The 55752-nt window shown below is 59.6% G+C and carries 55 protein-coding genes, 7 tRNA genes and 1 pseudogene (1 of these 63 only partly in view); 26 read left to right on the top strand and 37 right to left on the bottom strand.

The window, feature by feature from the left end; translation table 11 throughout:
- The 3 genes in view from ruvB to ruvC are tightly spaced (at most 41 nt apart) and all read right to left on the bottom strand, a layout consistent with a single transcriptional unit that may run on beyond the window.
- Positions 1 to 212: the beginning of a Holliday junction branch migration DNA helicase RuvB gene (gene ruvB, locus M5J06_RS11230; protein ID WP_070522109.1), read on the bottom strand. 874 nt of this gene lie to the left of the window's left edge; the window shows 212 of its 1086 coding nt (coding positions 1-212); the start codon lies at positions 210 to 212; its stop codon lies off the left edge, out of view.
- Between the two features lie 15 nt (positions 213 to 227).
- Positions 228 to 836, bottom strand: a complete 609-nt coding sequence (gene ruvA / locus M5J06_RS11225) for a Holliday junction branch migration protein RuvA (RefSeq protein WP_250224688.1) — start codon at positions 834 to 836, stop codon at positions 228 to 230.
- Positions 837 to 877: 41 nt separating this feature from the next.
- Positions 878 to 1489 (bottom strand): crossover junction endodeoxyribonuclease RuvC, encoded by a 612-nt coding sequence (gene ruvC, locus M5J06_RS11220; protein WP_070562988.1) that lies wholly within the window; start codon positions 1487 to 1489, stop codon positions 878 to 880.
- 156 nt (positions 1490 to 1645) lie between these two features.
- Between ruvC and M5J06_RS11215 the strand changes: the two genes are divergently transcribed.
- On the top strand, positions 1646 to 2341 hold the full coding sequence (locus M5J06_RS11215) for a nitroreductase (protein WP_083306354.1): 696 nt from the start codon (positions 1646 to 1648) through the stop codon (positions 2339 to 2341).
- A 6-nt stretch (positions 2342 to 2347) separates the two neighbouring features.
- On the opposite strand, the gene M5J06_RS11210 is transcribed toward M5J06_RS11215, so the two are convergent.
- Entirely contained in the window at positions 2348 to 3103 is a 756-nt protein-coding gene (locus M5J06_RS11210) for a YebC/PmpR family DNA-binding transcriptional regulator (RefSeq protein WP_070529978.1), read from the bottom strand.
- Positions 3104 to 3232: 129 nt separating this feature from the next.
- Complete coding sequence (locus tag M5J06_RS11205) at positions 3233 to 4099, bottom strand: acyl-CoA thioesterase (protein ID WP_250224687.1); 867 nt, start codon at positions 4097 to 4099, stop codon at positions 3233 to 3235.
- Between the two features lie 101 nt (positions 4100 to 4200).
- Here M5J06_RS11205 and M5J06_RS11200 point away from each other — a divergent pair, with 101 nt between their 5' ends.
- On the top strand, positions 4201 to 4683 hold the full coding sequence (locus tag M5J06_RS11200) for a DUF3817 domain-containing protein (protein WP_070624057.1): 483 nt from the start codon (positions 4201 to 4203) through the stop codon (positions 4681 to 4683).
- 52 nt (positions 4684 to 4735) lie between these two features.
- Positions 4736 to 5938: a diguanylate cyclase family protein gene (locus M5J06_RS11195; protein WP_083304485.1), complete on the top strand. Its 1203-nt coding sequence runs from the start codon at positions 4736 to 4738 to the stop codon at positions 5936 to 5938.
- Here the strand turns inward: M5J06_RS11195 and M5J06_RS11190 are convergent.
- From M5J06_RS11190 to M5J06_RS11115, 16 genes are all read right to left on the bottom strand, one after another.
- The gene (locus M5J06_RS11190; protein ID WP_070563239.1) at positions 5923 to 6381 is read right to left on the bottom strand and encodes a LemA family protein; all 459 of its coding nucleotides are present in this window, start codon (positions 6379 to 6381) and stop codon (positions 5923 to 5925) included. The two genes, M5J06_RS11195 and M5J06_RS11190, sit on opposite strands and share 16 nt — an antisense overlap.
- Positions 6382 to 7482 carry a glycosyltransferase family 4 protein gene (locus M5J06_RS11185; protein WP_250224686.1) on the bottom strand — a complete coding sequence of 367 codons (1101 nt, stop codon included), beginning with the start codon at positions 7480 to 7482 and terminating at the stop codon, positions 6382 to 6384.
- Between the two features lie 18 nt (positions 7483 to 7500).
- Entirely contained in the window at positions 7501 to 8403 is a 903-nt protein-coding gene (locus M5J06_RS11180) for a phosphatidylinositol mannoside acyltransferase (RefSeq protein ID WP_250224685.1), read from the bottom strand.
- A 63-nt stretch (positions 8404 to 8466) separates the two neighbouring features.
- Positions 8467 to 9102, bottom strand: coding sequence for a phosphatidylinositol phosphate synthase (gene pgsA / locus M5J06_RS11175; protein WP_070522083.1), 636 nt, complete (start codon positions 9100 to 9102; stop codon positions 8467 to 8469).
- On the bottom strand, positions 9095 to 9712 hold the full coding sequence (locus M5J06_RS11170; protein ID WP_070522237.1) for an ATP adenylyltransferase: 618 nt from the start codon (positions 9710 to 9712) through the stop codon (positions 9095 to 9097). The genes pgsA and M5J06_RS11170 overlap by 8 nt, the downstream gene beginning before the upstream one ends.
- A 6-nt stretch (positions 9713 to 9718) precedes the next feature.
- The gene (gene thrS / locus M5J06_RS11165) at positions 9719 to 11782 is read right to left on the bottom strand and encodes a threonine--tRNA ligase (protein ID WP_250224684.1); all 2064 of its coding nucleotides are present in this window, start codon (positions 11780 to 11782) and stop codon (positions 9719 to 9721) included.
- Between the two features lie 93 nt (positions 11783 to 11875).
- Positions 11876 to 13156, bottom strand: coding sequence for a Dyp-type peroxidase (locus M5J06_RS11160; protein ID WP_070529961.1), 1281 nt, complete (start codon positions 13154 to 13156; stop codon positions 11876 to 11878).
- Positions 13157 to 13220: 64 nt separating this feature from the next.
- The gene (locus M5J06_RS11155; RefSeq protein ID WP_070522073.1) at positions 13221 to 13916 is read right to left on the bottom strand and encodes a copper chaperone PCu(A)C; all 696 of its coding nucleotides are present in this window, start codon (positions 13914 to 13916) and stop codon (positions 13221 to 13223) included.
- A 77-nt stretch (positions 13917 to 13993) separates the two neighbouring features.
- Positions 13994 to 14581 (bottom strand): copper resistance CopC family protein, encoded by a 588-nt coding sequence (locus M5J06_RS11150; RefSeq protein WP_070529959.1) that lies wholly within the window; start codon positions 14579 to 14581, stop codon positions 13994 to 13996.
- Between the two features lie 190 nt (positions 14582 to 14771).
- Positions 14772 to 16739 (bottom strand): vWA domain-containing protein, encoded by a 1968-nt coding sequence (locus M5J06_RS11145; RefSeq protein ID WP_250224683.1) that lies wholly within the window; start codon positions 16737 to 16739, stop codon positions 14772 to 14774.
- A gap of 278 nt (positions 16740 to 17017) precedes the next feature.
- Positions 17018 to 17093: transfer RNA gene (locus tag M5J06_RS11140), tRNA-Gly, on the bottom strand.
- 43 nt (positions 17094 to 17136) lie between these two features.
- Positions 17137 to 17208, bottom strand: a tRNA-Val gene (locus M5J06_RS11135).
- Positions 17209 to 17240: 32 nt separating this feature from the next.
- Positions 17241 to 17311 (bottom strand) — tRNA-Cys (locus M5J06_RS11130).
- A gap of 31 nt (positions 17312 to 17342) precedes the next feature.
- Positions 17343 to 17418: transfer RNA gene (locus tag M5J06_RS11125), tRNA-Gly, on the bottom strand.
- 38 nt (positions 17419 to 17456) lie between these two features.
- Positions 17457 to 17528, bottom strand: a tRNA-Val gene (locus M5J06_RS11120).
- Positions 17529 to 17583: 55 nt separating this feature from the next.
- Positions 17584 to 17659 (bottom strand) — tRNA-Gly (locus M5J06_RS11115).
- A gap of 341 nt (positions 17660 to 18000) precedes the next feature.
- On the opposite strand from M5J06_RS11115, the gene M5J06_RS11110 reads away from it, so the two are divergent.
- The 4 genes from M5J06_RS11110 to msrB all read left to right on the top strand — a co-directional run bounded on the left by M5J06_RS11110 (position 18001) and on the right by msrB (position 20450).
- Positions 18001 to 18072 (top strand) — tRNA-Val (locus tag M5J06_RS11110).
- A gap of 109 nt (positions 18073 to 18181) precedes the next feature.
- Entirely contained in the window at positions 18182 to 18832 is a 651-nt protein-coding gene (locus tag M5J06_RS11105) for a pyrimidine reductase family protein (RefSeq protein WP_250224682.1), read from the top strand.
- Between the two features lie 11 nt (positions 18833 to 18843).
- Positions 18844 to 20040 carry a glycosyltransferase family 87 protein gene (locus M5J06_RS11100; RefSeq protein WP_250224681.1) on the top strand — a complete coding sequence of 399 codons (1197 nt, stop codon included), beginning with the start codon at positions 18844 to 18846 and terminating at the stop codon, positions 20038 to 20040.
- Positions 20037 to 20450, top strand: a complete 414-nt coding sequence (msrB, locus tag M5J06_RS11095) for a peptide-methionine (R)-S-oxide reductase MsrB (RefSeq protein WP_070522057.1) — start codon at positions 20037 to 20039, stop codon at positions 20448 to 20450. Before M5J06_RS11100 ends, msrB begins: the two co-directional genes overlap by 4 nt.
- A gap of 56 nt (positions 20451 to 20506) precedes the next feature.
- On the opposite strand, the gene hemQ is transcribed toward msrB, so the two are convergent.
- Entirely contained in the window at positions 20507 to 21208 is a 702-nt protein-coding gene (hemQ, locus tag M5J06_RS11090) for a hydrogen peroxide-dependent heme synthase (protein ID WP_070513174.1), read from the bottom strand.
- Positions 21209 to 21384: 176 nt separating this feature from the next.
- On the opposite strand from hemQ, the gene M5J06_RS11085 reads away from it, so the two are divergent.
- On the top strand, positions 21385 to 21999 hold the full coding sequence (locus M5J06_RS11085; protein ID WP_250224701.1) for a DUF3000 domain-containing protein: 615 nt from the start codon (positions 21385 to 21387) through the stop codon (positions 21997 to 21999).
- A gap of 1 nt (position 22000) precedes the next feature.
- Positions 22001 to 23224 (top strand): HRDC domain-containing protein, encoded by a 1224-nt coding sequence (locus tag M5J06_RS11080; RefSeq protein ID WP_250224680.1) that lies wholly within the window; start codon positions 22001 to 22003, stop codon positions 23222 to 23224.
- 19 nt (positions 23225 to 23243) lie between these two features.
- Here the strand turns inward: M5J06_RS11080 and dxs are convergent, their stop codons facing one another.
- From dxs to dut, 5 genes are all read right to left on the bottom strand, one after another.
- Positions 23244 to 25142, bottom strand: a complete 1899-nt coding sequence (gene dxs, locus M5J06_RS11075) for a 1-deoxy-D-xylulose-5-phosphate synthase (protein WP_250224679.1) — start codon at positions 25140 to 25142, stop codon at positions 23244 to 23246.
- Between the two features lie 105 nt (positions 25143 to 25247).
- A complete protein-coding gene (locus M5J06_RS11070; RefSeq protein ID WP_250224678.1) occupies positions 25248 to 26543 on the bottom strand; it encodes a class I SAM-dependent RNA methyltransferase in 1296 nt (431 codons plus the stop codon).
- Positions 26536 to 27246 (bottom strand): DUF3159 domain-containing protein, encoded by a 711-nt coding sequence (locus tag M5J06_RS11065; protein ID WP_371325874.1) that lies wholly within the window; start codon positions 27244 to 27246, stop codon positions 26536 to 26538. Before M5J06_RS11065 ends, M5J06_RS11070 begins: the two co-directional genes overlap by 8 nt.
- Positions 27247 to 27376: 130 nt before the next feature.
- Positions 27377 to 28333 (bottom strand): DUF3710 domain-containing protein, encoded by a 957-nt coding sequence (locus M5J06_RS11060; RefSeq protein WP_070683432.1) that lies wholly within the window; start codon positions 28331 to 28333, stop codon positions 27377 to 27379.
- Between the two features lie 111 nt (positions 28334 to 28444).
- Entirely contained in the window at positions 28445 to 28921 is a 477-nt protein-coding gene (gene dut / locus M5J06_RS11055; protein ID WP_070623916.1) for a dUTP diphosphatase, read from the bottom strand.
- Between the two features lie 132 nt (positions 28922 to 29053).
- Between dut and M5J06_RS11050 the strand changes: the two genes are divergently transcribed.
- Positions 29054 to 29581: a DUF3093 domain-containing protein gene (locus M5J06_RS11050; protein WP_250224677.1), complete on the top strand. Its 528-nt coding sequence runs from the start codon at positions 29054 to 29056 to the stop codon at positions 29579 to 29581.
- A gap of 27 nt (positions 29582 to 29608) precedes the next feature.
- On the opposite strand, the gene M5J06_RS11045 is transcribed toward M5J06_RS11050, so the two are convergent.
- Positions 29609 to 29899 (bottom strand): DUF4193 domain-containing protein, encoded by a 291-nt coding sequence (locus tag M5J06_RS11045; RefSeq protein ID WP_070531301.1) that lies wholly within the window; start codon positions 29897 to 29899, stop codon positions 29609 to 29611.
- 343 nt (positions 29900 to 30242) lie between these two features.
- On the opposite strand from M5J06_RS11045, the gene ppgK reads away from it, so the two are divergent.
- Together ppgK and M5J06_RS11035 are read left to right on the top strand one after the other, a co-directional pair.
- Positions 30243 to 31040 carry a polyphosphate--glucose phosphotransferase gene (gene ppgK / locus M5J06_RS11040; protein WP_250224676.1) on the top strand — a complete coding sequence of 266 codons (798 nt, stop codon included), beginning with the start codon at positions 30243 to 30245 and terminating at the stop codon, positions 31038 to 31040.
- 201 nt (positions 31041 to 31241) lie between these two features.
- Positions 31242 to 32714 (top strand): RNA polymerase sigma factor, encoded by a 1473-nt coding sequence (locus tag M5J06_RS11035; protein ID WP_250224675.1) that lies wholly within the window; start codon positions 31242 to 31244, stop codon positions 32712 to 32714.
- A gap of 87 nt (positions 32715 to 32801) precedes the next feature.
- On the opposite strand, the gene M5J06_RS11030 is transcribed toward M5J06_RS11035, so the two are convergent.
- The 6 genes from M5J06_RS11030 to M5J06_RS11005 form a co-directional block, all read right to left on the bottom strand.
- Positions 32802 to 33224: a hypothetical protein gene (locus M5J06_RS11030; RefSeq protein WP_250224674.1), complete on the bottom strand. Its 423-nt coding sequence runs from the start codon at positions 33222 to 33224 to the stop codon at positions 32802 to 32804.
- A gap of 119 nt (positions 33225 to 33343) precedes the next feature.
- The gene (gene dhaM, locus M5J06_RS11025; protein WP_250224673.1) at positions 33344 to 34054 is read right to left on the bottom strand and encodes a dihydroxyacetone kinase phosphoryl donor subunit DhaM; all 711 of its coding nucleotides are present in this window, start codon (positions 34052 to 34054) and stop codon (positions 33344 to 33346) included.
- Between the two features lie 3 nt (positions 34055 to 34057).
- Positions 34058 to 34723 (bottom strand): dihydroxyacetone kinase subunit DhaL, encoded by a 666-nt coding sequence (dhaL, locus tag M5J06_RS11020; protein WP_070563179.1) that lies wholly within the window; start codon positions 34721 to 34723, stop codon positions 34058 to 34060.
- Between the two features lie 2 nt (positions 34724 to 34725).
- On the bottom strand, positions 34726 to 35727 hold the full coding sequence (gene dhaK, locus M5J06_RS11015) for a dihydroxyacetone kinase subunit DhaK (RefSeq protein WP_250224672.1): 1002 nt from the start codon (positions 35725 to 35727) through the stop codon (positions 34726 to 34728).
- A 107-nt stretch (positions 35728 to 35834) separates the two neighbouring features.
- Positions 35835 to 37625 (bottom strand): DEAD/DEAH box helicase, encoded by a 1791-nt coding sequence (locus M5J06_RS11010; protein WP_070522009.1) that lies wholly within the window; start codon positions 37623 to 37625, stop codon positions 35835 to 35837.
- A 94-nt stretch (positions 37626 to 37719) separates the two neighbouring features.
- Entirely contained in the window at positions 37720 to 37971 is a 252-nt protein-coding gene (locus M5J06_RS11005; RefSeq protein ID WP_012715089.1) for a DUF3039 domain-containing protein, read from the bottom strand.
- 48 nt (positions 37972 to 38019) lie between these two features.
- On the opposite strand from M5J06_RS11005, the gene M5J06_RS11000 reads away from it, so the two are divergent.
- The 6 genes from M5J06_RS11000 (at position 38020) to galE (ending at position 43766) form a co-directional block, all read left to right on the top strand.
- Positions 38020 to 38502 (top strand): DUF3099 domain-containing protein, encoded by a 483-nt coding sequence (locus M5J06_RS11000; RefSeq protein ID WP_250224671.1) that lies wholly within the window; start codon positions 38020 to 38022, stop codon positions 38500 to 38502.
- A gap of 78 nt (positions 38503 to 38580) precedes the next feature.
- Positions 38581 to 40122, top strand: a complete 1542-nt coding sequence (locus tag M5J06_RS10995) for a DUF7782 domain-containing protein (protein ID WP_250224700.1) — start codon at positions 38581 to 38583, stop codon at positions 40120 to 40122.
- Positions 40123 to 40200: 78 nt separating this feature from the next.
- On the top strand, positions 40201 to 40677 hold the full coding sequence (gene dtd, locus M5J06_RS10990; protein WP_250224670.1) for a D-aminoacyl-tRNA deacylase: 477 nt from the start codon (positions 40201 to 40203) through the stop codon (positions 40675 to 40677).
- A 138-nt stretch (positions 40678 to 40815) separates the two neighbouring features.
- Positions 40816 to 41811 (top strand): sigma-70 family RNA polymerase sigma factor, encoded by a 996-nt coding sequence (locus tag M5J06_RS10985; protein WP_010190233.1) that lies wholly within the window; start codon positions 40816 to 40818, stop codon positions 41809 to 41811.
- A 286-nt stretch (positions 41812 to 42097) separates the two neighbouring features.
- Positions 42098 to 42778, top strand: a complete 681-nt coding sequence (locus M5J06_RS10980; RefSeq protein ID WP_070521996.1) for a metal-dependent transcriptional regulator — start codon at positions 42098 to 42100, stop codon at positions 42776 to 42778.
- A 4-nt stretch (positions 42779 to 42782) separates the two neighbouring features.
- The gene (gene galE, locus M5J06_RS10975) at positions 42783 to 43766 is read left to right on the top strand and encodes a UDP-glucose 4-epimerase GalE (RefSeq protein WP_250224669.1); all 984 of its coding nucleotides are present in this window, start codon (positions 42783 to 42785) and stop codon (positions 43764 to 43766) included.
- Here galE and M5J06_RS10970 read toward each other — a convergent pair.
- Entirely contained in the window at positions 43723 to 44877 is a 1155-nt protein-coding gene (locus M5J06_RS10970) for a DUF4192 domain-containing protein (protein ID WP_250224668.1), read from the bottom strand. The genes galE and M5J06_RS10970 overlap by 44 nt on opposite strands.
- 350 nt (positions 44878 to 45227) lie before the next feature.
- Between M5J06_RS10970 and M5J06_RS10965 the strand changes: the two genes are divergently transcribed.
- From M5J06_RS10965 to M5J06_RS10945, 5 genes are all read left to right on the top strand, one after another.
- Positions 45228 to 46247 carry a PAC2 family protein gene (locus tag M5J06_RS10965; RefSeq protein WP_070521987.1) on the top strand — a complete coding sequence of 340 codons (1020 nt, stop codon included), beginning with the start codon at positions 45228 to 45230 and terminating at the stop codon, positions 46245 to 46247.
- 101 nt (positions 46248 to 46348) lie between these two features.
- On the top strand, positions 46349 to 48922 hold the full coding sequence (locus M5J06_RS10960; protein WP_250224667.1) for a DEAD/DEAH box helicase: 2574 nt from the start codon (positions 46349 to 46351) through the stop codon (positions 48920 to 48922).
- Positions 48923 to 49089: 167 nt separating this feature from the next.
- Positions 49090 to 50115, top strand: coding sequence for a PTS sugar transporter subunit IIC (locus M5J06_RS10955; protein ID WP_232748462.1), 1026 nt, complete (start codon positions 49090 to 49092; stop codon positions 50113 to 50115).
- Positions 50116 to 50143: 28 nt separating this feature from the next.
- On the top strand, positions 50144 to 50521 hold the full coding sequence (locus tag M5J06_RS10950; RefSeq protein WP_070531451.1) for a hypothetical protein: 378 nt from the start codon (positions 50144 to 50146) through the stop codon (positions 50519 to 50521).
- Between the two features lie 103 nt (positions 50522 to 50624).
- Positions 50625 to 51335 (top strand): VIT1/CCC1 transporter family protein, encoded by a 711-nt coding sequence (locus M5J06_RS10945; protein WP_250224666.1) that lies wholly within the window; start codon positions 50625 to 50627, stop codon positions 51333 to 51335.
- Positions 51336 to 51445: 110 nt separating this feature from the next.
- On the opposite strand, the gene ahpD is transcribed toward M5J06_RS10945, so the two are convergent.
- Both ahpD and M5J06_RS10935 read right to left on the bottom strand, forming a co-directional pair.
- The gene (ahpD, locus tag M5J06_RS10940; RefSeq protein ID WP_250224665.1) at positions 51446 to 51979 is read right to left on the bottom strand and encodes an alkylhydroperoxidase, AhpD family; all 534 of its coding nucleotides are present in this window, start codon (positions 51977 to 51979) and stop codon (positions 51446 to 51448) included.
- Between the two features lie 43 nt (positions 51980 to 52022).
- On the bottom strand, positions 52023 to 52616 hold the full coding sequence (locus tag M5J06_RS10935) for a peroxiredoxin (RefSeq protein ID WP_070524465.1): 594 nt from the start codon (positions 52614 to 52616) through the stop codon (positions 52023 to 52025).
- A 174-nt stretch (positions 52617 to 52790) separates the two neighbouring features.
- On the opposite strand from M5J06_RS10935, the gene M5J06_RS10930 reads away from it, so the two are divergent.
- The 3 genes and pseudogenes from M5J06_RS10930 to M5J06_RS10920 all read left to right on the top strand — a co-directional run bounded on the left by M5J06_RS10930 (position 52791) and on the right by M5J06_RS10920 (position 55305).
- Entirely contained in the window at positions 52791 to 53750 is a 960-nt protein-coding gene (locus tag M5J06_RS10930; RefSeq protein WP_250224664.1) for a hydrogen peroxide-inducible genes activator, read from the top strand.
- A gap of 735 nt (positions 53751 to 54485) precedes the next feature.
- Positions 54486 to 54770: pseudogene (locus M5J06_RS10925) on the top strand (transposase); the annotation flags it as partial.
- Positions 54771 to 54873: 103 nt separating this feature from the next.
- Positions 54874 to 55305 (top strand): hypothetical protein, encoded by a 432-nt coding sequence (locus M5J06_RS10920; RefSeq protein WP_250224663.1) that lies wholly within the window; start codon positions 54874 to 54876, stop codon positions 55303 to 55305.
- The last annotated feature ends 447 nt before the right edge of the window (positions 55306 to 55752 follow it).

The raw sequence follows: 55752 nt of genomic DNA, 5'->3' as shown, positions 1-55752 counted from the left end.
CCGCGATTTTTCGCTCCATTAAGCACAAGGGATAGCTGCTCGCGCACCTTAGGCTGGCCAATGAACTCGCCGAGCGACTTCGGACGCAACGAGCGCTCAATATCGTGCTCGCCCTGTTGCTCGGTGGCATCCATATCCTGGTTGCGCTGGAGTGGAGAGTTAAGCTCCACCCCGTCCGGCAGTGAGAATTCTGTGCGTTCTACGTCTGACATGTCACCCACTCTCCCCTATTTCTTGGACCCCAGCTTGCTGAGTGCTGCGCGCAGCACCACTGGTGTCGCCGCCTCAGGTTTTTCAGCCACAACTGATTCCACCACCGGGCGAGCCATCTTGTCCGTAAAGCCCAACCCGACGAGCGCCTCAACAACATCCTCAACAACCGGTCCGGACGCGGTCTGCGCAGCAACCGAAGAATCTCCGCCATCCACAGAAGCAAAAGCTTGAACCTTGTCCTTGAGCTCAAGAATCAATCGTTGTGCAACTCGTTTGCCCACACCCGGAATCTTTTGCAGGCGTGCTGTCTCCTCCCCCGCAATCGCCTGAGCTAAATCGCCGGCGCTCATCACCGACAGGGCGGCCAAGGCCAGTTTTGGCCCCAACCCAGAGACCGTCTGGAGCACGTGGAACATGTCGCGGTCATCGTGGCTCGTGAAGCCATACAGCGTCATCGAGTCTTCCTTCACCACGAGCGTAGTCATAACCCTGGCCTCTTCACCGCGCTGGAGCGTCCCCAACGTGGCCGGGGTGGCAAGGACCTTATAGCCCACGCCGGCACATTCGAGCACGGCGTAATCAAGCTGGATGTCGAGTACTGTTCCGCGCAGAGATGCAATCATTAAATAAAAATTCCTTGGTTCGAAGGGTTATGCCAGTTAGCTTAAGAGGTTGACTTTGCCGCGCGAGAGACAGACGCGGTACGCGGTGAAGAACCCCGTACCCCGCTTGTTCGTGCGCCCGCCCCTATGCCGGCGCTCGTGTCACCGCCACTCATCCATGCCAGCGCTGGAGCACGCCAGCAGTGACAGACCGCAAGGGCCAAAGCATCCGCCGCATCAGCCGGCTTGGGGGCCTCACTCAGCCCCAAGATACGGGTAATCATGGCTGTCATCTGTTTCTTGTCAGCGCGCCCATTTCCTGAAATCGCCTTCTTCACCTCGGAGGGCGTGTACATGTGCACAGGAATATCGCGCTCTGCTGCCGCGAGCACCAAGACTCCGACGGCATGAGCGGTCTGCATGACGGTTGACACTTGGCCGCGTTCGAATACGCGCTCGAGCGCCACGACATGCGGCTGGTAGTCATCCATCCATTCCCTCACCGCCACAGATAGCCGCTTCAGGCGTTCCCCCAACTCTTTGTCACTGGGGGTGCGCACGACACCTACTGCGATGGGAATAACCGCGCGCCCACGTCCTGCTTGGACAACGGACAGGCCGCAGCGCGTCAATCCAGGATCAATCCCCATGACGCGCAGCCCTTCCAAATTCACGGCCGCCTCCTCGCCCTACTGATGAACTCACTTGCCTGGGGCATAGTGTACACACATGTGTTCTAGCGCAATCAGCGCCCTGCGAACGATGCCTGCCAAATCAGTCAGGCCCATCCCATCTGCTTCCTCTTCATCACCGCGGGTAGAGTGGCGCGCATGTCTCAACAACCAAATGACTATTCAGGCTTTATCCGATCCCGTCATTCCCCGCGGGCGTTCCTGCCGGATCCCATCCCCACTGAGGTCATCAAGCAGGTGCTTATCGACGCCCAATCCGCACCTTCCAATTCCAACACTCAACCGTGGAACGTACACCTCGTGGGCGGCGCTGCTTTGAAAGAATTAAGCGCCGCGCTGATCGCGGAGTTCGATAGGAACGGAATTAATCCAGACTTCACTATTGACTATGGTCAGGGAGTCCACCCGCAGCGCTCGCAGCAGCTCGCCGCCAAGATGTACGGGCTGCTCGGCATTGCGCGCGAGGATAAAGAGGCGCGCACGGAGTTTATCCGCGAAAACCTTCGCTTCTTCGGCGCCCCGCACGCGGCGCTGCTTTTCATTCCACCGCTGGGTGATCGCATTCGCGCTGCCTTCGATCAAGGCACCTATGCTGAGAACTTTTTGCTCTCGCTGCAGGCACACGGCTACCACGGTGTTCCACAGGGCATGATTTCACTCCTCGCGCCCACGGTCCGTGAATTCCTCGGGGTGGACGAGGAGTACAAGCTCGTCACCGCCCTCACCTTCGGCGTGGCCGATGAATCCAGCCCTGTGTTCAAGACTGCCCCTGGGCGCGCGCCGTTATCAGAGACGGTGACGGTACATGGCCTGGAAGGCCTTAAGCTCAGCTAGAAGCCTTTAGTCCTCGTCGAGCTCAGCGAGGACCTCATCGCTGAGGTCCATGTTGGTGTAGACGTTCTGGACATCGTCCGAATCCTCAAGCGCATCGATGAGGCGGAAGATCTTGCGGGCATCATTTGCCTGCAGCGGAACCTCAACGGACGCGCGGAAATCGGTGTCGGTGTCATCAACTTCGATGTCAGCAGCAACAAGGGCCTCGCGCACGGCCGGAACATCACCCGGTGCACAGGTGATCTCGAACTTCTCGCCGTTGTCGTTGACTTCCTCGGCACCAGCTTCCAGCACAGCGAGCAGGATGTCATCTTCGCTAAGCTCACCCTTCTCCACCATGACCAAGCCGGTGCGGGAGAACATGTACGCAACGGAACCGGACTCGCCGAGGTTGCCGCCGTTCTTGGACATCGCAGTACGAACGTCGGTGGCTGCGCGGTTGCGGTTATCCGTCAGGCACTCGATGAGCATGGCCACGCCGTTGGGGCCGTAGCCCTCGTACATGATGGTCTCCCAATCTGCGCCGCCGGCCTCTTCGCCGGAGCCGCGCTTGCGGGCACGCTCAATGTTGTCGTTCGGAACGGAGGCCTTCTTGGCCTTCTTAATCATGTCATCGAGGGTGGGATTCGCCGCCGGGTCGCCGCCGCCGGTGCGGGCCGCTACCTCGATATTCTTAATCAGCTTGGCAAATTCCTTGCCGCGCTTGGCATCGTTGGCAGCCTTCTTGTGCTTAGTCGTTGCCCATTTGGAGTGGCCTGACATGTCATCCCTTTCGATATGGCTGTGCAATAAATTGCTAGAAACTGGTGCAATTATACGGCCTCACGCCACGTACCTCCGCACAGGGGTACGCGTGGAAGCCTCATTCCTAACTGTCGGTTCGCTGTAGCATCACACATTTTGCCAATTGCCGTTGGCGCTGGTGCCTTCACTTTCAGGATGCATGGTCCGTGTCAGCCCCTCCTGCATGGCCACCGCGAGTAGCTCCCCGCGTTGGTTGAAGATCTTGCCCTGTGCAAGACCAGTCCCGGTCTGCGCTGAGGGACTCGACTGCGAGTACAACATCCATTCATCGACCCGGGCCGGACGCAAGAACCACAATGAATGATCCAAGCTGGCTAGTTGGATCCTCTCCCCTTGGTGCGGGAGCAGCGCTGAGCGAATCAACGTCATGTCGGACATGTAGAGCAGCGCCGCTTGATGGAGGGACGGATCGGAGGCGTCGGCAAGCAGGGCACCCGTATTACGGAACCAGATATTTCGAAACCCAGCGCCCGTGGTTTCCGCGGCGACGGCATCGCGGGATGCGTCGGGGACCAGCCTCACGTCCCAGTCTTCCCACTCCTTCAAGATGATCCGGGTGGAGTACGGGGATTCTGTAATGCTCTCCGGCGGCGGCACCTGCGGCATGTCTGCCTGATGCTCCGGGCCAACATCGCCTGACGCGTGGAAACCGGCGCTGAGCATGAAAATCATGCGGTCCCTTTGGTAGACGCGCACGTGGCGATGTGCAAAAGAGCGGCCATCCCGTATCCGCTCCACGCGGATGGTTGTGGGCACACTGGAGTCACCAGGCCCCACGAAGTAGCAATGCATAGAATGCGCCAACTTGTCATCAACGGTGAGCTGCGCCGCCCGAAGCGCTTGCGCCATGGTTTGTCCCCCAAAGGTGCGAGCGATGAGCGAGGGAACCGCGGGTGCGCGAAATTCGTCCTCGCCTATCCTCTCGATATCGACTGCCTGAGCCACCGATGCCATCTTTACTCCAATTCCATCGCCGTTATGGCGCCCGCCACACTCACTCCGACCATCCTACTCACGAGCTGATCTGCTCCTGGGAGTTGCGTACTATGTTCCGCATGACTTCAACCACCCCGCACAGCGTGCACCGCGTGGCCGCCTACCTAGAAATGATCACGTGGGGTCTGCTGATCCTCTCCATGATCCTCAAATACTCCGGCACCACCGAGGCGCTCACACCGATTGCAGGTGGCATCCACGGCTTCGGCTTCCTCTGCTTCCTGCTCATGACGGCCCTGGTGTGGATCAACAACCGGTGGCCGGTGGGGGTTGGAATCCTGGGCCTGGTAGTGACCGTGATTCCCTTCGCGGCGCTACCCTATGCGGTCTGGGTATCTCGGCGCGGACTCGTTGATGGGCCGTGGCGCTTTACCGACGACGCGCAGCCGCACGGCTTCTTCGATTCGGTTTTGGCACAGGTCATCCGCCACCCAGTGCGCAGCGCGCTCATCGCGCTACTCGTCGTCGCCGTAGTGTTTAGCATCCTGCTCGTGTTGGGACCACCCGTTGATGTAGAGTCCGCCATTGAAAATAATCGCTAAAACTCCAAGTATTTGGGCTGGCTGGGTCCTGGCGCGACTTCTCCTCGTTTACATGCTCGTCAACGACACGGACCCGCTCGGAGACGTTCGGTATTACCTCGAGGGCGTCTTTGGCGATAATCCTCAAGACATGACGGAGTATCCGCAGGTCGGAACCTGGCCGAGCGTCCTGCTCGCGTGGCTTACTGGCTACGACTTTGAGCGCTATGCCATCGGTTTTACGGCCATGGTGCTGCTTGCCGACGCCACCTTCCTCGCCCTCCTCCTGCGCCATCACCGCGACAACCCCGCAGCGTATAGCGCCGGATGGTTTTGGGTGTTTTTCGGCACCGCGGCAGGCCACGTTTTCGCGTGGCGGCTGGACCTCTATCCCGCCTTGCTCGTCGCCGGTGCGGGCGCACTTCTGGCCACCCGCCCGCGTCTTGCCTCGGCTTTGTTGGCCTGGGCCACCGCAGCCAAGCTGTGGCCCGGAGTCCTCGCTGCCGGGCTCGTCGGACGCGCAACCTCTCGTGGTACTTGGCAGCGGCTGTCCGCTTTTTTCGGAAGCCTCGCCGCCCTCTGCCTCGGCGTAGCTGCGATAGCCGGTGTGGATAGGTTGCTCTCTCCTCTGACATATCAAGGTCAACGCGGCCTCCAGATTGAATCTCTAGCCGCCACCTGGTTCGTCTACCAAGCCCATCACCAGCCTGGAGTGTGGACGATGGAATACGCGGCGTCGAAAAGCTTTGAGATCTCCGGGCCTGGTGTCGATACGGCGATTACTGTGAGCACCATCGCGATGGGTGCCGCGCTCCTCTGGATCATTGCAGTAGCGCTCGTTCACTTTCTGGGCGGCGGATGGAGCCCACGCTCCACACTTGTTTTCTTCATCGCGGCAATCCTGCTGCTTATGGCGACGAATAAGGTCTTTTCTCCGCAATATATCGTGTGGCTTGGGCCGATTCTGGCGGTGGCGCTCCGCTCCCCCGTCCCCGTGGAGTCTGCTTCCTACCGAAACAAGGCCGCTAGTATCGCTGGGGTGCGCGCCATCATGGCAGTACTCGCCGTGGGAACAGCAGCCCTGGGAACCGTCATCTACCCCTATGGCTATGACTACATCTGGTTCTTTGTGGGCGAAAACCTCAACCCGGTGTACGCACTCGTGTTGCGCAACCTCCTCATCCTGGCGATGACCGCTTTTGCTCTGTACTGGTACTCCCTCGAGTCCCGCGTGGCGCGGGCTCAACAGTCCCAGGTGGATCACACCTCAATCTGACTCAGCTCGAAATACTCCGGCAGCTTCGCCGTGCCTCCCAAGCGCAGCAGCTTGACGGCCGGGCGCAGGCGCAGCGCGCGGGTATCGCTGACCGCCTCGTTGTAGAAGCGGTGAGCTAAGTGGATGCGCCCTTCGGCGTCGGCAAGCACGGCCGGACGCGCTTCAAAGCGCTGTGCGATGGCCGCCGACAGCTCACGCTCCCGGGTGGCCCGTTCATCGAAACTCCCCTGCGCAAGCTCCGTCGCCTCTGCGCGCGCCGCAATGCCCTCAAGCTCGGGAGCTAGCGCGCTAACCACCGCCGCGCGGCGATCCAGCGTGGCCTCAAGCTGAGCCAGGGCCGCGTCTGTGCGGATATGGAGGGAGTTCAGCCGCTGCGCCGTATAGAGCGCCCACATCCCCAGGATGAGGAGGACGGCAAGAGCAATGACAACTTCAATGGGCATTTAAGACACCCGCACTTTCGTGCCATCCGCCACCGTCTCGTACACGCGCATGACGGCAGCGGCCACATGATCCCAATCGTAGTCGCGGGCGCGCTCCACCCCTGCCTTGATCAAGGCCTGTCGCTTGTCCGTATCGTTCACTACATCCTGCAGCACGCGCGCCAAGTCCGTAGCGTCGCCGGTTCTGAACAAGGCACCAGCAGGTTCTTCCGAGTCGGCATTGCACACTGCAGCGAAGGCCTCTAGATCCGAAGCCACCACTGCACAGCCAGCTGCCATTGCCTCAACCAGAACGATGCCGAAGCTCTCGCCGCCGGTGTTGGGAGCCACGTAGATATCGGCGCGCCCTAAGATGGCCGCTTTCTCGGCATCGCTGACGCGCCCCACAAAGTCGACTCCCGGAACGCTCCGCGGATGACCGCCGCCCATGACTGTCACGCGCACCTTCTCTGGGAGCAGGGTGAGGGCCTCAAGAAGAATGTCCAGGCCCTTTCGCGGCTCATCGAGACGCCCCAAGAACACGATCTCAATCTCTGAATCATTCTCTTTATGCTCGGCACAACCACGCTCGCGCGCATATACAGAGGTATCTACCCCATTGGGAATGAGCACGGGGTCACCACCCAACTGCTCTACCTGCCAACGGCGAGCCATCTCTGAGACCGCAATGCCTCCCCGGATCTTTTCCAGGTACGGGCGCAGGAAAGGTTTGGCCAGGGTCAGCGCCACGGAGCTTGATGCCGAAGCATGGTACGTCGCCACAATAGGGCCACGTGCCGCTGCCAGCGCAGCCATGGAATAGCTCGGGGAATTCGGCTCGTGGATGTGTAGGATGTCGAAGTTCCCTTCGCGAATGAAGCGCTTGATGTTGCGGCGCACGTGCGGGCCGATAGACAGGCGAGCCACCGAGCCGTTATAGGTAATTGGCACGGCCCAGCCACCCTTGCGCACAAAGCTGGGCACCTGCGTGCTTGTCGACGCCGGCCCCAGCACCTCCACGTGGTGCCCCTGTTCAATGAAGACTGTGGCTAGGTCAAGGATGTGGGCCTGAACTCCGCCGGGTTCGTCGAAGGAATAGGGGCAGATAATACCTATGCGCATGGAGTGTGTTCTGCCTTTCTACTTCTTGTGGCGAGCAGCGCGCCGGCGCTCGACGTCCGCATTCCAGTGCGGTTGCAACATGTGCCAATCTTCCGGATGCGCCCGGATGTTTTCTGCGAAGCCGTCCGCGAGGCGCTGGCACGTCTCCTGAAGAGTCGTGACCTCAACCTCGGGGCTGACGGACAGCCCCCAACCTTTGCCGTCGAACCACGAATGCACCACGTGGAGAGCCGCCCCTGTTTCAATGGCGAGTTGGGCGGGGCCGGCGGCAACGTTGGCTTCTTCGCCCATGAAGTCTACGGGCACGCCGGTGCGCGTGAGATCACGCTCGGACAGCAAACACACCACTCCGCCCCGTTCCAAGGCATCCTTGAGGCGCGGATAAGGCGAAGAGCTGCCTCCTGTCAGCGGCAGAACAGTGAATCCGAGGCTCTCGCGGTAGTCCACGAAGGCATCGAAAAGCACCTCCGGCTTTAAGCGCTCAGCCACCGTAGTAAAGCCGCCATAGTGGCCCACACAGAAGACGCCCGCCATGTCCCAGTTGCCTGAGTGCGGCAGCGCAAAAATCACCCCGCGCCCAGATGCCAACGACTCATCCGAGTACTCCTTGCCACGCAGGCCAGCCAGCAACCGCTTCTGCAGTTCAGGGTCCGAGTGGATGGCCGGCAAGCGGAAGGCCTCTAGCCAGTAGCGCATGTAGGAGCGCATCGAGTTCCGCACCAGCTCCCGCGTAACGTTTTCGGGCCCCACAACCCGGTTCAAGTTCTGGCGCAGCTGCTCCATGCCCTTGCCGTTGTCGCTAGCCCAGTCCGCGCCCCGCTCGAAGAGCCAGGCAGCGAGAGGCTGCGGGAGGAAGCGCACGACCTTCCAGCACGCGATGTACGCGGCGGCGGTCAGCCGGTCACGATCCAGTAGAGCCACGGTTCAGGAGCCTTTCTGTGCGGGCCGGGGGCACGGTACCTTCCGGTGGGAGCGGGGATTGAGCTATAGGTGCTTCAGTTCCTTCTTAAAACGCGCCTTGGTGTCCTGACGCGCCGCTTGGCGCATGCGCTGGTAAATGGTGAAGATAGACCCCACAGCCAGCAGCCACAGGGCGACTTCCAGCGCATAAGGCACGCCCAGGCCTTCCAACCCCACGCCGCCGAGTCCTAGGATGAGGCGCTCGGGGCGCTCGACGAGGCCGCCAACCATCTTGAAACCGGAGGCCTCGCCGCGCGCCTTGACATAAGAGATGACCTGGGAACTAACCAGCACCACCATGCAGGCGGCGAAGTTGATGGGGTGAGCGTTGTCGACGTACACCATCCAGTAAGCGATCGCCGCGAACAAGGCACCGTCAGTAATGCGGTCGCAGGAGGCGTCGAGAGTAGCACCGAAGTTGGAGCCACCCGTGGTCAGGCGCGCCATCGTGCCGTCGAGCATGTCGAAGGCCGCGAAGAGACCCGACAACAGCGCGGCGGCAAAAAGGTGATCAAGTGGGATGAGGATGACCGAAATGGCAATGGTGACGATCGTTCCCACAATGGTGACGATATTCGGGGTCAGGCCCATCTTGAGGAAGAGCTTGGCCACCGGGACCACAACCACGGCGGCGGGTTTGCGCCCGTGAACACTAAGCATGCGCTTCTCCTGAGATGATTCCTTCGGCGGCGAGCTCCGCCCATCCCTGAGCAAGAAGGGAACGGGTGTCTTTGAGGAGCTGCGGCAACACTTTAACGCCATCCACAATAGTCATGAAGTTTGAATCTCCGCTCCAACGCGGAACGATGTGCATGTGCAGGTGCTGCCCCACCGATCCGCCCGAGGCCCGCCCCAGGTTAAAACCGGCGTTGACGGCATCGGGGCCGGACACCTTCTTCAGGACCCGGATGGCGGCCTGGGCAAACTGGAAGAGCTCGCGGGACTCCTCCTCGGTGAGGTTTTCCAGCTCAGATTCCTGGCGGTACGGGATGACCATCATGTGGCCGGCGTTATAGGGATAAAGGTTGAGCACGCAATAGACAAGCTCACCGCGGGCAACGATGAGCCCGTCCTCGTCCGACATCTGTGGGATCTCCACGAACGGGTTACGGGCTTCCTTTGGCACGTCGCCGGCGCCGCCCTCACGCTTGATGTAGCTCATACGGTACGGCGCCCACAGGCGCTCTAAGCGGTCGGGGGTTCCCAGGCCGGTATCGACGTACTCTCCCACTCTGTGTGTGCTCCCTTTCTCAGCTCTGTCTAGATGCATCTGCACCTAGACACGCTCGGCGATGGTTTCCTTGGTCGGTTGATCGTTGTTGCGCTCACGCACCCAAGCCTCGATGACGTTGATGGCGGCTTCCACGGGCACACCATTAACTTGCGTGCCGTCAAGGAAGCGGAAGGACACGGCGTCTGCCTCGACGTCGCGCTCGCCGGCCAGGAGCATGAATGGCACCTTGCCGGTGGTGTGGTTGCGGATCTTCTTCTGCATGCGGTCGTCGGAAGTATCGACGTCAGCGCGCAGGCCGCGGGAGCGCAGCTCGGCGCACACCTTCTCGAGGTGCGGTACGAAGGTATCCGCCACCGGGATACCCACCACCTGGTGCGGGGCCAGCCACGCCGGGAAGGCGCCGGCGTAGTGCTCCAGCAGCACGCCGAAGAAGCGCTCGATGGACCCGAAGAGCGCACGGTGAATCATGATCGGGCGCTGCTTGCTGCCATCCGACGCCGTGTACTCCAGTTCGAAGCGCTCCGGCAGGTTGAAGTCCAGCTGCACGGTAGACATCTGCCAGGTACGGCCAATGGCATCGCGAGCCTGGACAGAAATCTTCGGGCCGTAGAATGCCGCGCCCGCCGGGTCCGGAACCAGCTCAAGACCGGACTTCTCCGCCACGGACTGCAGAATAGCCGTCGAACGCTCCCAAATCTCATCAGAGCCAACGTACTTATTCGGATCCTTGGTGGACAGCTCCAGGTAGAAGTCGTCCAAGCCGTAGTCCTTGAGCAGAGAAATGATGAACTCCAGAACCTTGGTCAGTTCATCTTCGAGCTGCTCAGGGGTGCAGTAGATGTGGGAGTCATCCTGGGTGAAGCCACGGGCGCGAGTCAGACCATGAACAACGCCGGACTTTTCATAGCGGTACACCGTACCGAACTCGAAGAGGCGCAGCGGCAGCTCGCGGTAAGAGCGGCCACGAGAAGCGAAGATGAGGTTGTGCATCGGGCAGTTCATCGGCTTGGCGTAGTAGTCCTGCGGCTGCTTGGTGCAATTGCCGTCCTCATCCCACTCGCCATCGAGCTGCATCGGCGGGAACATGCCATCCGCGTAGAAGTCCAAGTGTCCAGACTTCTTGAACAGGTCACCCTTGGTCAGGTGCGGGGTGGACACGAAAGAGTAGCCATCAGCGATGTGGCGGCGGCGGGAGTGCTCTTCCATCTCCATGCGCACGGTAGCGCCATTGGGGTGGAATACCGGGAAACCGGAACCGATCTCATCCGGGAAGGAGAACAGGTCCAGCTCGGCACCCAAGCGGCGGTGGTCGCGCTTTTCTGCCTCTTCCACCATGGTCTTGTAGGACTCAAGTGCTTCCTTGGATTCGAAGGCAGTGCCATAAATGCGCTGCAGGCCAGCCTTGGACTGGTCACCGCGCCAGTAAGCAGCAGAGGAACGCGTCAGGGCAAAAGCTGGAATGTACTTGGTGGTCGGAACGTGCGGGCCACGGCACAGATCAAACCACTCCACCTCGCCGGTGCGCGGGTTGACGTTGTCATAGTGGGTCAGATCGCCGGCACCAACCTCGGCAGCCTCATCGGAATCAGGGTCCACGTTGCCCTTGTCCTGGACCAGCTCGAGCTTAAACGGCTCGGCAGCAAGCGCCTGCTCCGCTTCCTCCGGGGAGGAGTAGACGTGGCGCTCGAAGCGCTGGCCACCCTTGATGATCTTCTTCATGCGCTTCTCAATGGCCTTGAGGTCCTCCGGAGTGAAGGGCTCTGCGGTCTGGAAGTCGAAGTAGAAGCCGTTCTCGATGGCCGGGCCAATGCCCAGCTTGGTGCCGGGGAACTCCGCCTGCACGGCCTGGGCCATGACGTGCCCACAGGAGTGGCGCATAACGGCGCGGCCGTCTTCCTCGCAGGCAGCAACCGGAGTGAACTCGGCGTCAGTGTCCGGCGTGTGGGAAAGGTCGTAGAGAGTACCGTCGGCGCCGCGGACGACGACTACTGCTTCGGGGCCCTTGTTGGGCAGCTCATGCTCGCGCATCGCTGCTCCCACGGCAGTACCGGCCGGGACCGTGATCGGCTCGTAGTTCACCGGGACTGCTGGAATCATTTCCGCCATGACTTGTTGCGCTCCTTTGCGCTCACGCGCCGCTCGACATACCTGGCCGAGCAGCGCTCAACGAGAAAGTTACAGCGGCTTAGTCTACCCCTCTTAACTGCGGATGAGCGATTCGCCCCAAAAGGTTTCGCCCTCAGTTCCGGCAGGCATGTAGTACACGGCCGAGCCGATGTGGGTAATCCACTCGTTGAGGCGATCCGCTTTGTCGAGGCGCGCCTGGATGGGCTCGAACTGGGCCGTAGGATCCTTCTGGTAGCAAATGAAGATCAATCCAGCGTTGCTGAGTTCACCGCGCTTGGTGGTCTCCGGGGAAGGCGGAAGGTTGTAGTTATACGGACGGCGCAGCAGCTTCTGATGAGGTGAGTCGACCGGAGGATGTGCCCGGGCGACATGCGAGTTTTCATCAATAGCCTTGAGGCCAAACTCGTTTCGCGCATCCAGGTCAACCTCGTCGAACTCGTCCTTGCCACCTAGAGGTGCGCCGGTATCGAGCGCTCGACCTGTAGCGTTTTCACGTGCAGCACGATCAAGTTGCTCCCACGTATCGAGGTTCATGTGGATGCGGCGAACCACCATGGCGCTGCCGCCGGCAAAGGGGCCGTCCTCGATCCACACTTGCTCATTGAAATCTTCATCGCTTCGCGGGTTGACCGTGCCGTCTTTTTGCCCAAAAAGGTTGCGCGCGGTTGTTCCCTTCGGTGCGGAACCATAAGCGTGGCTAAACCCCTGTTGAATCCACGCGACGTCGGCGTAGTCTTTACCGGCACGAGTCATATGCCGCAGTACATAGGCCGCGGTGAAGGCATCATCACTGCAGATCTGTAGGACGATATCGGTCTGTCCCCATTCAGGGCGCAAATCATCGTGTTCAAAGTCCTGGATATCTCGCAGCCAGCTGGGCTTGGCGACGCCCACCGTGTCAAAGAATCCTTCTCCCCAACCGCACGTGACGGTGAGGTTTGCCGGGGTGGTAGACAATTCAGGCTCGAGGCTACCCAGCGGGTTCTCGCCGGTGCACAGGCGGCGAGCGTCCTCCGTCCACAGACGCATGAGTGCGGCCGCGCCGCGTGCGGTGGTCTCCTTCTTCAGGTTGAAACCGACCAATTCCACGTGCGCCTGGACCGGGGTTTGGATGCCTGCTTGATGCTTGCCATCGAAGGCGACGATATCGCCACCCATGGTTTCCTCGCGGCGCTCCGGCCCGGTGCTTCCGGCATCACCGGCCTGCGCTGCTTGGGAAGCGTCTGCAGACTCCGCCGAAGACTGCCCTGACTCCTCCCCCTTCGCGCAACCGGCGAGCGCTACCGCGCTTGCAGCCACAGCACTTCCGGCGAGCAATCCACGCCGGCTGACAGGTTCCTCGAACCCGCTCATCGTTGATGTCTCCCTATCTCGTGAGAACCGATAACTTGCCTACCTTGGCCCAGAGAACGCTTTTCTAGTGAGCGTGCTCTTCCGTCTTCATGCCCGACATGTCTGCGGACTCTGAGTGGTCCATGTGATCACCATGCTTCATGTCGCCATGGTCCATATCGTCGCCGTGATCCATGCCGCCCATATCGCCATAGTTCTCGTCGCCTGCGCCGATGGAACGCACGGGGATGTCGCCCAGGTCGACCGTTGAGCCGTCGCTAAGCTCCAGCGTCAGTGTGGCGGTCTCGCCTGCCATAACGGGCTCTGTAACTCCCATCAGCATGAAGTGGAAGCTACCCGGTGCGAGCTCGACGGATTCGCCAGCAGGCAGATCAAATCCACCTTCTTTTTCCTGCATGACGCCATCGACGACCTCATGGATCTCGTAGTGCTCCGCCTTCACCGACGAGGTGAAGCCAACCACGTTGATGTCCTTGTCCGTGTGGTTGTGGAGGGTGCCGAAGATCGCGGTCATATCCGAATCCTTCTCCATGGCGCGCACGACAGCATCCTCGAAGGTCACACCGGACTCAGCGGAGGAAGAAGCCGAGTCACTGGTCGCAGCTTCCTTGTCCTTCTCAGCGCCATTCTCAGCGCTGGCTGCAGCGCTCGATGGGGCTGCGGTGGAATCTTCCTCGCTCGTCGAGCAGCTTGCCAGTGCAAGGCTGGCAGCAGCAACGGCAACCACGGAAGCGCGGAGGAAAATACGGGAATTCAGCATGTGACATGCCTTTCTGCAGTAACAGTAGTTAAGGAAAATGCGGATTGACTCTCACATCATCAAAAGCCGTGTGATGCTTAGCCTTCTGGGTCTTCTCCACCAGAGCGGCGGGTCTTTGCTCCGAAGGCGAAAAGGGCTGCGCCAACGACGAGAACTGCTCCTACACCAATGATCCATTTGGCCGCGGTAGGCAAGGAACTCAGGGGATCCTGAGACCCTTCTGCATCGTCGCTTTCCTTGGCACCATCGGCAGAAGCATCTGCAGTCTTATCTCCCCCAGCCCCGGAGGCCACGCTAAATGGCACGGAACCGAGTGTGGAGTGCCCATCGGAGGACGTAATGCGGAAACCTACTTGGTAGTCACCATCACCGGGCTCGACGTCCTGGGGGACTTCGACGGTGAGGTTTCGGCCGTCAATGGTCGGGGTTGCGTCAAAGAGCACGTCGCCGCTTGTCTTATCACTCACGGCGAAGGTGTTGAAGTTGTCCTTTGGGATGCCAGAGAATTCCAGCGTGATTTCGCGAGGGAATTCCTCCAGCGGCGCATCACTCACAACGTTGCCGCCTATGACTGAGTCATGCGCCGCCGCTAGTGGCGCGGACAGCCCGACCGCGAGGCAGGCTGCCCCGGCAGCAATCCCTGTGGTGACCTGACGCAGCTGCATGTCCAGAACAACTCCTTGATGGTCTGATGAAACTTTTGGTTGAAGGTTCCCTCATCCTATCGCCGGGAGGGATCCTCGAGCCAATCCTTACCCCGCACGGAATATGCGAGGTTACCAAGTAGTCGTTGCATGCAGTGGAAAAGTTCCCTGCTGCAGCTCCAACAGCAGCTAAGTCATATTCCTGGGCTTACTAATTGCTACGCCCGCGCAGTAGGATAACCACCAAGATGACGACGGCAAGTGCAATGATGCCCAGCGCAGCGGCTAAGAGATAGCCAAGAATGCCGAGGCCAAAGCCTTTGTCTTCGTCCGCGCTTGCTGCCTGGTCCGTCTTATCTTTCATCTCTTTATCGCCGTCGCTGTTCGTGGTCTCAGTCTGGTCCTTGACGGGTTGATAGATAGGGCCTTGGATTGGTTCTCCCAGCACCTTTGTTGTGAGAGCGTATTTCACCGTGTCTCGCTTGCCATCGAATACCTCATCCTCCTTTTCGGACCCCGTACCCGCATCTAGGGTGACCAAGATGTAATAGTCACCCTCCAACCAGTTAGCTTGGGCTCCTTGCCCGTTTGCCTGACTTTGACCGAAACGGTTGGCGAAAGCCGTCGGTATAACCGAGTGTGCTGCAACTTCTTGGCCCTCGTTCAACGCCGACATAAAATCGTTGTCACCAGCTCGCTCGCGCGCGGGGTTAAGAATCTCCAAATTCAGGGACGAATACTTCAAGGCATTCTCATCAGACATCTCGCCTACTTTCAAGGCAGCGGCAAGCTGCTGTCCTTCCTTCATGGGAACCTTGAAGACTTGCGCCTCGCCCCGCACAATGTCGGTCTCGATGGTGTCTCCGCTTTCCAGCTCAATGGCATCGCCAAACCAGCTAGCCGCGCGAACCTTTTCAGCGCCTTCAAAATTGGCATGAAGCTCGCCCTCTACCTCACTGTCCAGCCCACTCACCAGCTCATCCATATTGGACACAGGGTCAATGCGGTGGAGGAGGATTTCCACATCGAGGGGTTCCTCAGCTTTGTAGTTCATAGCTCGCTTCGCGGTCAAGACAAGTTCGTCACTTGGACACTTTTCGGAGCCCATTTCTCGCGTAAAAGCGCTTGCGCTGGGCAAAGCGTCTGTGCGAATGGAGGTATGGAACTCGTCCTGATCAACAGTGCACTCAATGGAGCCTTGTTCACCGCCATGATTACCGGTCGGTGGCTCGGAACCGTCACCAAAGAACACTGACAAATCAAGGCTTCGCGGCTTAACCACCGCGCCGTCCAGAGTCTTGTATATCGACGCTACATAGCGCTCACCCGGCTTGACGGGGATAGACCATGACTCAGCGTGAAAATCCTTGTGAGTGTCCTCTCCGCCGTTAGTCGGCGGCTCCAGTTGCGCACGGAAGATGAAGTCCTCACCAGACTCCCAGCGAGGAAGCTGCGTTGGTTGACTGATATCTTCGCTACCTTCAATCTGTTCGACATCGGATTGGTAGATGTCCGCGGCGCGCCCTGCTGCCTTCTTGATCATCGCTGCCAGTGAGTCTGCATCATCGGCGTCGAGATACTCGCCACCTGCGGCATCTGCAATACAGGAGAGCTCCTTGCGGGCCTCCTCATCGACGTTAAAGCCAATGGTGTTGATAACCAGGTCAACGCCCTGATCGTGAAGCTCCTTTGCCACCTCACATACTGGCGGCGGCGCGCACGTGTCGATTCCATCAGAGACAAGCACAATGGTGCCGTGCTGGCCACCCAATTCTTCGGCGGCCTTCTTCAGTGAATCACCAATCGGGGTATATCCCTTAGCCTGGAGAGCATCAATCGGACCGGTGAAAGAATCCCCGACGTCCTCCTTAGGACCGCTGACCACGTGGATGTCTTGGCACCCTGCTTCCTGATTCTCGGGTGATTCATCGACCGTGCCGCCGTAAGTAACAAGTCCGAGCGGGATGGTCCCACCTAGCTCAGAGACGAACTTCTTCGTTGCATCCTTCGCGGCGTCGAGCCGGGTCTGCCCGCCAGCATCTTGCACATTCATCGAACCAGAAGAGTCGAGAACAAGCATCGTCGCACCACTCTCAGGATCTGCGGCCTCCCCACCAGAGCCGGACTCCGGGTTATTCGCGGAAGCGGCTTCGGAGCTCGGAGCTGCGCTGGGCGTCACTCCAGTGGGATTCTGTGCAGACGCTGGTACCGCCACGACGGTGAGAAACCCGATTATTAGGGCAAAAAGAAGAGCAAAAGCTCTGCGCAACGGTCCATACTGGAAAAACGTTGGTGGAGACAAGACTTTCATGATGTCTGCTTTCTTGAGACGACAAGACTGTGAGAAACATCATAAACGGCTGGCAAATAGTTCTCCCGCCAACGGGGAAGATCCCCCTCCAGCGCAGTGAATTGTGAAAACAAAAGTGCCCCTCCATAGTGGAGGGACACTCGATGTGGAGCGGATGACGAGACTCGAACTCGCGACCCTCACCTTGGCAAGGTGATGCGCTACCAACTGCGCTACATCCGCGTGACGAGCTCTCGCTCGTCGCGGGCTCCAAATGGAAACCCTGTGCGCGATACTGGGATTGAACCAGTGACCTCTTCCGTGTCAGGGAAGCGCTCTCCCGCTGAGCTAAACGCGCTCACAGCACCCAAAGTTGGGCGCCAGCTTTTGAGGTGGAAACGGGAATCGAACCCGTGTGCACGGTTTTGCAGACCGTTGCCTCACCACTCGGCCATTCCACCGTGGCGATACCGCCTCACACACTACATGTGCTGGAGCGGATGACGAGACTCGAACTCGCGACCCTCACCTTGGCAAGGTGATGCGCTACCAACTGCGCTACATCCGCATTCGAAACCAGGCCCGGTTTCTAGGACTAAGTCCTTGTGCGCGATACTGGGATTGAACCAGTGACCTCTTCCGTGTCAGGGAAGCGCTCTCCCACTGAGCTAATCGCGCTTATCCATTTATCAAGGCTATGTGCTCGAGATTCCCTCTAGCACCAAGAAAGCCTTGGAGCGGATGACGAGACTCGAACTCGCGACCCTCACCTTGGCAAGGTGATGCGCTACCAACTGCGCTACATCCGCATTGCACGTCCCCGACTGGTATGCCGTGGTGCGAGAAGAAACTTTATCGTGCGCCTCCCCAGTTTCCAAATCCGCAGCCCACGGCACTAATCCCAGAGCCCGGCTCAACATTTGGATTACAACCATGTGATTGAGACCGCGACTTCCAGATGTGACATCCGGATACGCTGCACACGCTTCTTCTTTTCCCGGCCATTTCTAGGCCCCAGTACCCCGCCATGAGCACACCGACTTGGATTGCCCCTTCCACTTCCTGCCAGCACCATCACCAGGTAAAGCCCAGTTGAGCTGGACGATTAGGGGGTTCACACAATCGCGGTGTACCTTAAGTGCTGCACCGAGGTTCTATAGCTCAGTGGGAGAGCGTTCCGTTCACACCGGAAAGGTCGCTGGTTCAATCCCAGCTAGGACCACTCATTAAGACCGCAGTTCATCTGCGGTCTTTTTCTTTTTCTGAATGCGCTTGGGGGTTGAGGGCTTGAGCCTAGGCCTGAGTTAGGGGTTAACACGTACGCTGGCTGCATGGACTACACCGCACGGATCGACGCGTTACTCGGCCCTGACAGCGAAGGCATTCGGCTCAACGCCGTCAGCACGCTTCACGGCTCAGCCACCATCAATGGCACCTCCGGCCCCATGGGCAACGACACTGACGCCAAGCTTTTCGCAGCCTTGCGCGATTGGGCCGACGTCACCGTAGTGGGTTCGGCAACCGTGAAGGCAGAGTCCTACGGGCCAGCAAGCAACACCCGCCTTGCCATTCTCAGCCACTCGCTAGACTTTGCCGGATTCGAGGACCTTATAGCCTCCGGCCCCATAGTGCTGACTCCTGAGGAACGCGCATCCTCGCCCGAGGCCCAGCACCTCGTCGAGGCCGGTGCCGACGTTCTAAGCATTGGCACCGGTACCATGAGCGAGGCAATCTCAGCCCTTCGCGCCCGGGGCGCGCGCCGCATCAGTTGTGAGGGCGGCCCTTCCGTGTACTCCGCCTTTATCGCCGAAGGACTTGTGGACAAGCTCTATTTGACGCTCGACCCGCACCTATCGCCCTCCGTCGAAAAGCCCGTCATCGATGGCAAAGCCACCTCCCCTGCGCTCAAGCTCGAGTTGGAGAACGTTGCTGCTGTCGACAGCACGGTGTTTCTGCGCTATCGACGAACCCAAACACCGTAAACTGTGCTGCCGTGACTTCTCCGGCTCCCTCAACCTCAGATTCCGCGCGACTGTGGACGGCCGCCGCGTGGCCCGCCGCCATAGTCTTGGTTTTCCATCGCGTGTTCGTGCTCGCCTTCAACGGCACGGTGACCGATGATTTCGGCACCGTCTACCGCGCAATCCGGAACCTGTGGGAGGGCAACCCGGTCTACGAACAGAACTATTCCTTCGTCGATCCGCTCTACCTATACAACCCGGGCGCAACGCTCCTCCTATCCCCCTTGGGGCTTGTTTCCGAGGAACACGCGCGCATCGCCTTCATCCTGGCCAACGCCGCGGCCATCGTCGCCGCCTTGGCCCTACTGACTCGCTTCGTAGGCCACGGCCTGCGAGGCCCCTTGTGGCCAGTCAGCATCGCTGCTGCCTTCGCTACCGAATCAGTCATCAACACGTTGGTCTTTACCAATATCAACGGCGTGCTTCTACTCGCCATGGTGGCGTTTCTGGTCTTGTTGGATAAACACGGATGGGCCGCCGGGCTGTGCATCGGTCTGGCGATTCTGGTTAAGCCGCAATTTGCCCCGCTGCTCTTCCTCGCCTTGGTGCGCAAGCGCTGGCTCACCTTAGGTTTGGGCATGGCTATACCGCTGGTAGCCAACCTTGCTGCTTGGCCGTTCGTTCCGGGCGTGGAAGGCTTCCGCGCCAACCTTCTTCCCTACCTGGCCACAACGCGCGATTATGCCAACGCATCATGGCCGGGCGTGCGCGCCTACTTCGATCTGCCCGGCATTATCTACTACCCCATCTGGATCCTGTTCGCGGCACTAGCGGCAGTAGGCATCCTTGGGCTTTTACGCTGGCGCGACAGCGAGCCCACCTTCTGGGCGCTGAGCACAAGTGGTGTCATCATGGCCGGCATCTTTTTCCTTTCCTCCCTGGGTCAGCAGTACTACTCCATGTGGCTTATCCCCATGCTGTTTACGGTGATGCTTGCACGCTCGGTCTTCCACACATGGGGAGCATGGTTGGCCGCATTTTTATTCTTGGCGCCGCTCGAGTGGACGTCGACAAGCATGCCCACCGCCGCACACTGGATGAGCGTCTTCATCGCCACCATCGGGTGGGGACTGCTCATCGTGGTGACCGCCACCACCGTAGCCGGCTGGTGGTCCGCGGAGCGAGGCACTAGCCCAAAGCCTCAAGCTAGCGATAAACTCCCAGCATGACTGATTTCAAGCTCATTGCAGATACCGAATGGCGCAAGCGGTTAAGCCCCGAGGAGTACCACGTTCTGCGTGAGGCCGGAACGGAAGCACCGCACGTCGGCGAGTACACCAACACGACTACCGAAGGCGTGTACTCCTGCCGCGCCTGTGGTGCCGAGCTCTTCCGCTCCACGGAAAAATTTGAGTCGCACTGCGGCTGGCCGTCCTTCTTCTCCCCTTTGGCCGGTGACGCCATCATTGAGCGCGAAGACAATTCACTGGGCATGCGCCGCATCGAGGTACTGTGCGCTAACTGTGAATCCCACCTCGGCCACGTCTTCGAGGGTGAGGGCTACGATACGCCGACGGACCTGCGCTACTGCATCAATTCCATCTGCCTGGATCTAGAAGAAAAGCCGGTCGAGGACTAAACCCTCAACCGGCTTCCGGCGCTTTTCGCGGCAGCTACCGCGAATTATCGCAGTTCTTAAGGCAGGATCGCAATGAGCTCAGCCACGTCCTTCACGCGGCGGCCGGTGTGGAAAGGAATCTCCTCGCGCACGTGGTGACGAGCCTCGGTGTAGCGCATGAGGTACATCAAGTCCACGATGCGGTGCAGCTCCGGGGCCTCAAAGGCCAGGATCCACTCGTAGTCACCCAGCGCGAAGGCTGGCACGGTGTTGGCGCGTACGTCCGGATAATCACGTGCCTGCATGCCATGCTCCATGAGGATGCGGCGGCGTTTTTCCTCATCCATGGTGTACCAGTCATAAGAGCGCACGAAGGGGTAGACGGAAATCCACTCACCGGGCTCCTCGCCCATAATGAAGGACGGCAGGTGAGACTTGTTGAACTCTGCCGGGCGGTGCAAAGCATTTCCTACCCACGTCACCTCAGAAACCTGGCCCAGGACGGTCTCGCGGCGGAAGTCCGCGAAGGCCTTCTGGATGTCGGCGAATTCTTCAGCGTGCCACCAGATCATGAAGTCAGCGCTCTCCCGCATCCCGGAGAGATCATAGATACCGCGAACGGTAACCACGCCTGCTTCCTCCAATTCCGCGAAGAACTTCTGTGCCTGCGCCACGATCTCCTCGCGCTCGGTGCCCAGCGCACCGGGGATTACTTGAAAAACCGCGTGCTGCGAATAGCGCTGGACCTTATTGAGCTCGGCGAAGTTGACTTTCGACATGCCTTTCTCCTTCTTTCAACCGACAGAGTTTCGCATCCATCATAAGTTGGAGACAACCCCTCGCGCCACTAGCCTTTCGGCGCGCCTTCCACCGCCACGAGGGCGGAGCTTATACGTTGTTCCCCGTGAGCAATTCCGACGTTTCTTCGCGCAACCTCGCAGGGGCACCGACCAACCTGCACGATCGCACCGCCGTCTCCCCCGCCGATTCGCGCCCTGCGGAGCCGAGCACCCCGGCCGCCTTCACGGAGGCCGTTGAGTCCCTCCATGCCGCACAGCTGCGCCCAGAAATCACGTTGGGCACCATCCGCCCACCACAGCGCCTAGCACCGTTCAGCCACGCCATCGGCTTAGAAGTTGAGCGCAACGAGCATGGGGACATTATCCCCACCGACTCTGACGGCGATGCCTTCGGCCGCCTCATCCTGCTCCACGATCCCGGCGCTGAGGAGGCCTGGGAGGGTGCGATGCGCCTGGTGGCCTATATCCAAGCGGACTTGGACGATGCCGTTGCAGGGGACCCGCTGCTTCCCGACGTCGCCTGGGAATGGCTCACCGAATCCCTCGACGTGCGCGAGGCGACCCATACGAACCTGGGCGGCACCGTCACGTCAACCGCTTCGGTCCGTTTCGGTGAGATCGGCGGCCCGCCGCGCGCCTATCAACTAGAAATGCGCGCCTCCTGGACCGCAGCCGGCCTGGATCTCGCCCCACACGTGGAAGCTTTTGCGCAGGTTCTTTCCCTCGTTGCGGGGCTGCCACCAGAAGGCGTAGCGGAGCTCGGGCGCTAACATGACTGAGCTGCGCCAGGTACCGGTTGACGGAACGCCAAAGGTCCTGCTTTCTCCCCGTGAGTTTCACGCCGCGGCCGACCGCCTGGCAGCCGGAACTGGCCCCTTCGCCATCGACACCGAACGCGCGTCAGCCTACCGCTATGATGATCGCGCGTTCCTCGTACAAATTCGCCGTGAGGGCGCGGGCACATTCTTATTCGCCCCGGAGCACCGCCGGGCTGAGCTTCGCGCGGCCTTAGCACCGGTGCTCAACGGTCAAGAATGGGTCGTCCATGCGGCCCCTTCCGATCTTCCTTGCCTAGCCTGGCTGGGCTTGTATCCAGGCACCTTGTTCGATACGGAGTTAGCCGCCCGCTTCGCCGGCTTCGCACACCCCAACTTGGCAGCAATGGTGCTGGAGCTTTTCGACGTCCAATTGGAAAAAGGCTACGGCGATTCCGACTGGTCCGAAACCCCCATTCCCCGGTCGTGGCGCAATTATGCGGCGCTTGACGTGGAGTTACTCAATGAGCTCGCTGTGACCTTGCGCGATATCCTCGCGGAGGAGGAAAAACTCGACTGGGCCTATGAGGAGTTTGAGAAGATAGTCGACGACCACGCGCGCATTAAAGGCCCCGAGCCCCGCTCGTGGCGGGATCTCAAGGGCGTGTCCTCGCTTCGCTCCGGCGAACAGCTCGCCGTGGCTCGCGAGCTGTGGCAGCGCCGCGAATCCATCGCGCGCACCCAGGACGTGGCCCCCAACCGAGTACTACCGCACCGCGTGTTGGTGGACATTGCTCGCCGCGTGCCCCGCTCGCCACGCGAAATCAACCAAATCAAAGGTTTTCCCCGACGCCGCGGGGGTGCGACCTTGCGGTGGTTCGACGCGGTTGAAACCGCACTGGCCAGCCCGCGCAAGCAATGGCCGAAGGTGCTGCGCAGCCCGCGCCCGGTTCCTTCCAAATCAGTTTTTAGCCGGGAGTTCCCCGAACTGTGGCAGCTCTACACCGAAATCCGTAGTGACTTCGAGGACCTCGGCGATGAGCTAGGCATGAGCTACGAGCTCATACTCAAACCCAGCCTGCTGCGCATGGCCGTGTGGGCGGCGTGCGGCCCAGAGGGTGGCGTCGCCGGGGAAATCACAGATGCTTCGGATATCCCCGATTTCCTACGTTCCCAAGGCGCGCGCGAGTGGCAAATCGAGCTTGCCTCCCCGCTTTTGCGCCACGGGCTGGAGCAGTAGCGCCCACTCCCCCGCGTTCTTAGCTGCGAGCAGCTACCCACTCGCTGATGGACTCTGCAATTCCTTCCGGAGTCAGCCCGAATTCCTCAAGAACCTCACCGCGGCTGGCGTGCTTGGGGAAACAGCCCGGCACGCCGAGTCGGTGCACGGGGGTATCCACATCGGCAGCATCGAGTGCTTCGGCCACCATGGAACCCACGCCGCCACGCAGGATCCCGTCCTCCACCGTGACCACGAGGTCATGATCCGCAGCCAGCGCGATAATGGATTGCGGGACCGGAACCGGCCAACGCGGATCAACGACGGTCACGTTGAAGCCTTCGGCTTCCAACCGCTCGGCGGCCCCCAGGGACCGAGCACTCATGGCGCCGATAGAGACGATCAGAACATCCGTTGCGTCGGCCGCTGATTCAGCAGCATCGGAATAACGCAGGATATCGACGCCATCATCGAGGCGCTTGAGCTCCTCACAATCATCCAGCAGGTTGCCCTTAGGGAAGCGCACTACCGTCGGGCCATCCTCGATGGCAATTGCTTCATTGAAGAGCTCCCTTAAGCGGGCACCATCACGCGGTGCGGCGATGCGCATACCCGGGACGATGCTCATCAGCGCCATGTCCCAAACACCATTGTGCGAGGGACCATCGGATCCTGTGACACCGGCGCGATCGAGAACGATGGTGACGGGCAGCTTCAGCAACGCGATGTCCATGACCACTTGGTCCACTGCGCGGTTGAGGAAGGTGGAATACACCGCCACCACCGGGTGCGTACCTGCCAGCGCCAGACCTGACGCAGAGGCCATGGCATGTTGTTCTGCAATTCCGACATCGAAGAAGCGCTCTGGGAACTCCTCCTGGAATGGAGCTAATCCCGTTGGGCCTGCCATAGCGGCGGTTATCGCCACAATATCCTCACGGGCATGACCGGCCTTGATGAGTTCCTCGGAGAAGGCCGCAGTCCATCCCGGTTGCTTCTGTCCTTTGGACACACCGGTGACTGGGTCGATAGCCCCCGTGGAGTGCATCTGGTCCTTCGGCTCATTGACCGCTGGGGCGAAGCCGTGTCCCTTCTCCGTGACCGTATGCACGATGATGGGGCCGTCATAGTCGCGGGCGTAGCTCAGTGCCCGGACCACGGCGTCGATATCGTGTCCGTTAATCGGACCAATGTATTTGATGCCCAGTTCTGGGAACATCTCGGTGGGCAGAACGGTGGACTTCACGCCTTCCTTGACCGCATGCAAAGCGTCAAAGGTGCGCTCACCTACCCAGCCCATGGATTTCAGGCGCTTCTTGCCCAGCGCCATGAACTCGTCATAGCCATGCTGCGCGCGGATGCGCCCAAGGTTTTCTGAGAGTCCGCCGATGGTCGGTGAATAGGAGCGGCCATTGTCATTCACAATGATGACAACGTTACGGTCTTTATCCGCAGAAATGTTGTTGAGCGCTTCCCAACACATGCCACCCGTCAGGGCGCCGTCACCGACAACCGCCACGGCATTGCGGTGCGATTCACCGCGAATCTTGAAGGCCTTGGAAAGTCCGTCCACCGTGGACAGTGACGCCGAGGCGTGGGAGGATTCCGTCCAGTCGTGCTCAGATTCCCCGCGGTCCGTGTAGCCGGACAAGCCGCCCTTCTGGCGCAGCGTATCGAATTGATCGGCACGGCCCGTGAGCATCTTATGCACATATGCCTGGTGGGAGGTGTCAAAGACGATGGGATCTCGCGGGGAATCGAAGACGCGGTGGATCGCCACAGTGAGCTCCACAACACCCAAATTAGGGCCAAGGTGACCGCCGGTAGCGGACACCTTCTCAATCAAGCGCTGGCGAATCTCCGCCGCGAGCTCAACCAGTTGCGTCTTGCTCAGGGCTTTGAGATCGCCTGGTGATTGAATGGAATCCAGAATGCCCATAGAGCTTGCCTTAAACCCCTTCATCGATCGTTTTCTTCTTTACCACCGTACCCGCTAACACGCGTGACACGTCAATCATTGCCCCGGCTCCACCCGAAGCGAAAGCTATGCCACCTGTGCCGTGGGTACCAACAGCGCCAGGGTTTCAAAGTGGTGCGTTCCGGGGAAAGCATTCACCATTGCTAAGCGCTGTATGCGGTAGCCGCGCTCAGACCACGCGGCGATATCGCGGGCAAAGGTAGCGGGATCGCATCCGATGTGCAGGACGCGTTGCGGCGCTGCCTCAGCGATTGCGGCCACCACATCCCGGCCAGCACCGGTGCGCGGCGGATCCAAAACTACCGTCGTTGGCTTTGGCAATTGGCTCGCTACCTGCTCCACCTTGTCGGTACGAAAGTGCACGTCATACTCTGCAAGACCCGGCTGTGCCGCCGCAGCCGCCGGCGAGTAATCGACGGAAAACACGGTGGTGTGCCCGCCCTGGGGCGCCGTGGCCTCAGCCAAGGCAGGAACGAAAAGCCCTACCCCTCCATAGAGATCCCAAGCCACTGCGTCGACCGCGGATTCATCTGCGGCACTGCTTTCTCCCGCCTCCACGGCGAGCCACTCGCGTGCGAGACTGGTGTACACGTCAGGCGCGCCCACGTGCGCCTGCCAAAAGGCGGTGGCCGGGAAACGGAACTCGTGACCGTCGGCGCGCTGCACGACGTCCTCGGTCGGGGCCTCGATTACTTCCCGGATAGTCTCTATGCGCCGTCCGCGCGGTGCTTTCCGCGTCTCGACGACGTGGCGGTTGCCATCGCTGTCCATGACCGCAATAACCTCCGCGCCAGGGCTAAAGGTACGGGCACCAGGCCCCACCAGACCTGCGACGAGGCCCGGCACCAGCTGGGTACACGCCACGTCTGTAATCAGCTCAGTGGACCCGCGCTTGCGCACACCGGCACGGCCGTGCTTGTCGACGCCCAGCCTTACCCTCGTGCGCCACCCGCGCTGCGGTGCGACATCGATAGCCTCAATCTCGGGCACGTCCTCAAGCCGGGCTACCCTGTGCAGTTGATCGCGCAAGACGGCGGCCTTAATTCCTGGTTCCGCCGCAGGATCTAGCTCAGCGAAATCGCAGCAACCTGCACCGCGCTGTGCCGCGGGACAGGAAGACTCGACGCGGTACTCACCTGGCTGGAGGACGGATACTATCGCCGCTTCCACGAAGGACTTCTTCGCCTTGGTAACTGTCGCCCTCACCTGGTCGCCCGGGAAAGAACTGGGGACGAAACACACGCGCCCGTCGGGCGCCTGACCGATTCCGACACCGCCGTGCCCCATGCGTTCAATAGTGGTGTCGAAGGACGACCCTTTGACAACGCTTGAATCAGCAGCGTTGTAAGCACTCTCAGTCATGGATCCTCTCCTTGGTGTCTTCAGAGCTCTGTGCTCCTTCTACGCCCTGTGATTCCTCCACCGCGGCGTTGGCACGGCGAACCATCCAGACGGTCAAGATGGTGACGATACCGGTTAGCGGCCACCCCATAAGGATGCGAACGATGCCGAGGGTGGTGGTGGCATCGGCGTCGTAAAGCGCGCGCTGCACCACGAAACGGGCAATGAAGACCGCGGCCCAACCCGCCGTTGCCAAGGCATAGGCTCGCCGTGCCTTCGGCACGATTCGCCACCCCATGCCATCGCCGTTGAGGCCTTTCCACACCACGCCGACAAGCGGCCAGCGCACGATGATGGAGACAACCGCCACGATGAACAGCACGAGCGACATCCAAATTCCATAAAGGAAGTAGCCCTTGGCGTCTCCTGTAAACCACGCGATACCGGCGCAGATGGCGACACCCAGCAACCCGGAAAATGCTGGCTGCAAAGTTTCTTTGCGCGCCAAACGCCACAGGCTGATAGCCAGCGCCACACCGAGCGCTGCGGCCAATGCAGGCCCCAGGCCCCACATGTTGTTAACCGGAATGAGCACCAGCACGGGCAGGGTCGCAGACACCAGACCGGTCAGGCCTCCCATTTGTTCGAGCAGCGACGGTTCTGCCTCAGGCGCTGGGGTCGCTGCTGCAGTCTGTTGTGGTGTCTCAGTATTCGTGGAGTCCATGGAGGCCTCAGAGGCGGGCGTAGTGCCGTGTTCGGTGGTATCGCGCCCTTCGGGCATAGGGGTGGTCACGTGTTTCAACAATCCTTTTCGGTAGTAGCCGGGAGGGTCACGGCCAATGGCCTAGGGCGCGCTACTTGTTCTCGTGGTCGTCGAGATTGCGCAATTGTTCGCGAGCCTCGGCCTCCGCGCCGCTTTCGGCGCCCGCAGCATTATCCGCTGGCGCGGAGTTTTGAGCGCTGGATGGTTGCGCTGCCTGTTGCTGGCGCTCCTGAAGCGCCTGCTGGACTTGCTCAGCGAGCTGCTGCGGCAGCATCACGGGAAGTGAACTTCCGGCAAGAATTGGCTGCTCGCCGCGATAGATAAAGGTGCGCGCGACGACTTCGCGTCCCAGCTGCGCTAGCTCCTCTTCCTTGCCCGCAGGAGCGGCCAAGGTCAAACGGTACATCCACCGCGGCCCTTCCACACCAATGATTCGGATTCCGCCCTTATCACTGGTGCCGACGATTTCAGAACCCCAAGGACCATCCTCCGGATGCGCTGTAAACCCATCTGCTTCCAAACCCTTGACGATGTCCTTGGCAGATTCCGCCCACTGCCCCGGCGTGCGCGGCGCGGCAAAGGCCACAGGCGTCATGCGTCCGTGCGGCGTAAGAATGTGGAGCATACGAGGGCCGTCTGGGCCCATTTCTACCTGCACCTGCGAGCCCTTCGGCAGCGGGATGCGCATCGAGCCCAGGTCCAAAAGGCCGACGGAGAAGTCCTCGAAGTTGAACTCGGCGATATCCACGTTGTCGCCGTCGTAGGGGCCCATCTCACCGTTGATGGCGTCGTGCGCCACGGCTTTTACCCCGGCAACACCTTCGACGTCATCCTGATCCTCGCGGACCAGCCCTGCACTGGCTTGTACAGGCCCCTCAGCGGTCGAACTTTCTCCGGCCTCCGTTGCCAAGCTCTCCGCCGACGCTGGTTCGGCCGTTGCTTCTTTTACTTCTTTGTCCGCGGCATCAGTGCGGACGGTGGTGTTCTTGTCCTGGCTTTCGTCCTTGCCAGCATCCTTCTTCTTTTTGCCAAAGGGCCACATCGCCATGGTTTTGTGCCTTCCTCATTCTGTGTCTTGTGCCGGATAACTTGTGTTTGTCGGATGTGGGGTTGCTCGGTATGGCCCGCGCACGCGCAGGCTTTGCCACGTGCAACTGATTCAGTTGACGCCAGTGGATCCGTACCCGCCATCGCCGCGAGCGGTGTCATCGAGTTCCTCGACTTCGCGGAAGCCCACGAGCTCCACTCGTTGGACAACAAGCTGGGCAATTCGCATCCCACGCTCGACCTCAAAGGTCTTATCGGGATCGTGATTAATAAGGCACACCTTAATCTCACCGCGATACTCCGCATCGATGGTGCCCGGCGTGTTGACCACGGAAATCCCGTGCTTGGCCGCCAAGCCCGAACGCGGGTGGACCAAACCTACCGTGCCCATTGGCAAGGCAAGAGCAATGCCAGTACCGACGAGCGCGCGCTCTCCGGGGCGCAGAGTAGCGTCATGCGCGGCGTAGAGATCCGCGCCAGCATCGCCACGATGGGCTCGCTGCGGCAGCGGAAGCTCCTTATCAAGGCGCTTGATCTGAATGTCTCCGAATGGACTTACCGGATCTACAAGGGGGTGTTGCTCATTCACGCGGCCCAGCCTACCTTGTCCCCACCATCCCCTACCCCGAGGGATGGAGCTTTGTGCCGCGTCTACCGCGGTTACCCGGCACCTTTGGTTGCGTTGGGTTCTGCCCTTCCCCGACGACTAGACTCAGAGGCCATGACTTCGAATTCATCGCCTGTTTCCCCCACAGCGTCTGCTGAATCCCCCGTCATCCTCTATCGCGAGCGCCAATGGGTGCCGTGGTACTGGTGGTTTATGGCTGCGTTCGTCGTGGCGATTTCCACGGCCACGGTCAGCCTCAACCGCGGCATCATGTGGGTCATTATTCCCGCCATTCTGCTTAGTGCCATCGCCGTGTGGGTGCTAGTGACGTGGTCCAACACAGTAGTTCAAGTGGAGCAGGATGCCGATGGCACCCGGTGGCTCACCGTGAAGGGCGCACAGCTGCCTAGCGATGTTGTCTCCCGCAGTACCGCGGTGCCGGCCACCGCGCGGCGCAATGCGCTGGGACCACAGCTCGATCCGGCTGCCTTCCTTGTCACGCATGGCTGGGTTCCTGAGCACGTCATGCTCGTCCTCGACGACCCAGAGGATCCCACCCCCTATTGGCTCATCGGCTCCACCAACCCCGAAAAGCTCCTCGCGGCCTTCCTTCCAGAACAGGCGGCAGCCGCCCAAAGCTAAGAGTCACGCGCAGGATAAACTGCTGCGCTAGGCGCAGTCCATGCAGACTGGCTGCCCATCCTCTTCGTGGTCGAGGCGCTTATTGGACTGCACCAGGTAGCACACAGAACAGGTAAATTCGTTTTCTTTACGCGGCACGACGGTGACATTGAGCTCCTCACCGGTCAGGTCCACTGACGGCGGCTCAAAAGCCTCGACGATTTCACCATCGTCATCCATGCCGTTGTTGTCGTTTTCAGCCGCCTTCAGCCCCTCGAGGGAATCGGTCTCGAGGTCGTCTTCTGCGCGGCGACGCGGTGCGTCGTAATCGGTGGCCATAATGCTTGCCCCTGTGAGTCAGATTGATTGGTACGTCTATTTATCGACGGCATCGTAAACCACGCAAGCCCCCGTGTCACACTCGCCCCGCGATGGGGGCACCAACCGCCCCACCCCTCTACCCCCTACCCTGCGAATTTTAATAGGATGAGCTGGTCATTCACCGTTCTTGGAGTGCTGGATATTTTTCTGAGTATCACTCCTCACACCCACCCACAATGCGGTCACTAATACGGGAGCGGCTGCAGTCACTAATACGGGAACGGCACAGTGCCGACTCCGCCAGCGATACGAAACTCACACTGTTGCCACATCAACGCCGCGCTCAACATAGACTGTCAGTATGACCGCGCAAGAAGCACAGCACCAGGACACGACATTGAGCCTTGAGCACCAGGGCCATTCCTTTGGCATTGATGTTGGGGGCTCCGGCATCAAGGGCGCCGAGGTAGACCTCGCGACAGGCGAATTCGTCGGTGACCGTCTGAAGATCGCTACTCCCCAGCCGGCTACGCCGGAAGCCGTAGCAAAGGTAATTGCCCAAATCGTCGCCGAAAAAGGCTGGGACGGCCCCGTCGGAATCACGATGCCTGCTGTGGTGAAAGGCCAAGTGATTCGTAGCGCGGCGAATATTGATAAGTCTTGGATTGGCGTGGATGCGCAGGATTTGTTGAGCCAATACCTCGACGCGCCCTTCACCGTGCTTAACGACGCCGACGCGGCCGGCCTCGCCGAAGTGGCCTACGGTGAAGACATTGCACGTTCGGGCCCCGTCATCTTCCTCACCCTGGGCACGGGCATCGGCTCCGCATTCCTTCTGGACGGCCAGCTCTTCCCCAATACGGAGATTGGCCACCTTATCGTTGGTGAGAAGGAAGCAGAGCACCAGGCGTCGTCGGCAGTCAAGGAACGCGAAGGTCTCAAGTCCAAGCAGTGGGCAAAGCGCGTCAACCGCGTACTCCACGAGTATGAGGCACTGTTTAACCCTTCAGCCTTTGTGATCGGTGGAGGAATCTCCCGCAAGTTCGACAAGTGGGGCGAGCACCTCAAAATTGAAACGCCGGTCGTTGCTGCTCAGCTCCGCAATCGCGCGGGCATCGTGGGCGCGGCGATGGCGGCGAAGGAAGGAATTCGCCCCTAATCTATATCGTCCCAGCGTTCCCTAGTTGACCCCAGTCACCGCCTGTTGACAAAAATGATCTATACTGGGCTGTCGATTATCGAATATCCAGCGGCGCGCCTCCCTCGCTCATCTCGGAGGCGGGCTAGCATCGGGGACTAGTCGCGACAAACTTGCGCGTCCCCATATTTTCCACTCAGAGAGCAAGTCGAAAGGGCGTACGTGGCAGCCACTGATTCTTCAGACCAGGTACTCGGCGAGGACAAGAGCACCTCCGAGGCATCTGCACCTGCACAGAAGACCGCCAAGAAGACGGCAAAAAAGACCGCTAAGAAGACGGCCAAGAAAACCGCGAAAAAGACTGCGAAGAAGACCGCCAAGAAAACGGCTAAGAAGACGGCCAAGAAGGAAACAAAGAAAACTACTCGCAAGTCCGCCCAGAAGGCCGCGAAAAAGACGGCCAAGAAGACGGTGCGCAAGTCGGCGGCAAAGAAGGCAACCTCGCCGGAAAGCGCCGAGTCTTCGGAGGACCTCGCAGAGGATCAGACCGATGAGTTGGACGCCGAGACGTCCGATGACGCCGACATCGACTTCGATCCGGACAACGCGGAGATGGACGAGGACGACGAGTTCGGTGACGATGATGACGATTTGGAGGATGAGGACTCCGAGGACGAAGAGGAGGATGGCTCCTCCGTTTGGGATGAGGATGAATCCGCTGCCCTGCGTCAAGCCCGTAAAGACGCGGAGCTGACTGCTTCGGCCGACTCTGTCCGCGCCTACCTCAAGCAGATCGGTAAAGTCGCCCTGCTCAACGCCGAGCAGGAGGTCTCCCTGGCCAAGCGCATCGAGGCAGGCCTCTACGCTCAGTACCGCATGGACGAGATGGAGAAGGCTCGCGCTGAAGGCGACAAGGCCGCCAAGCTCTCCCCCATGGAGAAGCGCGACATGCGCGCCATCGCTCGTGACGGCCGCAAGGCGAAGAACCACCTCCTCGAGGCAAACCTGCGCCTCGTGGTGTCCTTGGCTAAGCGCTACACGGGCCGCGGCATGGCCTTCCTGGATCTCATCCAAGAAGGCAACCTGGGTCTAATCCGCGCCGTTGAGAAGTTCGACTACACCAAGGGCTATAAGTTCTCCACTTATGCCACCTGGTGGATCCGCCAGGCCATTACTCGCGCCATGGCTGATCAGGCTCGTACCATCCGCATCCCGGTGCACATGGTGGAAGTCATCAACAAGTTGGGCCGCATTCAGCGCGAGCTGCTGCAGGACTTGGGCCGCGAGCCCACCCCGCTGGAGCTGGCGAAGGAAATGGATATCACCGAAGAGAAGGTGCTGGAGATCCAGCAGTATGCTCGTGAGCCCATTTCTCTGGACCAGACCATCGGTGATGAGGGCGACTCCCAGCTCGGTGACTTCATTGAGGATTCCGAAGCGGTCATTGCTGTCGACGCTGTGTCCTTTACCTTGCTGCAGGATCAGCTCCAGGACGTGCTCACGACGCTCTCCGAGCGAGAGGCCGGCGTGGTTCGTCTGCGCTTCGGCCTGACCGATGGCATGCCGCGCACTTTAGACGAAATCGGCCAAGTCTACGGCGTTACCCGCGAGCGTATTCGCCAGATCGAGTCCAAGACGATGTCCAAGCTGCGCCACCCATCACGCTCTCAGGTGTTGCGCGACTACCTAGACTAGGGAGAGCAGAAAGATTTCAGCGGCGAGGAGGTTTAACCTTCCTCGCCGCTTCTTCTGTGCTCTGCGCGCTCTATGCGCATTGGATGGCTAATAATTTGGCCCCACGACAAAAATCAGTGCCATGGAAACGAAAGGAGCAATGTAGCTCCAGCCCACGCCAATGAGCATTCCCCACACCGCCATACCGGTCCCCCTGTGCTCAGGGCGTCGCCCCGATCCGAGAATGAGCGCAGCAACGCCAAGGCCTGCTGCGCACCACCCAGTGATCATGGTAAGCATCGACAGCATGAAGCCAACGGGGCTGATGAGGAGTGTCAGCGCGATGTCGATAAGTGGCGGAAGGATAGCCAAGCCCAGTGCCCATGGGGCGAGCGGGTTCGGAGTGGATGGCCTTTCATAAGGCACCGGCGCATAGGAACCCGCATAGGAATTCGGATAAGCCTGCGGGTACGGAGCCTGGTACGGATCCGCTGCGTAGTAGTTAGGTTCCACATAGTCGGGCTGGGTCATGACTTCCCACTTTCGCGAAGACTCGGCTAGGTCACTGCCCGATAGCTTATGCGAAGGCAGCGGGCGCGGTCCCCGCGTACGGGGGTCATTGCCCGCTGCTCATCGATTTCCTTGGCGCCTTAACCGTCGAGCCCCAGCTCAATGCCCGTAGCAATCCGGTCAATGACCTCTTTATCAGCAGCGTCACCGCTGATAGTCACTGAAGCACCCTGACAAGCACCAAGAGACATCAGCATCATTGCAGAGTCTGCTTCCACCTCTTCGCCATCAAAGGAGAGGACAATGACACCGTCTGCCTCTGCGGCCATCTCCGCAACCTTGGAGGCTGGACGGGCGTGAAGTCCCGCCTCATCAGCCACAGTCACTGTCAGCGAGTACCTATCTGGGTTGGTTTCGGGCTCCTCTTGATCCACCGGATCAGCGGCGGCAGACTTCTTCAGCACGAAGACCTCGATGGCCCGTTCCGCAGCTCTGGCGACGGCCGCAAGGTCATCGCCTTGTTGGGCGGCGGTGGCGGCGGCAACGGCAGCCTCGACTAGTGGGGCATCCACAAACCGGACTTGTTCTTCATCAAGGAACTCAAGAACAGACTCAACGGTCATCGTGGCCGAGCCCAAGTCCGTGAGGACGACAACGCCGAGACCTTGGCCGAGGGCATGGCTGATGGCGCCTTCGATGTAGTCGTAGGAAGTTCCGATTCCGCCGTCTTCCAAGCCGCCGGCGGGAAGGATGGTCACATCAGCGGCCATTTGTCCGGCAAGCTCTGCTAGGCCTTCAGCGAGCTTGGCCGAATGCGATACAAGGACAAGCCCAACGCGCGGTTGTGTCATGTTCTATGCCTCCTTCGTTGAAGTCTCGGCAGCATCGGCAGCCGCGGCCAGGAACAGAGCCGAGGACGTAGCACCCGGATCCTTGTGCCCAGCAGAGCGCTCCCCAAGATAGGAAGCGCGGCCCTTCGTTGCCACCATCGGAATGGTATCCTCCGCGCCGGTTGCTGCGGCGTCAGCAGCCGCCCGCACAACCTCAGCGGGACTCAGCGCGGCATCCGCCGCTTCACGGGCAGCTCGTGCGGCCGGCGCCCAGGCGTCGACCATCGTCTTCTCCCCTTCCGCGGCCTTGCCGCGCGCAGTAATCCCCTCGAGTGCAGCCTCGATTAGACTGGCCACCGTGGGCGCATCAATCGCCCCGGAACCGGCAGCCTTAGACGCACGCAAGAAAGCGGTCCCTAGCAACGGCCCGGAGGCGCCGCCAACGGTGGACATGAGTGTCTTTGCCGTCAGTTTCAGAACATCAGCGACGGTAGAATCCTCTGGGGAGATTTCCGCGCCCATCTTCTCCACGACGGCGCGGAAGCCGCGATCGACGTTTTCACCGTGGTCGCTGTCTCCAATGGCGCGGTCAAGCTCGATGAGCTCCTCGCGGTGTTCATGCGCAGCTGCAGCACAATTATTCATCCACGCTAATGCCCAGTCGGTTGAAAGAGTTACATCATTTGTCATAGTTACACTCCTTGGCGTAGTGCGGCGGTGTGGCAGGGGGCGTCGAAAAGCGCTAGGTCTTCGTCGTCGGCGCGCATGACGCTCACGGAGCACCCGGCCATATCCAGACTCGTAACGAAGTTGCCCACAAGGGAGCGTTCAATGCTCACTCCTGCCTCCTGCAGGCGCTGAGCTACCCGGCGGTAAACCACGTACAGCTCAGAGGCCGGGGTGGCTCCCATGCCGTTGACAACGACGATGGTGCGCTCGCCTTCGCTCAGCTTAAGGTCTGCTAGGACGGGATCAAGCAAGTGGTCCGTTACGTCGTCGGCCGAAACCAGCGGAATTTCCTTGCGGCCCGGCTCGCCGTGGATGCCCACGCCCAGCTCAACCTCGTCTTCCCCGAGGTCAAAGGAAGGCTTGCCCACATGGGGCACGGTGCAGGCGGAAAGCGCCGCACCCATAGTCGCGGTGTTTTCTACCACCTTTTTCGCCACAGCGGTCACCGCAGCGAGGTCATCGCCGCGCTCGGCCGCGGCACCGGCTAGCTTCTCCACCAAGAGGGTTCCCGCCACTCCGCGACGGCCGGCGGTAAACGTAGAATCCTCCACCGCGACATCATCGTCCACAATGACCTGGCTGACCTCAATATCATCGAATTCAGCCAGCTCTGCCGCAGTATCGAAGTTGAGGACATCGCCGGTGTAGTTCTTCACGATGTAGAGCACTCCCGCCCCAGCATTAGCTGCCTCGGTGGCTGCTTGGATGGCATCTGGCGTCGGAGATGTAAACATAGCGCCGGGCACGGCCGCGTCCAACATTCCATGGCCGACGAAACCGGCATGCAGCGGCTCGTGCCCAGAGCCACCGCCGGAGACAATGGCAACCTTGCCGTGTTCTTTCTTCTGTTTGCGGGAAACAAACAGCGGGTTCGTGTTGCGAGTGACAATGTCACCGTGGGCTAACGCGAAGCCCTCTACTGATTCGGCTACTACGTTGTCCGGTGAGTTGATGAGCTTTTTCATCATCCATCTCCTTAGGTTTTCTTTGGCCTAGAGCACTTTTCTCACAATGCTGCCGAGCCTACCCTTCGCCACCGGATACTGTGCCGGATTCTACTGCGTCCGCGCAGCTACCACTTGCGCAAATAATCGATGCGCTCTTGCAACTGCTCAGCGTTACACAGCGCGGTAGGAGGTCCGCCGCAGGCCTTGCGCGCTTCGGTGTGGATGGCTCCGTGCGGGCGGCCGGTGCGCTGAGCGGTGATGGAGACCACCGTGTTGAGCTCCTTGCGCAGCGCGGAAATCTCATCCACCACGCCTGACTGGGATCCGGTGCTGCTTGCCGACGCCTCCGCCCCACGCTTGGGCGCATGCGGGGTGCCGTAGAGCTTGCGGCGTTGTTCCTCCGCCGCCTCAGCAGCCCGGCGCGCCTTCTCCTCTGCCTCACGGCGATCCATCTCATCGGACTGTTTCTTGCGCAGGAGGTCCTTGACCTGGTCGGCGTCGAGAAGCCCGGGAATTCCGAGGAAGTCTTCTTCTTCGTCGGTGATATTGCCCGTGGTGAACTGCGAGCCGTTGTAAAGCAGGCCGGAGAATTCTGCCTCCGCGCCGAGGGACTCATAGGAAGGCTCGAGCATATCCGGCTCGGACTTCTTCTTATTGGCGTCCTCGAGCAACTCATCGTCCCAGCCCTCCTTGTCGGGGTTCTTCTCCCCTCCGAGGACGTGGTCGCGCTGCTTCTCCATGTTCTCCGCCAGCCCCAGCAGGACCGGGACAGACGGCAAGAATACCGAGGCGGTCTCTCCCGGCATGCGGGAGCGCACGAAGCGGCCGATGGCCTGAGCAAAAAAGAGCGGGGTCGAGGCAGACGTGGCATAGACACCCACTGCGAGGCGCGGAACGTCGACGCCCTCAGACACCATACGTACGGCCACCATCCACTCGTCGGTGGATTCGGAGAACTCTGCGATACGCGCGGAGGAACCCGGATCATCGGAAAGGATGACGGATACCGGGGTGTTTGAAATCTGCTTGAGGATCTTCGCGTAGGCGCGCGCCGTCGTCGTATCGGTAGCGAGTACGAGGCCACCGGCATCCGGCATGTTGCGGCGCATCTGCATCAGACGCGTGTGGGCAGCTTGAAGGACGGTGGGGATCCACTCGCCCTTGGGGTCCAGAGCAGTGCGCCACGCGCGGGCGGTCTGCTCCGGATTGAGGATATCGCCGAGACGGGCCGCATGTTCCTCACCGGCGCTGTCGCGCCAGCGGGACTCGCCGGAGTAGCTGAGGAAGACCACGGGGCGCACGACGCCGTCGGCAAGCGCATCGCCATAGCCGTACGTGTGATCGGAGCGGGAGACCAAGTGCCCCTCACCGTCCTCCTCGTAGCGCACGAAAGGAATCTGGGAATCATCCGAGCGGAAAGGCGTACCGGTCAGGGCGAGGCGGTGCTCCACGTCGTCATAGGCCTCGCGCACGCCGTCACCCCAGCTCTTGGCGTCGCCGGCGTGGTGGATCTCATCGAGAATCACCAAGGTGCGCCGGGCTGAGGCCACCGCGCGGTGCTTAAAGGGGTGCATCCCTACCTGGGCGTAAGTCACCACCACGCCATCCATGGCGGGGTTGACTCCAGAAGAGTTCGTGAACTTCGGATCCAGCGCGAGCCCCACGCGGGAGGCAGATTCAGACCACTGCACTTTGAGGTGCTCGGTGGGCACCACCACGATCACGCGCTCTACGGTACGGTCCGCCATGAGCTCTGTGGCCACGCGCAGGGCGAAGGTAGTCTTACCTGCGCCTGGCGTTGCCACCGCCATGAAATCCTTCGGCTTGGTGGCCAGGAATTTATCCAAGGCCGCGCGTTGCCACACACGCAGCGAACCATTATTGGCAAATCTTTGTGCTGGAGTCTGTGTAGACACGGTCAGCGACTATCCCCCTCTAGTTATCCCAACATCCCGCTCTTGTGAAAGTCTTCGTTTTACGTCGACGCAATACTAAGCGTAGACGGCACGCTTAGCGGCGGCGCAGGCTCTTATATACCCGCTCGCAGTCCGGGCACACGGGCGAACCAGGCTTGGCTTGCTTGGTTACGGGGAAGGTCTCACCACAGAGGGCAACGACGTACTTACCGTTGACCGCGGAATCGAGGATCTGGTTCTTCTTTACATAGTGGAAAAACTTCGGGGTGTCGTCGTTGGTCGACGTATCCTCGCGGACATCAGGGCGTTCAATAGTCTTAGTCGTCGTACTCACGCCCACTATCATGCCGCATCGGTATCGAAGTTGGCGAGTCCTACCGCTACGCTGGTGAGCATGACCCCTTCGAACTCGCGCGATAACGTCCGCCATACCCCACGATCGGGGCGGCGGCGTGGGCGTCGATTCGGGCGCAAGGCTTATCTCATTACAACCGCCAAACTCGCTCCCGGCCAGGACCGGCATCGCCGCGAAGTTATTTACTCCATTTTGCAGTTTCTGCGCATCCCTTCACTGCTTCTAGCTGGTGTCATGGTGTATGCCTGGCATTGGTGGATAGCCGCCGCCCTCGTCGTGGGCGTCACCTTCCCGCTTCCCTGGATAGCCGTGGTCATCGGCAACGGGCGGGGACAGAAGAAGGACAAACGCGACAAAGCGGTCTACAAGCCCGCGCTCGCCCGACAGATGGCGCAGGCACGGCGCGAACAAATCACCAGCGGTGCTCATGGCGAACTTCCCGACGCGCCCACATCGGAGGATTCCCCCTCAGACACGAACGCGGAGAGTTCAACGACCAACACAATTGAGCACGAAGATTAAGAAGTCACCGTTTCCTTCCCCAACTATCAAAGGATATTTTTTGTGAGCACCCAACAGCCCTCCCCTTTCGGCCCGGCGATGAACCCGGACAACCCCATCGCAGACGTTGCGGAGGAACTAGCCCACGTCTTTGCTGAGGCAGGGTTCAGCGCGGACGGTATCGCGGGACACCTGGGGCCGGAGTACACCGAAGCGCTACATCGCGGCGAGCCAGCCGCCGTGGCACTAGGAGCAAGCGGTGATTCCCGCCTGGACCACCTCATTCGGATCTTCCTGCTGCACGAACACGTAACGGCCACGCTGCTTTCCGACGTCCTCGGCGCACGCCTAGCCACCCGGCTGCTCGATTGTGGCGCAGTGCTTACCGACGAGCACGGCACCGCCTACGTGGCTTATGACATTCGGCCACACGTCATCGTGGGTAAGAACCGCATCGTGTTTTCCGATGTTGATGCCTCCCTAGTGGATCACGTGCCCGGCCCCGAGCACGTGTTGGGGGTAGGCTCTGCCAGTCTTTCCCTCTTGCACTCGACCCCGACCACACCCGTGTCCTCAGTACTAGACCTGGGCACGGGTTCTGGCGTACAAATCCTTGGGCAACTGGAGTCTGCTGAAAGAATTGTTGCGACAGACGTTCACGAGCGAGCCCTCCACCTTGCCCGCGCTACCGTCGCTGCTGCAGGCGCAGAAAACCGTGTTGAGCTTCGCCAGGGTTCTTGGTTCGAGCCCGTGCAGCACGAGAGCTTCGACCGAATCGTTGCTAATCCTCCGTTCGTGGTGGGCTTGCCCGAGGTGGGCCACGTGTACCGGGATTCCGGCCTCAATCTGGATGGAGCAAGTGAGCTTGTCATATCGCAAGCTGTGGAGCACCTCAACCCAGGGGGCACCGCACACATTCTCGCTGCGTGGGTACACCAAGGCGACAAGTCTTGGCAGCAGCGGGTTGCCTCGTGGCTGCCGGATACCGGCGTGGCCGCGTGGATCATTCAGCGCGACGTCGCGGACCCCGCGCTCTACGTCTCCACGTGGTTGAGCGATGAATCCGTGGATGTTCGCACCGCCGAAGGCCAGGAGCGTTCGCGCCGTTGGCTGGAGCATTTCCGCGATCATGATGTCACCGGCATCGGGTTTGGTTTCGTGGCTATCCAGCGCATCGCAGACGACGAGCCCTCCGATATTTTGGCGGAGACCATGGCGCAGCCAGTCATCGATCCGCTCGGGCCCGAAGTGGAGGAATACTTCGCTCGCATTGAATGGCTACGCAACCTGGTGCCGGGTGAGCTGGAAACAAAGCATGTGCAGCTGCGCCCAGGCGTCGCCCGCGAAGACGTTTCACTGCCCGATACGAAACTTGGCATGGGCTTTGAGCGCGCAGCACTTCGGCTCAGCCGCACCGACGGTCCGCGCTGGCAGCATGACGTCGACGAGCACCTCGCGGCGATCGTCGCCGGGCTCAATCCCCACGGGCTGAGTATTGGGGAGACCATCGAGCTCTATGCCGCCGCGCAGGGCTTTGAGGAATCCGAGTTGGTTAGCGCCGCGCTTCCAGCCATTGTGGATCTCATCCGCCATGGGCTACTCATCCCTACGGAATTGTTGGCATTTAGCAACACTGAGTAGCCCCTCCTTTCCCTCAAGCCCCTCGCGTTTGTCATCTGAGAAAGAACTCCTCCCCAGAAAGGTCGTGTACTCCCTCCCATGCGTGCTGTCTTAACCCGCGTTTCCGAAGCTACCGTCACCGTAGACAACGACGTTGTCGGCTCTATTTCCTGCCCGGATACCGGCGGCGTCTTAGCGCTCGTCGGTGTTTCTCGCGAGGACGTCGCGGCAGGATCTGACTCCGGCACTACTGAAGGACCAACCTTGGAGGAGCGGATGGACACGATGGCGCGCAAGATCGCTGAGCTGCGCATCCTAGAAGGCGAGACCAGCGTGGCCGACAGCGGTGCTCCTGTTCTGGTGGTAAGTCAGTTCACCCTCTACGGACGAACAGCCAAAGGCAGGCGCCCATCGTGGTCAGATGCCGCACCGGGTGAAGCCGCGCAGCCGGTTATCCAGGGAGTTGTCGCTCGCCTTCGCGAGCGCGGAATCACTGTGGAGGAAGGCCGCTTTGGAGCGATGATGCGCGTCTCCTCCGTGAATGAAGGACCGTTTACCGTGCTTGTTGAGGTCTAGCTTCGGCGCGCCTCCCCCAAAATGGCCTAAAACCTCCCACACATCCCGGGTGATTAAACATTTTTGGGGCCGTGGGAACTATCTGACGCGAAGGTCCGTTGTAGGGGATGAACCAAGCCGCAACTTAGGAGGCATGAGATGGCCACATCATCCGCTGCTAGCGTCCAGGACGAGGACGGACAGGAAGTTGACCGCGGCTCACGCCGTAACCAGACCAATGACAATCCCTCCGCGGACTTGGTCCGCGTTTACCTCAATGGAATCGGCAAGACTGCGCTGCTGAGCGCCGAGGACGAGGTTGAATTGGCACAGACCATTGAGGTTGGCCTCTACGCCGAGTACAAGCTTGCCAATGCTGAGAAGCTAACTCGCGCGGAGAAGCGTGACCTGAAGATCTTGGCCCGCGAAGGTAAGAAGGCACGCTCCCACCTCTTGGAGGCAAACTTGCGCCTCGTGGTCTCCCTGGCCAAGCGCTATACCGGCCGCGGCATGCCGCTACTGGATCTCATCCAGGAGGGTAACTTGGGCCTGATTCGCGCTATGGAGAAGTTTGACTACGCCAAGGGCTTCAAGTTCTCCACATACGCAACCTGGTGGATCCGCCAGGCCATTACCCGCGGCATGGCTGACCAGTCCCGGACAATTCGCCTCCCCGTGCACCTGGTTGAGCAGGTTAATAAGCTTTCGCGTATCAAGCGCGAGATGTACCAATCCCTAGGCCGCGAGGCTACGAACGAGGAGCTCGCAGAGGAATCGGGAATCGAAGAGTCCAAGATCGAAATGCTGCTGCGCCAGTCCCGCGATCCTGTCTCCTTGGATATGCCGGTGGGCACCGATGAAGAGGCTCCACTGGGAGACTTCATCGAGGATGCCGAGGCAACGGACGCCGAAACCGCCGTGGTTGCTTCCATGCGCCACTCCGATATCCGCTCCGTCATTGGTTCTTTGGAGGAGCGCGAGCAGGACGTCATCCGTTTGCGCTATGGCTTGGACGATGGGGTTCCGCGCACCCTCGACCAGATTGGCCGCAAGTTCGGTCTCTCCCGCGAACGCGTTCGCCAAATTGAACGTGAGGTCATGGCCAAGTTGCGCGAAGGCAACCGCGCCGATCGCCTCCGCGAATACGCACTCTAAATCTCTTATTCGAATCCTGGCATGAGCCATCGAGCCAGCTACCTGCTAGCCCAGCTGAAACAGCATTGTGGGTTATGGCGGTCAGTGCTCGGTGGCTTTCGTCGTTCCACATGGTCCCGCGAGGTTGCTGTACCCTCCCGTCGAACCCCGCCGGAAGCACAGCGCTGCGCGCTCTATACTTTCGACGAATGCGCTATTGTTTAAGTTATTCTCTTAATACATCCTTATTACCGCGTCTAAACCTATGTGGCTACGCACCGCCCACAACGCAGAAAGGTAAGCCCACGTGAGGGACCTAGTTGACACCACGGAAATGTATCTGCGCACCATCTACGAGCTCGAAGAGGAAGGCATCACTCCCCTCCGCGCTCGAATCGCAGAGCGTTTAGAGCAGTCTGGGCCGACCGTATCCCAGACCGTGGCTCGTATGGAGCGCGATGGCCTGCTCCACGTGCGCACTGATCGCAGCCTCGACCTCACCCAACAGGGCCGCGAACTGGCAACCAACGTCATGCGCAAGCACCGCCTAGCTGAACGTTTGCTCACAGACGTCCTTGGCCTGGATATCGACAAGGTCCACGACGAGGCTTGCCGGTGGGAACACGTCATGAGTGAAGAGGTAGAAAAGCGCGTCGTCGCGGTATTGGAGGATTCCTCGCGCTCACCATTCGGCAACCCTATCCCAGGCTTGGCACAGTTGGGCACGACTCCGGTGGAGCTCGACTTGGGAACCCGCGCCATCGACCTTCCCACGGGGCAAGAAACTGAAGCCACCATCGTGCAAATCAATGAGGTTTTGCAGGCCGATAGCTCGACCTTCGATGATCTTTATTCCTGCGGAATCCAAATCGGTTCGCAGGTGACGGTGGTCAATGAGAGCGGAACCATTACGCTGACGACGAAATCTGGGCATACCGTCGAGCTTGTCGACGATCTCGCCCACGCCATCCGAGTTAAGGAGAAGTAAGACGATGAAGCTGTTAGTTACCGGTGGTGCCGGATATGTCGGCAGTGTGTGCGCGGCAGTCTTGGTTGAAAAAGGCCACGACGTCACCATCATCGATAACTTCTCTACCGGCAACCGCGAGGCCATCCCGGAGCAGGCGCGTCTCGTTGAAGGCGACGTCGCTGATGTCGCTCGTGACGTGTTGTCTGAAGGTGGATTCGAGGGCGTGCTGCACTTCGCGGCGCGTTCCCTCGTCGGTGAATCCGTTGAAGCCCCCGCTGACTATTGGCAGCATAATGTCGTAACCACGCTGACGCTCCTGAACGCCATGCGGGAATTCGAGGTCACAAACCTCGTCTTTTCCTCGACCGCGGCGACCTACGGCGAGCCAGCGCAAGTGCCAATTACGGAGTCGATGCCTACGCAGCCAACGAATCCCTACGGCGCCTCCAAGCTCGCAATTGACTACATGATCACGTCCTATGCCACTGCCTACGGCCTTGGGGCGACCTCCTTGCGCTACTTCAATGTCGCCGGAGCCTACGGCACCATTGGAGAAAACCGCGAAGTAGAAACCCACCTCATTCCCCTTGTCCTGCAGGTAGCGCTGGGGCACCGCGACAAGATTTACATCTTCGGCGATGACTACGACACCGCCGACGGCACCGCGGTCCGGGATTACATCCACATCCGAGACCTGGCAGAGGCCCACGTCCTAGCGCTGGAGAGCAACGCCGCAGGAACGCACCGCATCTACAACCTTGGCTCCGGGGATGGCTACTCCGTCAAACAGGTCATTGAGGCCTGCCGCGAAGTAACCGGTCACCCCATACCGGCTGAGCTTGCACCTCGCCGCGCTGGAGATCCCGCAACACTCGTGGCCTCCTCGGAAAAGATCAAATCCGAGCTCGGGTGGAACCCCAGCCGCACCGATCTAACCACCATCGTGACAGACGCGTGGAACTTCACCCAGCAGCTCGGCGAGCGGGCACATTCTGCGCATCGCTAGCCGTATCCTCTGAATGCTCCTCCCCTTCCCCTATAGCGTTTTCATAGGCTTTGAGGGCGCCTGTATGAATTGAGTCCCGAATCTTTTCGTGCAGGCCATGACGGTATGCCTGGCACAGGAGTGAGCCTAGGCGGTGGCTGGGAAATTCTTCCACGACGAGCTGCAATGCAGGACCGGCGAGGATATCCCACTCCTGTTCCAGCTGCGCCAGCGCAAAGAGAGTCAGCGCGTTTGCCCGCAACTCGCCGCCGAATGTCCGCGCCGCCGCCAGAAGGAGATTCGCTCCCGTTTCGCCCGACGTCGCGCACACGTCCACGACAAGGTCGCGTGTCCACGTCGTCGACAGCCACACAGCACAGGTTGCCAGCAGCTCACTGTCCTGCTCAGCCTCCTCCACCGACGCCACCTGGTGAAGCGCCCACCGAGCATCGTCGAGCAAGTGATCCAAGAGGTCCTTTCGTTTCTTTCCCCGCGCAGCTGCTACCTGCGCACGATACTGCGTCGCCGCATCTCGCGCTTGCCGCGCCAAGGCATCGGCTTCGGCAGTATCCAGATACTGGTTCCCTGCGGCAAAGACAGCAAAGAACTCCTCCCTATTGAGCTCCGGTACAACATTGTGGTCGACGCAAGAGCGCATCGAGGGGGCGTCGGTCAGCGCCGGAATTGTCCCCTCAACCCACTTCTTCATTGGCCCGCTTCCATCCGCGTTGACGGTTCCATGAAGCAAGACATAAGCCTCATGTTTGGTGATTTCCCGGGTATGCCACGCAGCGTCGACCTCCAGCCCGTCCTCGGCGCGGTCTAGGCCATATAGCCAGTGAGCCACCTCCCTGAGCTCAGTGAGGGGACGATTCGAAATAAGGAATGCGAACACACCTTCGCGGGCGTGTTCGGCCAGTAGCGGCGAGATGTCCGCTACTGCCCCTTGGGCATCTGCGATGTCGACGCGAGCAAGCGGGCCCATGGCTGGGCCTCGCGGGGTGGTATCGATAGCCATGAAAACCACCGATTCAGTGGGATAGAAGCCTAGGAGGCCAGGGATGTTTGCGAGGAGGTGACCTGGGGTCGTTATCGGTGGAGTGCGGTCTGTATGCGTTGAGAGTGTGTTCATACCCTGTAGCCTGAACCACACCTACCTCGGTTCGCTAGAGCACTAAGACCGTCCACGGCACATCTGTGGATAACGAGTCCGGGCTAGTGCGCAGTCCACTGGAAGTAGCCCGGTTTTCCACACCCAGCAAGTGGAATCCTGGCACAACCAGCCTCCATATGGCATGCTTGAACGATCATCACTGGTTCCCTGCGGGAGCCCCCGCGCGTACAGACCAGCTTCGCGTTCGCCCCGGACGCCCAGTCGCCTCTGGGAATAGGCGGTAAGCCTTAAGCGTTGCATGTCACAGAACACTGATTGAGGTCGTACGCTCGAGAACAAGCACACGGCTAGAAGGAGGAGTCACAACCATGCAGGAAGAACAGCGCCGCATGTACGAGCTGGAGTACCCCGCTCCAGTGGTCAAGGATGATTCCACTCCAGGCGCAGGCCCCACAATGATCGTTGCCATGAATGGCTACGCCGATGCAGGCCAGGCCGTTGAAGCCAGCGCTGATCACCTCAAAGCCGCGTTGGAAAACCGCCAGCTGGCCTCGTTTAATAACGACGAACTCATTGACTACCGTTCACGCCGCCCTGCCGTCACTATCGACCATGACCGCACCGTGGAGATTGAGAACACGGATTTGGGCATCAAGGTATTGCGGGATAATTCCGGCACGCCTTTCTTGCTACTGTCCGGACCGGAACCGGACTTGCGGTGGGAGGCCTTTACGGATGCGGTAGTGAACTTGGTTGAAAAGTTCGATATCAAGAACACCATCATGCTCTACTCCGCGCCCATGCCGGTGCCACACACCCGCCCCACGGTGGTCACTGCGCACGGCAATGCCCCGGAACTCCTTAACTCTATGGTGCGCATGGAATCCACCATGATGGTCCCCGGCGCAGCCGCCCTGTATATTGAGCGTGCCTTGGATAAGAAGGGCCGCCGCGTGGCCGGCTATACCGCGCATGTGCCGCATTATCTGGCGGCCTCGCCTTATCCAGCGGCCACGCTCCGTCTTCTGGATTCGGTTGCCTCAGCCGTCGACCTCAACATTCCCTTGGGTAGCTTGGAGGCAGACGTGGCTCGCGTCAACCAGCAGCTCGAGGAGCAGGTGACGGATTCTGAAGAGATCGCGGGCGTGGTCCGCCAGTTGGAAGAGCAGTACGACGCTTATATGGAGCGCTACCGTTCCCGCCATCCGCAGGCCATTATGCCGGGTGAAGAGCACATGCCTACGGGCGAGGAGATCGGGGCTGACTTCGAGGCTTTCCTTGCCGGGCTCGATGACAACCCGGATATCCTCTCTGAAGACATCGACGACCGCGAGGATAACTACGGGCGAGACGAGGGCCCCGGCTCAGACATGGACGATGACGTCTAACCTCAGATAAGCTCAACACGCCGCGGCTGTCGAGGGTCTCGGTCGTTCACAGCCGCAGGGCGGAGACTTATACTCTAAGGCTTTCGCCTAAGGTGGGACGGGTGAACCTTTCTCAGATGTTGCCCGATCTCGCCGAAGTCCCCGAGCCGATGGTTGATGAGGCCATCTGGGACACGTTTTTATCGTGGACCTCCGGCCGTGGAATCTCGCTGTACCCGGCGCAGGAAGAGGCCTCTTTAGCTATCCTCGCGCAGGATAACGTCATCTTGGCCACGCCTACCGGGTCCGGTAAGTCCATGGTGGCCAATGCCGCCCACTTCATAGCTTTAGCGCGAGGGCAGCGCAGTTTTTATACCGCACCTATCAAGGCCTTGGTGAGCGAGAAATTCTTCGCTCTCTGTGAGATTTTTGGCCCAGAAAACGTTGGCATGATGACCGGCGATGCCACCGTGAACGGTTCCGCTCCCATCATTGCTGCGACCGCTGAGATTGTGGCGAATATTGCGCTACGCGATGGCTCAGAAGCTGCCATCGATCAGGTGGTCATGGATGAGTTCCACTACTATTCTGAGCCGGATCGCGGTTGGGCCTGGCAGGTTCCGCTGTTGGAATTGCCGAAGGCACAGTTCTTGCTCATGTCCGCGACCTTGGGCGATACGACGTGGCTGGAGAAGGACTTAACTGAGCGCACCGGACGCACGACGACGCTCGTGGCTGGGACAACCCGCCCAGTCCCGTTGGACTTCTCTTACGTCTTTTCCGCAGTCCATGAAACCATCGAGGATTTGCTCGCTGGTGGCAAGGCTCCTGTCTACGTTGTCCACTTCTCCCAGCGCGAGGCCTCAGAGCGCGCGCAAGCATTGACGTCGCTGTCAAAGATCATCACCCCAGAGGAGAAGGAGTCCATTGCCGCTGAGCTCGCGGGATTCCGATTCACCACGACGTTCGGCAGGGACCTGTCTAAGCTGCTTCGCAAGGGAATTGGTGTGCACCATGCCGGCATGCTGCCGAAGTATCGGCGCTTGGTGGAGCGGCTGGCCCAAAAGGGTCTACTCAAGATCATTTGCGGAACGGATACCTTAGGTGTTGGCATCAATGTTCCGATCCGCACGGTGTTGATGACGGGCCTGGCCAAGTATGACGGAACCCGTCAGCGGATCCTCAAGTCCCGCGAGTTTCACCAGATTGCCGGTCGCGCCGGCCGCGCAGGCTATGACACGGAAGGCACGGTCGTCGTAGAGGCGCCGGAGCACGAGATCGAAAACGCCAAAGCGCGGCGGCGCGTGGGCGATGACCCGGCGCGCCTAAAGAAACTGAAGAAGAAGTCCGCGCGCGACGGTGAGGTCTCTTGGTCGGAGCAGACCTATGCCCGGCTTATCGACGCCGAACCGGAGCAGCTCACTTCCCAATTCCGGGTCTCCAATTCCATGCTGCTCAATGTGCTCGCCCGCCACGGCAACGGTTACGAACACCTAAAACACCTGCTGCGTACGAGTCACAACACGCGTGCGCGCCAGAACGAAGACATCTTAACGGCGCTGAGCCTGTTTCGAGGGCTTCTCAATTCAGGCGTGGTCCAAAAATCCACCAAGGGTCTCGACATCTATGGACGCCCGTACCACGTGGTGCGGGAAATGCCGCGCGATTTCGCCTTGAACCAACCTTTGGGGCCCTTCGCGTTGGCGGCACTCACCTTGCTGGATCCGGAATCGGACACCTATGCCCTCGACGTCATCTCGGTCTTCGAGGCGGTGCTCGATGATCCTCGCCAAGTCCTAATTGCTCAGCAAAAGCAACGCCGTGGCGAGGAGATCGCGGCGCTCAAAGCAGACGGGGTGGACTACACCGAACGCATGGCCATCGTGGAAGACATCACCTGGCCGAAGCCACTCGAAGAGCTCTTGGAGCAGGCCTACGACACTTTTTGCGAAACCAATCCTTGGGCCAAGGAATTTGAGCTGCGTCCTAAGTCTGTGGTTCGCGACATGCTAGAGAGCGCCATGACCTTCTCCGACCTTGTCGCCACCTACGGACTCGCCCGCTCTGAAGGCGTCATCCTGCGCTACCTCACTGATGCTTGGCGCACGCTCAAGCAGTCGATCCCTGCCGAGTTCCTTACCGAGGAGCTCGAAGACATCATCGTCTGGCTCGGAGAACTTATCCGCCAGGTTGATTCTTCGCTCGTCGACGAGTGGGCTGAAATGGCCGGCGAGGACTCCCCCATTTCCCAGGCGGATTTGGACCGCGAATTGGCCTTCGGCGTTGAGGATCCCACCGCCTTGACAGCCAATCAGCGCGCCTTTGGCATCATGGTGCGCAACTACTTCTTCCGGCTCGCGCAGCTCTTTGCCTTGGAGAAGGAAGATCGCTTGGCAGATTTGTTGGATTATTTGGAGGAGATCCCCGACTTTGGCCAAGCTCTCGATGACTACTTCGATGACTACGATGACATCGATACTGGGCCAGCAGCACGGGGGCCGGAGTACTTTGTCCTGGACAAGGGCGACAAGGGCTCAGGGGCTCGTGGCGTCGGGGGTTCACGATCGTGGACCGTCCGGCAGATCCTCAAGGACCCAGAGGGGGACAACTCCTACCACATCGTTGGCACTGTCGATTTGGATGCCTCCGATGAGGCTGGTGAAGTCCGGCTGTCCGAACTACACGTGGAATACTAGGGAATTTAAATACACCCTTCCTTTGTTATTATTCTCCGTCAACCGCATATTATGCGTATGATTGGGGAATGAGCACGCCACAGCAGATCGACGAACGCCAGCTTTCCCCCATCCCCCACGCCAGCGCCGCGCCCGCGGCCGAGCATCTCGCTCTCGGATCCTTCACCATGAAGGTTCTCAACGGCATCTCGATCGCCGTCGTCGTGTCGCTCGTCCCGCAGGCCTTGCTCGGCGAGTTGGCCAAGGCGCTGCTCCCCTTCTGGTCCGGCGCGTCCACCGTAATAGCGCTGACGGGTCTAGCCGCCAGCCTTTTACCTGTGATGATTGGTGTCCTCGTAGGCATCGAATTCAAGATGACACCGATTCAGACCGCAGCCGTGGGCATTGCTTCCTTCTGCGGCTCCGGGGTGGCCACCGTCAATCCCGAAGGCGGCTTCTTCCTCAAAGGCACCGGGCTCGTCATCAACTCTGGATTAACCGCAGCCATGGCAGTTGGTTTGCTCCTCTTCATCGGCGATAGGCTCAAGAATTACTCCATCTTGTTGCTTTCCACCATCGTGACGCTCGTTGCGGGCAGCATCGGATGGGTCGTCACCTTCCCCATCGTCAAGGTCTTTACGCTGTGGCTTGGTGACCTCGTGAACGGTGCGACAACTTTGCAGCCGGTCCTCATGGGCATAGTCCTCGCCGTTCTTTTTGCAGTCATGATCGTCTCCCCAGTCTCCACCGTCGGCATTGCTACCGCCATCTTTATCGACGGCATCGCCTCTGGCACCGCCAACCTCGGGGCCGTTGCCGCAGGTTTCACGCTCCTCGTTGCCGGCTGGCGCGTAAACGGCTTCGCCACCTCCATCCTGCATGTTCTGGGCTCTCCCAAAGTGCAGATGGCCAATATGTTGTCCAAGCCGGTCACCTTCCTTCCCGTCATTTGCTCCGCCGCAATCCTGGGCGCAGTTGGTGGCGCTCTAGGGATCTCGGGCACACCAATCTCCGCCGGTTTCGGAATTTCCGGACTCATGGGCCCGCTGGCGGCTCTCAATTACGAAGGGTGGGGATGGAGCGCCGGCAACGTGATGATCATTACCTTCGTTTATGTCGTACTTCCCCTCGCCCTTGCGCTGCTCTTTTGCTGGCTCTTTGAAAAGGTTCTGCACTTAACCAAATCTGAATACTTTTCCCTCGATTTCAAGTAGCGACATGGGGAGTACAGTGGGCGCCACTATGACTAACCCAAAATCCCCAGCCACCAGCATCCACCTTGCCGGCGTTAGTTTTGAGACGCATGAGGACTCAGTCACTGTGCATTGGCTCCTCGGAGGCATGCCCCACCACCGTGACGTCGTCTTTAAGCTGCACACCCTCGACCTTCAGCTCATCGCCCACTTCGAGCAAGCCAACCTCAGCTCGATGGAGATCGCTTCATACGGAGAAGACACGAGGGACGCCCACCGTCCAGTTGATTATCAATACAACTACTCCCCCGAGGCACTCGCAATCACGCTGCCCACCGCCCACTTTGATCTCAAAGAGGAAGTCTTCACGATGGGCCTGTCAGTGGACGGCATCCCCTGCGGTGAGTGGACTGGAACGATTACCTAAGCCTTCACTCCCTACACACAGCGAAGCCTATACACGCTTTACAGGACTCTGACCAGCGACGATACTGGAGTAAGAGCAGTTCTCTAGGAGTCAGGAGCTGGAAATGGCACACCATGTCAATGAGCCCCATGGCGATTCACACAACGCGCGGTTAAATTCCCTTCGGGCGGGAGTTCTCGGCGCCAATGACGGCATCGTCTCCGTCGCTGCACTTCTGCTCGGCGTCGTGGGGTCGGGGGCGTCGGCAAGCGCCATCCTCACCGCCGGCTTGGCCGCAACCGTATCGGGAGCCGCGTCGATGGCGCTGGGAGAATACGTCTCGGTGTCAGCGCAGCGTGACTCCGAACGGATGATGATAGATAAGGAGACTCGCGAACTGGCAGAGCTCCCTGAACAAGAACACGCCGAACTCGTATCCATGTTGGCTGACTACGGCATGAACACCGCTACCGCAGACACCGCCGCACATGAGATCGCCGCCAAAGATAGGCTCTTGGAGGCACACCTGAGGCTGGAAATGGGCATCGATGGTGAGGACCTGACAAACCCTTGGCACGCCGCTTTCTGGTCGGCAGTATCTTTCCTTGCCGGTGCAGCGCTGCCCCTCCTGTCAATCTTTATAGCCCCGATGAGCATGGCCGCAGCAGTCGTAGCCGTGATCACTCTCATTGCCCTGGCGATTACGGGCTACGTGTCTGCTCGCCTCGCAGGTACGAATGCCGCACGTTCCGTCTTCCGCCTCGTCATTGGTGGAGCGCTCGGGCTAGCCATTACCTATGGCATCGGCGTTGCCTTCGGCGGGGTCATCGGCTAGAAGGCCGCAAACCGCCCCCAGCCCTTTGAGACACAAAAAGTCCCACTCCCCTGTACATAATCACGGGAGTGGGACTTTCTATCGTGCGCCTAAGAAGGCATGCTGTTTATCTACTCAGCGGAGCGCACAGCCTCAGCCTGCAGCGCCTGCGCCACAGCCTGAACGACGCCTGCGACCTTGACGCCTTCCCAAATCTGCTCCTTGGTCACGCCCTCCTCCAACAGAGTATTGGCGTGTGCAGTCAAGCAGTGCTCGCAGCCATTGATAGCAGAGACAACGGTGCTCCACAGCTCAAACGTTGCCTTGTCTACGCCAGGCTTAGCAATGATATTCATGCGCAGACCAAACTTGACCTGAGCGAAATCATCGCCCAACCAGCTCTTTGCGCGGTAGGCCACGTTGTTCATAGCCATCACCGTGGCGGAGCCGAGAGCTGCGTCAACTGCCTCTTCACTGAGCTGCTCGCGGGCTTCCTCAAGAATCTCCTTCAGGACCAGATCATTACGGGTGGCGGCCGCAGCAGCGACCAAGCTGCCCCACAGCTGCTCCTCATTCAGCTCGGTCGTACGCGTCAGCGTACCGATGTTGAGCTTCTGATCCTTGGCATACGCCGGAAGTGCGGACTTCAGGTTGTCGATGGACACTGAGTAACTCCTTTATGGTTGGACGGTTGTGCTTAGCGATGTCTTACAGTGCGGACTGAACGACCTCAAGCTTGTCGATGTTCTTCGTCGGGTCATTAGCCTCCCAGTTGCAGGCACAAACCTCTTCGGACTGCAGCGCATCGAGCACGCGCAGAACCTCATCAACGTTGCGGCCGACAGCGTCCGGGGTCACGGACACGAACTGGATAACACCGTCCGGGTCAATGATGAAAGTTGCGCGGTCAGCAACGCCGTCGGCGTTCTCCACACCGAGGGCGCGGATGAGGTCGTGGCGAATATCAGAGAACATCGGGAACGGGACTTCCTTCAGCTCCGGGTGGGTTGCACGCCAGTTGAAGTGCGCAAACTCATTGTCGGTGGAGCCGCCGAGGATCTGGGTATCGCGGTCCTGGAATTCCTCATCCAGCTTGCCGAAGGCTGCGATCTCAGTCGGGCACACAAAGGTGAAGTCCTTCGGGTAGAAGAATACAACCTTCCACATCCCCTGGTACTTGTCCAAAGACACCTGCTCGAAGTAATCCTCCGGCTGGTTAGCGTTGACGTCGTGGAGGTCGCCGCCCTTCAGCGCAGTCAGTTCGAACTCTGGGAACTTCTCACCAACGGTCAAGATAGGCATAGAAGATTCAACTCCTTCAATAGTCACAACAATGCACAAAAGTGATGCAAATCTCTACGACCGCACACCATTTTGCCTTTTAGCTGGTACGCAGCCGCTCGCTTGTTAAGTATGCCACGAACCCCCCTCGCACGTCAATAGGCCTGACGAATTAGAGATGTTAGAGTTATAGGCATGAACAATAAGGAGTATCGCCCAACCCTCGCCCAGTTGCGCACCTTCGTCATGATTGCGGAGAACAAACACTTTGGCTCCGCGGCCGCCAAACTCGATATCTCCCAGCCTTCGCTCTCCCAAGCACTCGTCGCCCTCGAACAAGGCTTGGGCGTCCAGCTCATCGAGCGCTCTACCCGCAAAGTCATCGTGACGTCCACCGGCGAGGCGCTCCTCCCCTACGCCAAGGCAACGCTCGAAGCTTCCGATGCCTTCCTCAGCCAAGCCCACGGTGCAAGCGGTACGTTAACTGGCCCCCTCACCATCGGAATCATCCCCACCATCGCGCCCTATATTTTGCCGGGGCTGCTGAAATCCATCAGCGAAACCTACCCCGATCTAGAACCACGCTTCGTCGAGGAGCAGACTCAACACCTGTTAGACAAGCTGCGCGAGGGCAACCTGGACCTGGCTATTGTTGCTTTGCCCACCGAGGCCACCGGGATGGTCGAGACTCCTCTCTATAGCGAATCCTTTACCGTCGTAACACCGGCAGGGCACCCGCTCGCGGGGCGTGAGGATCTCACGCTCGAAGAGCTTGCAGACCTTGACCTTTTGCTGCTTGACGACGGCCACTGCCTCCGCGACCAAGTCCTCGACCTATGCCGTCGTGCCAAGGTGAACCCCTCCGAAGCCACCAATGCCGTCACCCGAGCATCATCGCTGACTACTATCCTGCAGCTCGTCATGGGGAATCTAGGCACTACCCTTGTCCCTGAATCAGCGCTCGCAACGGAATGCCAAAACCCGCAGCTTGCGGTCGCCCGTTTCGCCCCCACGGTAACGGCGGAGCGCCAGGTTGGACTCGTGTTCCGATCGTCTGCTGCCCGCGCTGATGAATTTCGTGCCTTTGGCTCTTTGGTCACCGCCGCCTTCCAGGACGCTGCGGAACGCTCCCGAGCCCTCTTCCCGGCCTCGTAATTCGAGCCCATTACGTTGTTAGCAGTTCCGCTTGAAGGAGCCCAGGATTCGTACTCCTAGCCCCATGCTGGGGCAGGCTATGTTTATCTGCGTTCCTTCTGCCTTGTGGCAGTGGAACTAGTCGCTGGCTTCGGTATGGCTTGTTTTCGTCCCTGTCTGAAAATGATCCGGGGGGTGATGCCGCCGAAGGCAGTGGTGATTCTCGCCTTACTACCCATGAAGATAGTTGGAAGGAAGTTGAGTGATATTCATGACTGGTTCAAGTTATCGATCAAGAGTATTTGGATATAATTTTAGTCGGATCGTACTTATCTTCGCAGTACTCTTATTGTGTGTCTACTTCTTGACCAGAAGAGATCAAACCGCCTTTATCACATGCGGTCTTTTAGTGTCTCTGGCAATTTTCTTTAATGTCGGGGTGTTGCTGAATGATGAAATCCTTCGGATTTCAGTTCTTGGCATTCCAGTTAGCAACGTTCGTTTGGAATCTCTGAAGGGGGCGGAGATCCTTCCCTCGGGCCCCATACTCGAATCCCAAACGTTTGGGGTTCACTTCCTGGATGGCACTATTTCATTCCATGCCGGTTCTGCAAATATCCTCCTACACCGCAATATCGGAAGACCCGTTCGCTTGACGGTTAAAGACCCAGAGGAATTTTTACACCTCCTAGCGGAGAACTCCGCTATTCGACCCGCTTCTCACAGTTAAGCCCCCGGTGCCGACACAACTGGCAACCAAAAGCGTACCTCGAAGAGCTACTCACTCAAGCATCACCCGATCCGACGCGTCAGATGCTCGGTGATTTCATCAACCAAATTCTATCTTCCCAAGACGATACTGTCGGCAGCGCTGACTACGGCACCACCAGCGACAACCGCGTCAACCACCGCAACGGCTACCGCCACCGACTACTGGATACACGGGTCAGCACCGTCGATGTGGCTATCCCGAAACTACGCCACGGTTCCTTCTTGTCTGACTGGCTGTTAGAACGACGAACCCGTAGCGAACGTGCCATGTAGATAAGCCTCTGGGCACTAAAGTACCCAGAGGTACTATGCAGTTGGCATGGACTGCGGAAGCTGCATTGACTGTCAGTAGCGCGAATACGAGGAGTGAAACATGGTAAATAGTTGGAGCATAACGTCTTTTGCCCATTACATGAATTCGCTTTTAAAGCGGTATTTTGCTCAAGAAAACCTCATTTCTTCCGGAGCTGTCGAGCTACGGGCAGCTTGGAGAACGGCTCAGTACGTCTACTGCGTATTCTCAGTAATGTCCACGAAAGGACTTGCGTATGTTGGCATGGAAATGCCCCCAATACCGAGTACTGGGGGAGTCTCATCGGAAGAAGATACTGCTGTCAAGGCCTGGGCAGATCAGCTTGCCGGTGATCCATTCGCCGGGGATTTAGACTACGGTTGCGGAGATAAAATAAAATGGCTCGGAACCGTTAGCGACAACACGCCTCAACGCTTTATAGAATTGAGGAGAGCGAAGGCAGACAAAAAGATGGGCACAGAGCTTTATATTCCACGAACCGGCCACGGTTAATCATTTACCCCCTGCCTCACCGCGCCTATTTTAATCTATGTTTTTCTCCATATTGAACCACTGGGGAACCACGTCGCTGCCATCATTGGACTCACGTAGCGGGAACATTGTCTTCACTCCACGTGGCTCTAGTCCTCCAGGGACCCACACTGTAGTTTCTATTACTGCTCGACCCTTATTGCCAATGGAGTTGTGAACATCCCAGTAGTCCCCGGTGATTGCCGGGGGAGAACGGAAAGTGTTCATGACTATCTCCATTCCGCCAGAGGATATGGTTCCGCAAGGTCGGTATACCGCAGAGCAAAAGGAGAAGGTGGTCCTTGAGTGTTCAGAAGACTGAAATGGTAGCGGTGTGGTGAGTATCTGGTAGCGCCTGAGTGAGTATCCGGTAGCGGTGTCTTACTCAGGCGTTGTTGGTGGTTATGTGTTGGTGGTGAGGCGCATGTT

Source organism: Corynebacterium intestinale (genome assembly GCF_023574125.1).
In the GTDB taxonomy this organism is placed as follows: domain Bacteria; phylum Actinomycetota; class Actinomycetes; order Mycobacteriales; family Mycobacteriaceae; genus Corynebacterium; species Corynebacterium hesseae.
Note: the sequence above shows the minus strand (reverse complement) of the source record. Positions and strands in the feature narration are given on the sequence as shown.

Excerpts from the sequence above, each read along its gene's own strand:
- M5J06_RS11195 (WP_083304485.1), top strand. The coding sequence starts at position 4,736 with ATGCTCGTCAACGACACGGACCCGCTCGGAGACGTTCGGTATTACCTC.
- thrS (WP_250224684.1), bottom strand. The coding sequence starts at position 11,782 with ATGGCGGAAATGATTCCAGCAGTCCCGGTGAACTACGAGCCGATCACG.
- M5J06_RS11045 (WP_070531301.1), bottom strand. The coding sequence starts at position 29,899 with ATGGCCACCGATTACGACGCACCGCGTCGCCGCGCAGAAGACGACCTC.
- M5J06_RS11185 (WP_250224686.1), bottom strand. The coding sequence starts at position 7,482 with ATGCGCATAGGTATTATCTGCCCCTATTCCTTCGACGAACCCGGCGGA.
- M5J06_RS11150 (WP_070529959.1), bottom strand. The coding sequence starts at position 14,581 with ATGCAGCTGCGTCAGGTCACCACAGGGATTGCTGCCGGGGCAGCCTGC.
- M5J06_RS11190 (WP_070563239.1), bottom strand. The coding sequence starts at position 6,381 with ATGCCCATTGAAGTTGTCATTGCTCTTGCCGTCCTCCTCATCCTGGGG.
- M5J06_RS10920 (WP_250224663.1), top strand. The coding sequence starts at position 54,874 with ATGGTAAATAGTTGGAGCATAACGTCTTTTGCCCATTACATGAATTCG.
- M5J06_RS10930 (WP_250224664.1), top strand. The coding sequence starts at position 52,791 with ATGAACAATAAGGAGTATCGCCCAACCCTCGCCCAGTTGCGCACCTTC.
- M5J06_RS10950 (WP_070531451.1), top strand. The coding sequence starts at position 50,144 with ATGACTAACCCAAAATCCCCAGCCACCAGCATCCACCTTGCCGGCGTT.
- galE (WP_250224669.1), top strand. The coding sequence starts at position 42,783 with ATGAAGCTGTTAGTTACCGGTGGTGCCGGATATGTCGGCAGTGTGTGC.
- M5J06_RS11105 (WP_250224682.1), top strand. The coding sequence starts at position 18,182 with ATGGACTACACCGCACGGATCGACGCGTTACTCGGCCCTGACAGCGAA.
- ppgK (WP_250224676.1), top strand. The coding sequence starts at position 30,243 with ATGACCGCGCAAGAAGCACAGCACCAGGACACGACATTGAGCCTTGAG.
- hemQ (WP_070513174.1), bottom strand. The coding sequence starts at position 21,208 with ATGTCGAAAGTCAACTTCGCCGAGCTCAATAAGGTCCAGCGCTATTCG.
- dhaL (WP_070563179.1), bottom strand. The coding sequence starts at position 34,723 with ATGACAAATGATGTAACTCTTTCAACCGACTGGGCATTAGCGTGGATG.
- M5J06_RS11000 (WP_250224671.1), top strand. The coding sequence starts at position 38,020 with ATGACCCCTTCGAACTCGCGCGATAACGTCCGCCATACCCCACGATCG.
- M5J06_RS10965 (WP_070521987.1), top strand. The coding sequence starts at position 45,228 with ATGCAGGAAGAACAGCGCCGCATGTACGAGCTGGAGTACCCCGCTCCA.
- M5J06_RS10955 (WP_232748462.1), top strand. The coding sequence starts at position 49,090 with ATGAAGGTTCTCAACGGCATCTCGATCGCCGTCGTCGTGTCGCTCGTC.
- ruvA (WP_250224688.1), bottom strand. The coding sequence starts at position 836 with ATGATTGCATCTCTGCGCGGAACAGTACTCGACATCCAGCTTGATTAC.
- M5J06_RS11160 (WP_070529961.1), bottom strand. The coding sequence starts at position 13,156 with ATGAGCGGGTTCGAGGAACCTGTCAGCCGGCGTGGATTGCTCGCCGGA.
- dxs (WP_250224679.1), bottom strand. The coding sequence starts at position 25,142 with ATGGGCATTCTGGATTCCATTCAATCACCAGGCGATCTCAAAGCCCTG.
- M5J06_RS11070 (WP_250224678.1), bottom strand. The coding sequence starts at position 26,543 with ATGACTGAGAGTGCTTACAACGCTGCTGATTCAAGCGTTGTCAAAGGG.
- M5J06_RS11030 (WP_250224674.1), bottom strand. The coding sequence starts at position 33,224 with ATGACCCAGCCCGACTATGTGGAACCTAACTACTACGCAGCGGATCCG.
- M5J06_RS11005 (WP_012715089.1), bottom strand. The coding sequence starts at position 37,971 with ATGATAGTGGGCGTGAGTACGACGACTAAGACTATTGAACGCCCTGAT.
- M5J06_RS10970 (WP_250224668.1), bottom strand. The coding sequence starts at position 44,877 with ATGAACACACTCTCAACGCATACAGACCGCACTCCACCGATAACGACC.
- msrB (WP_070522057.1), top strand. The coding sequence starts at position 20,037 with ATGACTGATTTCAAGCTCATTGCAGATACCGAATGGCGCAAGCGGTTA.
- M5J06_RS11205 (WP_250224687.1), bottom strand. The coding sequence starts at position 4,099 with ATGGCATCGGTGGCTCAGGCAGTCGATATCGAGAGGATAGGCGAGGAC.
- M5J06_RS11210 (WP_070529978.1), bottom strand. The coding sequence starts at position 3,103 with ATGTCAGGCCACTCCAAATGGGCAACGACTAAGCACAAGAAGGCTGCC.
- M5J06_RS10935 (WP_070524465.1), bottom strand. The coding sequence starts at position 52,616 with ATGCCTATCTTGACCGTTGGTGAGAAGTTCCCAGAGTTCGAACTGACT.
- dhaK (WP_250224672.1), bottom strand. The coding sequence starts at position 35,727 with ATGAAAAAGCTCATCAACTCACCGGACAACGTAGTAGCCGAATCAGTA.
- M5J06_RS10995 (WP_250224700.1), top strand. The coding sequence starts at position 38,581 with ATGAACCCGGACAACCCCATCGCAGACGTTGCGGAGGAACTAGCCCAC.
- M5J06_RS11155 (WP_070522073.1), bottom strand. The coding sequence starts at position 13,916 with ATGCTGAATTCCCGTATTTTCCTCCGCGCTTCCGTGGTTGCCGTTGCT.
- M5J06_RS11060 (WP_070683432.1), bottom strand. The coding sequence starts at position 28,333 with ATGGCGATGTGGCCCTTTGGCAAAAAGAAGAAGGATGCTGGCAAGGAC.
- M5J06_RS11050 (WP_250224677.1), top strand. The coding sequence starts at position 29,054 with ATGACTTCGAATTCATCGCCTGTTTCCCCCACAGCGTCTGCTGAATCC.
- dhaM (WP_250224673.1), bottom strand. The coding sequence starts at position 34,054 with ATGACACAACCGCGCGTTGGGCTTGTCCTTGTATCGCATTCGGCCAAG.
- M5J06_RS11080 (WP_250224680.1), top strand. The coding sequence starts at position 22,001 with ATGACTGAGCTGCGCCAGGTACCGGTTGACGGAACGCCAAAGGTCCTG.
- M5J06_RS11065 (WP_371325874.1), bottom strand. The coding sequence starts at position 27,246 with ATGGACTCCACGAATACTGAGACACCACAACAGACTGCAGCAGCGACC.
- pgsA (WP_070522083.1), bottom strand. The coding sequence starts at position 9,102 with ATGCTTAGTGTTCACGGGCGCAAACCCGCCGCCGTGGTTGTGGTCCCG.
- M5J06_RS10985 (WP_010190233.1), top strand. The coding sequence starts at position 40,816 with ATGGCCACATCATCCGCTGCTAGCGTCCAGGACGAGGACGGACAGGAA.
- M5J06_RS11215 (WP_083306354.1), top strand. The coding sequence starts at position 1,646 with ATGTCTCAACAACCAAATGACTATTCAGGCTTTATCCGATCCCGTCAT.
- M5J06_RS11200 (WP_070624057.1), top strand. The coding sequence starts at position 4,201 with ATGACTTCAACCACCCCGCACAGCGTGCACCGCGTGGCCGCCTACCTA.
- dtd (WP_250224670.1), top strand. The coding sequence starts at position 40,201 with ATGCGTGCTGTCTTAACCCGCGTTTCCGAAGCTACCGTCACCGTAGAC.
- M5J06_RS11170 (WP_070522237.1), bottom strand. The coding sequence starts at position 9,712 with ATGCATCTAGACAGAGCTGAGAAAGGGAGCACACACAGAGTGGGAGAG.
- M5J06_RS10945 (WP_250224666.1), top strand. The coding sequence starts at position 50,625 with ATGGCACACCATGTCAATGAGCCCCATGGCGATTCACACAACGCGCGG.